Genomic DNA, 57,671 nt, shown 5'->3' with positions numbered 1-57,671 from the left:
TTGTCACCGCCTACAACACGCTGCAGACCACGGCCGGCAATCTGTCCAGCTACGACGCGACCACCAAGACCGCGGGCGTACTGCTGGGCGACAGCACCCTGCGCACAATCGAGAACCAGCTGCGCTCCGTGATCAACACGCCGCAGACAGGCGCCAGCGGCAGCCTGAACAACCTGACGCAGATCGGCATCGGCTTCAACGCGAACGGCACCATGTCGCTGGACACCGCCAAGCTGAACAGCGTGCTAGCCAGCAACAAGGCCGGCGTGGCCCAGCTGTTCAGCGGCACCGACGGCAAGTCGGGCTATGGCAACCAGCTGGCGACCGTGGCAGCCGGCTTCTCCAGCGCCACCGGGGCACTGACCACCGCCACCAACGGCGTCAACGCGCAACTCAAGTCGCTGGCTACGGACTACACCAACATGTCCGCCCAGATCGATGCCACCGTCGCGCAGTATCGTACCCAGTTCCAGCAATTGGACTCAATCATGGCGCAGATGACCTCCACCAAGAACTACCTGACGCAGCAGTTCTCTGCAACGACTAGCAAGTAACGCTGAGCGCAGCCAGCCATTCGCTCAAGCCAAATCAAATCCAGGGATCGTCGCCATGTACGCACGCACTGCCGCCAACGCCTATGCCAATGTGGGCGTCCAGACCGGAGCCATGAGTGCCTCTCCGCACCGGCTCATCGTGATGCTGTTCGACGGTGCGCGGGCAGCCATCGCCCGCGCGCGCTTCCATATGGAAGCGGGCAAAATCGCCGACAAGGGCATGGCCATTTCGAAGGCGATCGAGATCATCGACAGCGGCCTGCGTGCCTCGCTGGACCACGGCGCCAGCGCCGAACTCGCGGGCAACCTCGATGCGCTCTACGAGTACATGACCCGCCAGCTCATGCTGGGCAACCTGCATAACGATGACGACCGGCTGTTCGAAGTGGACAAGCTGCTGGCTGACCTGGCCTCGGCGTGGAGCCAGATCGACCCCGCCGCGGAGCCAGAGCAACAGCCGCTGCGGCCCCCGGAAGCCGTCTCGGTAGGGGTATGACATGCTCAGACAAAAGAACCGACTCATCGCCTGCTATGAAGAACTGCTCGGCCTGTCCGGGCAGATGTGCGAAGCCGCGCGCGCCAGCGACTGGGACAGCCTGAGCGCGTTGCAGACCCGTTACGTGGCCCAGGTCAATGTGCTGCGCAATAACGACGACGTAGCCTTGCTCTCGCCTCAGGAACGCCGCTACCGCTACCAGATGCTGGAGAGCATCCTGTCGCAGGATGCCGCCATCCGCAACCTGGTGATGCCCCAGCTCGAACGCCTCGGCAACCTGCTCAATCACTCGCGCCGCCGCCTGGAACTGCACCACACCTACGGCGCTGACGCAGCCCTCTGACACGCTGAATGGTCGGCATCAATCTTCCGCCGGATCCTTCGCTCACGCTGCGTGCGGATACGCAAGGTCTCACATCCGCACTGAGCGTGGCCAAGCTGGCCGCGCTGTTGCCCACGGGCACCGTCACCGATACGGTGGGCCCCGCGACTGGCGGCCCCACGGTGCAGCAAGGCCGTCCCGGGCAGGTAACCGGCGGCGGGCTCAACCCCGCGGCCGGCACAGCGCCAGCCTCGGCACGTGAGACCTTGAGCTCGGCGGCACGCGTCATCCTGGATATCCTGGAAGGCACCGAATCCACACCGCTGCGCGGCTCCGCCCCGCTCCTGCCCACACCGCCCGGCAGCGGCCAGGCTGCCGCGCTGGCCAGTGCACTGGCGCGGCAGGTCGGGCAAAGCGGCTTGTTCTACGAATCCCATCTGGGACAGCTGCTCAACGGCACGCGCGGGCTGGACAGCCTGCTGCGCGAGCCGCAAGCCTTGCTGGGCCGCCCGCCGGGCACTCCTGGCGGCGGCAGCCCTGACGCGAGCGCCAATGCGGGCGGCGCGGCGCGGCCCGTGCTGGCGCTGACGTATGAACCCTCGGCAAGCCCCGCTGCGCCGCCAGCACCGGCGGCTCAGCCCCAGCCGCCGGCCGCCAGCGGTACGGCGATCAACCTTGCAGCCGCGGCCCTGGGGGCGCTCGTCGATGCCGAGGCGGGCCCCGCAGCCCCTGTGCCGGCGCCGCGGGGCTCAGGCAACAACAGCAGCAACACGGCGCAGCCCGCCGGTGCTGCCTCATCGCTGACAGTCCCGCAAGGCCCCTCGGCCCATCTTGCCCATCAGGCCACGCAGGCTTACCAGGCGGCGTCAGCGGCACAGGCAGACCCGCAGGCGCAAGCCAGGCACCTGCACATCGATAGCTCCTGGCGCGATGGCGGCACCGCGGCCGAGGCCCGGCAACTGGCGGCGCCGGTTGGCCCGCCGGTCCATCCCGACGCCGCCACGCTGGTGCGCCAGCAGCTCGACGCCCTCGCCACCCAGCAGTTCCGCTGGATGGGCGAAGCGTGGCCGGGCACGCCAATGGACTGGCAGATCCGGCGCGAGCCCGATGACAGCCAGGCACGCAGCCAGGGCGAAGGCCCCGACCCTGCCGCCGGCGTGTGGTCGACGCGGCTGGTGCTGGAGTTCCCCAACCTCGGCACCGTGGAAGCACGCCTGAGCCTGGCTGGCAACGGCATCGAAGCTCGCCTGGCCGCGCCGGACTCGGTCAACCGCCTGAATGCGGCACGCGCGCAATTGCAGGATCGGCTGGCGGCCACCGGACTGAACCTCACCACGCTGGCGGTGGACGGCATCCTTTCGCCCGGCCGGAGCATCGGATCATGAGCTACCCGGACGATGTGCTCGACGGCAGCCCGCGCGGCAGCGCGGTCGCGCTGAGCTACGACGAAAGCCGCGACAGCGGCCCGCGCGTGGTCGCCAAGGGCTACGGCGAGGTCGCCGATGCCATCATCGCCCGCGCCCGCGAGAGCGGCGTCTACGTTCACAACTCGCCCGCGCTGGTAACCCTGCTGATGCAGGTCAACCTGGACTCGCACATCCCCCCGCAGCTCTACATGGCGGTGGCGGAACTGCTCGCGTGGCTGTATCAGCTCGAGCAGGACCAGGTTAGCGCCGGCCACCCATCCGGCACGCAGCACGGCAGCCAGGGCTGACGCCACCACCCGCCGCGCCAGGCTCCTGGCATCCACGCGGCGTATTCATCTCACGACTTCCAAGCCCCTCGAATTGGCCTTGTTTTTGGCCTGTATTCCCGCCTCCCCCTGCGTGACGCCCTGTTAAGTTTTAGGGGGCCGAAACAGCCTGGCAATTGCCCTTGCGAATACCGCCGTTCACGGTGCGTGGCGGCGGCGCCAGCATCGCCATCAAGCGTACTACCTGTTCCAGCCCGCCAAGACGGGCTTAAACGATGAAACCACTCCAGACTGCTTCCAGGGCACCGCGTCAAATCGACAAGGCGCGCGAACTCTACAATGCCGGCCAATACCGCGCCGCGTTCAAGGAGGCCGAACGGGCGGAGCAAATCCATGGCAAGCGGGCCGACGCCAGCTATTGGCAAATGGCCGCGGCGCTGGGGATGCAGGATACGCAGCAAGCCGGCGAGATCCTGCGCGACGGTTTGCAGCGGTTCCCGGCGGACATCGACCTGATGTCGCTAGGCGGCTTCGTCCTGCTGCGCAATGGCAAGCACGAGGACGCCAGGCAGCTACTGCAGCAATGCGTCGCCAACGCGCCGGGTTCCATCAGCGGATGGGTGCACTACGCCGCCCTGCTGCTGGAGCTGCGCGAGCCCGCGGCGGCGAAGGAAGCGGCGCTCAAGGCGCTGGCCATCGATCCGAACGAACCCATCGCCGCCTGCAACTACGCCCTCGCCCTGAAGGAAATCGGGGAGATGGGCGAGGCCATGGAGGCACTATGGAAAGCGGTAAGACTGGCCCCGAAGAATCTCGCCATCCGCGCCAACCTGCTGTTCGCCATGTTGTTCGCACAGGAAACCACGGCAGCCGACCTGCTGCGCGAGGCCAGGGCCTACGAGCAGCTGCTGCTGGCCGGGCAGCGCTTCCCGCTGCGCAAGCACGCCCTGCGCCAGGACGGCGGCCCGATCCGCCTGGGCCTGCTGTCCAATGACCTGCTGCGGCACGCCTGTGCCTACTTCATCCTGCCGCTGCTTGCCAACCTGGACCGCACCCGCGTAGAAGTGGTGGCGTTCTCGCTCAACCCGCAGAGCGATCACGTCACCGACAAGATCCGGCTGCACGCCAACCAGTTCATCGAGTTGGCCGGCAAGTCCACCGCCGACATCGTCGACATCGTGCGCGGTCAGCAGATCGACGTGCTGATCGACCTCGGCGGGCATACCGGAACTTCCCCGCTGCCCTACATGGTCCATGGCCTGGCGCCGGTACAGATGACATGGCTGGGCTACCCGGGAAGCACAGGGCTGAGCGCCATTGACTACCGCATCACCGACTGGACCTGCGATCCGGAAGGATTCGAGCCGCACTACAGCGAAGCCCTGCTCAGGGCGCCCGCCTTTTGCACCTATGCCCCGCTGATCCATAGCCCGCTCGAGACCTACGGCGCCAAGTACCGGGTCCAGGACACACCCGCGCTGCGCAACGGGACAGGCGCGATCACCTTTGGCTCCTGCAACAACCTGGGCAAGGTGACCGACCAGACCCTTGCCCTGTGGGGCGCCGTGATGGCGCGCTGCCCCGGCAGCCGGCTGCTGATCGAAGCGCGCGACATCGACAACGACGCCGTGAGCGGACCGCTGCTGGCACGCCTGGCCCGGGTCGGCATCGACGCGGACAGCGTCATCCGCGTTCCGCGGCTGGTGCAAAACCAGTACCTGACCTACAACAACATCGACATCGTCCTCGACACGTGGCCGCTGACCGGCGGCACCACCACGTGCGACGCCGTGTGGATGGGTGTGCCGGTGGTATCGCGGGCCGGCGCCGCCTACCATTCGCGGATCTCCGCGGGTGTCTTGCATGCCATCGGGCTCGATGGCCTGGTGTGCGCGGACGAACGCGAGTATGTCGAGGTCGCGGTGCACCTGGCGACCCACCTCGAAGAGCTCAATGCCTTGCGGCTATCGACCAGGCAGCGCTTCGAGCAGAGCCCCCTGGCCGACAGCGCAGGATTCGCGCGCTGGCTGGAAGATCAGTTGACCCGCCTGGTCCAGCCCCACAGGCCGATCGATAGCCAGACCGCCGGCTCGTTCGATGGCGTCTACTTCGCCGATGCCTGGCACACCATGGCGGAGATCGTGGTGGCGATCGCGGGCCTGCTGGATGCCCAGCGCTACGTGGAGCTGCGCAGCCTGATGGAGAACTTCTCCGCGAAATGGCCCAGGCACTGGATCACGGCCTATGTACTGGCCGAGATCGCGCATCACAGCGGGCAGCCCGAAGCCTGCGTCGAATACCTGATGGAGAGCATCGGCCTGCGCGCCTATCACCTGCCGCTCTATCGTGTGCTCAGCGCCCGCATGGATGCATACCAGTATGACAAGGGCATGCTGGCTGAATTCCTGCAACAGCAATTCGGCATGAGCCTGGCGTTCCTGGAGCAGCAAGGAACGCCCACGGTCCTCGAAGTGCTTGGCATCGACATCGCGCGAGCGCAAATCCTCGAACCAGCCCACGCCTGATGGCTGCCGCGCAAGCCCTGGCCGCGCGCCGCCTCGCCTGACAAACTAGCCCATCCAGAATGAAGAACAACGCAGCCAGCTCCAAAGCGGATCGGTACATCAAGAAGGCCGAGGCCAGCTACTTCGCCGGCCGGTACCATGAGGCCATCGAACATGCGGAGAAGGCCGGGAAGCTGGCCCCCGGCCTCTACCTGGCCTACTACTTGCGCGCCGTAGCCACGCTCGGCCTTCAGCAGATCGAGCAGGCTTACCGCATCGCGCAGGACGGGTTGAAGGCGCACCCGAACCAGCCTGACATGATCGCCACGGTCGCCCGCATCATGTGCACGATGGGCAAGCTCGAGCCAGCCCGCATCATGCTGCGGGACTGCGTCGCCGCGCACCCGGGCAGCCTGGCGGCCTGGGCCAACTATGCCATCGTCCTGCAGAAGCTGGCCCTGCACGCGGACGCCAAGCACGCGTCGCTCAAAGCGCTCGAGATCGCCCCCAACAATCCCGCGATCCTGGCAAATTACGCCAACGACCTGAAAGACACGGGATTCGCGGAAGACGCGATCTCGGTACTCAGGAAGGCCGCGGCCCTTGACCCGGGCAACAAGAGCATCCGCTCCAATCTGCTGTTCCTCTTGCTGTTCGGCGAGAAGACGAGCGCCGGCGACCTGCTGAAGGAGGCCGGCAGCTTCGCGCAGTCGCTTGCTAGCAAGCGACTGCCTCTGCTGCATGTGCAACAGAGGCCGGCGTCCGAGCGCATTCGCGTTGGTATTCTTTCGAATGACCTGTTCCGCCACGCGTGCGCCTACATCCTGATTCCCTTCATCGCCAATCTGGACCGGGCGCGATTCGAAGTGGTAGCGCTCGGCCTGCACGCCTATCGGGACACCGTCACGCAGAAGATCGCCATGTATTGCGATCGCTTCGTCGACGTGGCCAACATGGCGGAGAACGAAGTCGTGCGGACAGTGCGCGAGGAAAACCTCGACCTGTTGATCGATCTCGGCGGCTACACGGGCACCTCGCCCTTGCACTACATGGTCTACGGCTTGGCCCCTGTCCAGCTCACCTGGCTGGGTTATCCCGGCAGCACCGGGATGCCAGCCATCCACCATCGCATCACGGACTGGATCGGCGACCCGGCGGGAGCCGAATCGCACTACACGGAGAATCTGTTGCGCGCGCCGGGCATCTTCGCGGTCTACTACCCGATGATCAATAGTCCGCTAAAGGCCTACCAGCCCGAATACCAGGTACGCGAAACGCCTGCTGCCCGCAACGGCTTCATCACCTTTGGTTCCTGCAACAACCTCGGCAAGATCACGGACCGCACGCTGCGGCTCTGGAGCACCACCCTGGCAAGCTGCGCGGATAGCCGGCTGCTGGTGGAAGCCGCGGAACTCGACCGGGACGAGGTAAGGATTCCGCTGCTGGAGCGCATGCAGCAGGCCGGAATCGATACGCAGCGGGTGACCTGCATCCCGAGGGAAGGCAAGAACCAATACCTGACCTACCACGATATCGACATCGTGCTGGATACCTCCCCCGTTACCGGCGGCAATACCACCTGCGACGCGCTCTGGATGGGCGTGCCCGTGGTCACGCTGGCCTGCGCCCCGTTCCACACCCGCGTTTCGGCGCCGTTCCTGCACGCCATGGGGCTGGACGAGCTGATCTGCGAAACCGAAGAAGCCTACGTCACGGTGGCGGCCAGCCTGGCCAGCAACCTCGACCAGCTCAATGCCCTGCGGCTGAGCATGCGGCACCGCTTTGAGAAGAGCGCCATCTTCGACGCCGCCGGCTTCGCGCGCTGGTTCGAAAGCCAGGCGGTAGCGCTGGTTGGCCAGCACCGCGACGTAAGCCATCTCGAGGCACGCACGCAGGATGGCGTGTTCTGCGCCGGCGCATGGCATTCCATGGAAGAACTCGTGCTGACCATCGGCCTGCTGCTGGAAGAAGGGCGGCATATCGAGCTGAGCAGCCTGCTGGAGAACATGTCGGCAAAGTGGAGCAAGCACTGGCTGGTCGCGTTCGCGCTGGGCGAGATGCAGCAACACCTGGGCAACCACGACCGCGCCCTCGAACTGCTGATGGAGAGCATCAACCTGCGCCCGTACCACGTGCCGCTCTATCGACTGCTGAGCGTACGCATGGACGAAGGCGGCCACGATAAAAGCCCCCTGGCTGACATCCTGCAGCAGCAGTTCGGCCTGGATCTCGCCTTGATCGAGCGCCAGGGCAAACCCACGACCCATGAAATCCTGGGCATCCAGGTATTGGAGGAAGCCGCATGAAAGCCGTCATCCTGGCGGGCGGGCTTGGTACCCGCATTTCCGAAGAATCGCACCTGCGCCCCAAGCCGATGATCGAGATCGGCGGCAAGCCGATCCTGTGGCACATCATGAAGATGTACGCGGCGCACGGCATCAATGATTTCATCATCTGCCTGGGCTACAAGGGCTACGTCATCAAGGAGTACTTCGCCAACTACTTCCTGCACATGTCGGATGTCACCTTCGATATGTCGGAGAACCGCATGGACGTGCATTGCCGCAAGGCAGAGCCGTGGCGGGTCACGCTGGTCGACACCGGCGAAGATGCGCAAACCGGCGGCCGGCTGCGCAGGGTGCGCGACTATCTCACGCCTGGCGAGTCGTTCTGCTTCACCTACGGCGACGGTGTCTCCAGCATCGACCTGAGCGCGGAGATCGCTTTCCACCGCAACCATGGACGCTGGGCAACCGTCGCCGCAGTGCAACCTCCCGGGCGCTATGGCGCACTCGAGCGGACCAATGAGGGCATGGTCACCGGTTTTTCCGAGAAGCCGCGCGGCGATGGCGGCTGGATCAACGGGGGCTTCTTCGTGCTCGAGCGCGAGGTGCTGGACCTGATCGCCGACGACCAGACCCCCTGGGAACAAGCGCCGATGAAGGAACTGGCGCGCCTGGGGCATCTCCTGGCCTACGAGCACGACGGATTCTGGCAGCCCATGGACACGCTGCGCGAAAAGACCCAGCTGGAAGAAATGTGGCAGTCCGGCTCAGCTCCCTGGAAATGCTGGTAATGCATGCACTGTCCTGCTACGCCGGGCGCTCTGTCTTCCTGACGGGCCATACCGGCTTCAAAGGCGCCTGGATGGCGATGTGGCTGACCCGGCTGGGCGCGCGCGTGAGCGGCTATGCACTGCCCTGCGCCACCAGCCCGGCGCTGTTCACCTTGGCCGATGTCGAGGCTGGCATGCACGCGCACCACCATGGCGACGTCCGCGACCAGGCTGCCCTGACCGCCGCGCTGCATGCGGCACAGCCCGAAATCGTCTTCCACCTCGCCGCGCAGCCGCTGGTACGCGCCAGCTACGATCAGCCGGTGCAAACGTGGGCGACCAATGTGATGGGCACCGTGCACCTGCTGGAGGCCGTGAGGGCCTGCCCATCGGTGCGCGCCGTGGTGGTGGTCACCACCGACAAGAGCTATGAGAACCGCGAATGGCTGTGGGGCTACCGCGAGACCGACCCGCTCGGCGGCCACGATCCCTACAGTGCCAGCAAGGCCGGCGCGGAGCTCGTGGCGGCGAGCTACCGGCAGGCCTTCCTGGCCGGGAGCGGCGTACTGGTGGCGACCGCGCGTGCCGGCAACGTGATCGGCGGCGGCGACTGGTCCATGGATCGCCTGATCGCGGATGCCGCGCGCGCCGCCGCGACGGCGCAGCCGCTGCGCATCCGCAGCCCGGAAGCCACCCGTCCCTGGCAGCACGTGCTGGAGTCGCTGCGTGGATACCTGCTGCTGGGCGAACGCCTGTGGGCAGGCGAACAGGCACTGGCCGACGCCTTCAACTTTGGTCCCGCCGCTACCGATAACCTCCCTGTGGCCGAGGTCCTCACGCGTTTGCAGGCTCACTGGCCAGCCTTGCAATGGGAGGTCGACGAGGCCGCCCGGGAGCAAGCGCCGCATGAGGCCCGCTACCTGTATCTCGATTCGGCCAAGGCCCGGCAAGTGCTGTCGTGGCGTCCGCGCTGGACGCTTGACGAGGCACTGGCCGCTACCGCCGAGTGGTATGGCACGGTCCAGCGCGACCCACACCAGGCGCGCAGGCTCTCCGAACAACAACTGGATCGATTCTGCTCATGACAGACGCCGCACCCAACCACGGTAACTGCCGCGCCTGCGGCGCGCCGCTGGTGCACACCTTCGTCGATCTGGGACTGTCCCCGGTCTCCAACGCCTTCATCAAGCGCGAAGACGCTGGCAAGGGCGAGATGTTCTATCCCCTGCATGCGCTAGTCTGCGACCACTGCTGGCTGGTGCAGCTCGGCGACGTGACGGGGGCGGAGGCCCACTTTCACGACGACTACGCCTACTTCTCTTCGTTCTCCGCCTCCTGGCTGGAGCACGCCCGCCGCTACGTCGAGGACATGACGAAGCGCTTCGCGCTGGGCGGGGACAGCCGCGTGATGGAGATCGCCAGCAACGATGGCTACCTGCTGCAGTACTTTGTGCAGGCCGGCATCGATTGCCTGGGCATCGAGCCCACGGGCAATACCGCCGCGGCCGCGCGCGAACGCGGTGTCGCCAGCCGCGAAGTGTTCTTTGGCCGCGAAACCGCACAGTCGCTGCGCGACGAGGGCTGGCAGGTCGATCTCCTGCTTGGCAACAACGTGCTGGCGCATGTGCCTGACCTCAATGACTTTGTTGGCGGCATGCCTCGCGTCCTCAAGGCTGAAGGGGTGATCACCCTTGAGTTCCCGCACCTGTTGCGCCTGATGGCCGAAACGCAGTTCGATACGCTGTACCACGAGCATTTCTCCTACCTGTCGCTAAGCGCGCTGCTGCCGGTGTTTGCTCGCGCGGGCTTGCGCGTGTTCGACGTGCAGACCCTGCCCACTCATGGCGGCAGCCTGCGCCTCTTTGTCTGTCACCAGGCTGCCGCGCACGCGGTCACAGCGCAGGTCGCGCAATGCCTGGCGGCGGAGCAAGCCGCCGGCCTGACCACGCTCGCGCCTTACACGGCCTTTGCGGAAGCGGTGCGCGCCACCAAGCGCAGCCTGCTTGACTTTCTCGTGACCGCGCGGCGCGCCGGCAAGCGCGTAGTTGGCTATGGCGCACCGGCCAAAGGCAACACCTTGCTCAACTATTGCGGCATCGGCACCGATTTCATCGACTACACCGTGGACCGGAATCCCCACAAGCAAGGCACGCTGTTGCCAGGCTCGCGCATTCCGGTGCTGGCGCCGGAAGCCATCGACGCGGATCGTCCTGACTACGTGCTGATCCTGCCCTGGAATCTGCGCGAGGAGATCATGGGCCAGATGGCGCATATCCGCGAATGGGGCGGCAAGTTCCTGGTGCCGATCCCGGAGGTGCGCAGTCTATGAAGTTCGTTGCCGCCCGCATGCCTGGCGTGTTCCTGGTCGAGCCCGAGCAGCTCCGCGATGACCGCGGCCATTTTGCTCGCACCTGGTGCGAGCAGGCGTTTCGCGAGCAGGGCCTGGATGCGCGCCTGGTTCAGTGCAACGTGTCCTATAGCCGCCAGCGCGGGACGCTGCGTGGCATGCACTACCAGACGGCACCGTACGCGGAAGCCAAGCTGATCCGGGTGACCCGGGGCAAGGTGCATGACGTGCTGCTGGACCTTCGCGAAGGCACGCCGGGCTTCGGCCAGTGGCAGGCGTTTGAGCTCAGCAGCGACAACGCCGCGATGCTGTACGTGCCGCAAGGCGTGGCGCACGGCTTCCAGACCCTTTGCGACGACACCGAGATGTTCTACCAGATGTCCACGCCCTACTCTGCCGCCCACGCGGCGGGCGTACGGTGGAACGATCCCGCTTTCGATATTCCCTGGCCGCTGGAGAATCCCATCCTCTCTCCACGCGACCAACAACATCCACTGTGGCAACACCAACCCAACGCAGGAGACCCGACATGATTCCGATGTTCAAACCGCTGATCGAAGAAGAAGAAATCCAGGCGAGCCGCGAAGCCCTTGAGCTCGGCTGGCTCGGCATGGGCAGCTACGTGTCCGCGTTCGAGGAAGAAGTCAAGAAGCTGATCGGCGCCGAAGACAAATACGTAGCCGCCGTCAGCACCGGCACGGCCGGCCTGCACGTGGCACTGCTCGTGGCCGGCGTGGGCCCGGGCGACGAGGTCATCGTTTCGTCGTTCAACTGTTCGGCGGACTTCCAGGTCATTACGCAGGTGGGCGCCGAGATCGTGTTCTGCGACTGCGAAGACGACACGCTGTGCATCGACCTCAAGCGCGCCGAAGAGCTGGTCACCGAGCGCACCAAGGCCATCATCGTGATGGACTACGACTGCCTGCTGTGCGACCACGACGAAGTGGCCGCGTTCGCCAAGCGCCACAAGCTGCGCGTCATTCACGATGCGGCGCACTCCTTTGGCTCCAAGTACAAGGGCAAGCCGGTCGGCAGCTTCTCCGATATCTGCGTGTTCAGCCATGATCCGGTGAAGACCGTGACCTGCCTGGACGGCGGCACCATCGTGGTCAGCACGCCCGAGGACCTGAAACTGGTGCACGAGCTGCGCCTGCTCGGCATGCAACAGCCGGCAGCCGTGATGTACAAGAACCAGCGTGCCTGGACCTTCGACGTGGAACGCGTTGGCTACCGCTATCACATGATCAATATGCATGCTGCCGTCGGCCTGGCGCAGTTGCGCAAGATCGGCACCATCGCGAAGACGCGCCGCGATGCCTGCGTGGAGTACAGCCGCTTGCTGGCCGATGTGCCCATGGTGCGCACGCCGAAGTCGAAGTTCGAAGATGTGAACCCGTTCCTGTACTACATCCGCGTCCCCGAAGGCCATCGCGACGATCTGCGCGCGTACCTCAAGGAGAACGGCGTTGACACCGGCATCCACTGGCAGCCGGGCCACTGGTTCACGCTGTGGAAGGACTGCAAGGCGGGCGACCTGTCGGTCACCAACAGTGTTGGCAAGGAAATCCTGTCGCTGCCGCTGTACTCCAAGATGGATCTGGCGATCGTGCGCGAAGTGGCAGCCAAGGTGCGTAGCTATTTTGACAAAGTGGTGGGCTGACATGGACACGCGCATCTCCGGCAAAGAGCTGATTGCCAGCATCAAAGCCAGCGCCGCGACGAGCCAGGTGGGCGTGGTCATCCCGGTCGGCCGGCCGGTCGTGGCCGTCTTGCGGCCCATTCCGACCCGGCCCGGCTGCATCGCGCAGACCGACCTGGAATTGCTCAGCGAATGGCGCAATCGCCATGTGAAGTCCTTCCTGACCGAGTTCGCCGCGCATGCCAAACGCACCGAGCAGTGGCTGGTGGACTACGTGCACGCCAACCCCGCGAAGCTGTTGTTCATGGTGGAGAGCCTTGACGGGACGCCCCTTGGCCATGTCGGCATCGATTTCATCGACTGGGATACCAGCTACGGTGAAGCGGATGCCATCGTCAGCGGTGGCGCCTCCCCGCGCGGGCTGATGAAGGAAGCCCTGCGCACCATGCTGGACTGGGCCGAGCACCAGCTCGGCCTGCGCCACCTCGCGGTCAGGGTGCGATCCGACAATAGCGCGCTGGAGTTCTATCGCAAGGTCGGCTTCGTCGAGGAAAAGCGAGTCCCCCTGAATGTGGAGAGATCGCAAGACATGGTGCGCTGGTACGAGGACCCTGCCGTGCAGGATCCGCAAGCCGCCCTGGTCTACATGAACTACCGCAAGCAGGCATGAAGCTCATCGGCACCGACCGGGCCGGACTGGCCAGCTATGTGCAAGCACAGCTGGCCAGCTTTTTTCCGGATGGCGCGGATCACCGGACCGCGCTCGAACGCTATCTGGACGAGGCACTCGCCAGGACCGGCCGTTGCGTCGACGCGGTCCGGATGTGGCGGCCAGGTGAATTCGACTACCTGCACTCCAGCCAGTACGCCACCTTTCTCTACTACCTGTCCAACTCGATCTGGCGCGATGGCGGCGACCCGCGCGCGTGCACCAAGCTGTTCTGCCTGAACAAGGCGCTCAACGCGATGGACCTCTTCTACGAGGTGATCATGCCCGAAGTCTTCCTGATCGGGCACTCGGTCGGCATCGTGCTGGCAAAAGCCACCTACGGCAATTACCTGGTGCTGTACCAGAACTCCACGGTCGGCAAGAACCACGGCGCAGCCCCGGTAATCGGAGACGGCGTGGTGATGTATCCCAATACCGCCATCATCGGCCGCAGCCATGTGGGCAATGGATCGGTGATTGCGCAGGGGGTCAGCGTGATCAATCGCGATACGCCGGGGGATTGCCTGGTGTACGCCGGACATGCCGGCGACCTGGTCTGCAAGCCAGTGCGCGAACCGGCGGCGGAAGAGTACTTCCGGCTGTAAGTTTCGGGGGCCTGCTAGCGCGGGCCACAAGGAGCGCAAGCGGTAACGAAGGCATCGCGGCATGGCAAGCGCCCGCCCTCTCCCCCGGCCCCTCTCCCACAAGTGGGAGAGGGGAGCCAACCAGCGGCAAGATCAACCGATCGGTGTAGCCGTGTCTCCCGCCAGTCAGGCGGGAGACACCCGCACGCGATGCGAAGCGAGCCGTGAAGGTTTACCTAGGCCGTATGGGGCGCCTCGGGATTCGGCGAAAAGAGCGGAAAAGAGGGACCCATGTCTGAGTATCGCCTTAAGGCGATGCGAGTTTGGGTCCCGGCCGCTCTTTTCGCCGAAGCCCGAGGGGGTAGTCGCCCCATCCGGCGCGCCTTTTTTGCCTACTTTTTTGGCAAGACAAAAAAGTAGGTCGCCGCCCCGCAGGGGTGGTGAAACTGCAGTTGCCTTTGACTTTAAGCAGCCACAGGCAAAAACACTCCCTCAAACCGTCATATTCATCATTTCCTGATAAGCCGCCGTCAACCGGTTCCGAACCTGTACCCCGGTCTGAAACGAAACATTGGCCTTCTGCATATCGATCATCACATCGTTGAGCGACACACCCGGCTTGCCAAGCTCAAACGCCTCAGCCTGCCCATAAGCCTTCTCCTGCACGTTGCTGATGCGCGCCAGCGAACGCTGGAGCTCGCCGGCAAAACCGCCGGAGGAAACGGCGGAAGCCTGGCTTTCCTGCCCGGTGGCGCTCTGGGCCAGCCCGCGCAGTTGCTGCAACATGCCGTCGATAGAAGAGATGGTAGTCATGGCGATCCGCTAGGAACCCGCCCCGCCCTGGCCAGCCGAAGCCCGCCCCGGGGGAAACCGGTTCGAAAATGAGTCATTAAGGGTTGCGCCGGGCACCCGCCCGGGCCGCTGCCGGCAAACCTGGCGCAATGCGCCGCCTATGCCACAAATACCGCATCCGCGCGCGCCACCTGTGCCAGCCCCCGAAGCGTACTCGCGGCGTCACTCGGGCCATTGCGGGAATTCGGGTGGAAAACGAGGCCTATTCGCCGGATTGTCGGCACCCGCCTTGGATGATCATCGATACCGTGCCGAATCTGGGTGCCGCTCTCCTTTGCGCGCCCGGTCCGGACCCGAATCTCATCAACTATCGCGGGGAGTACGCGTGTTTTGTCAGCAGCGTGATCTTAGCCATGCCGAAGCCAGGGTTAGCCAGGCCAGCCGGGGTGGACAGGGCAGCCAGAGCGGCGCCCGCCATCCGGCCCAGCCGATCCTGACCCATGCCGGCCCGGCCGTGACGGGGGCGCGCGCATGAACGCCGTGGCAGCCCTGTCGAACAAGTCCGAGCTGTTCGAGCGACTCAAGACCAATCCGCGCCTGCCCCTGATGCTGGGCGGCGCGGCCCTCGCCGCGGCCATCGCGGTGGGTGTGCTTTGGTCGCGTGCGCCGGACTACAAGGTGCTCTACAGCAATCTGTCCGAGCGCGACGGCGGTGCCGTCATCGCCTCCCTGCAGCAGATGAACGTGCCGTACAAGTTCGCCGAAGGCGGCGGTGCGGTGATGGTGCCCTCCGAGAAAGTCCACGAAACGCGGCTGCGCCTGGCTTCGCAGGGCTTGCCCAAGAGCGGCACCACGGGCATGGAACTGATGGACACGCAGAAGTTCGGCATCAGCCAGTTTGCCGAACAGGTCAACTACCAGCGCGGCCTGGAAGGCGAGCTGGCCCGCTCGATCGAATCGATTGCGGCGGTGCAGTCGGCGCGCGTGCACCTGGCCATTCCCAAGCCGACGCTGTTCGTGCGCGAACGCCAGAAGCCGACCGCCTCGATCGTGCTGCAACTCTACCCGGGCCGTGCCATCGACGACGGCCAGGTCGCCGCGATCGGCCACCTGGTTTCGTCCAGCGTGCCGGAACTCACGCCCAAGGCCATTTCCATCGTCGACCAGCACGGCAACCTGCTGTCCGGCAGCGGCACCAACGAGCGCATGCTCGACGCCGGCCAGATCAAGTACGTGCAAGCGCTGGAGCGCAACTACGCGCAGCGCGTGGAGGCCATCCTGGCGCCGATCCTCGGCCAGGACAACGTCAAAGCGCAGGTTACCGCCGACGTGGACTTCTCCATCGTCGAGCACACGGACGAGTCCTACAAGCCGAATCAGGACCCAACCCGCGCCGCCATTCGCAGCCAGCAATCGAGCGAGTCGAGCCAGCAAGGCGCAGCGCCGGTTGGCGGCGTGCCTGGCGCGCTGTCCAACCAGCCGCCGGCACCGGCCACGGCCCCGATCACCACGGCCCAGCCGCCGCGCCCGGGCCAGCCGAACCAGCCGGGGCAGCAGCCCGGCCAGCAAGGCCAGGCCGCTGGCCAGGCCCAGGGCGGCGCCACCGCCACGGCCCAGACCGGCCCGAGCAGCAACCGCCACGACTCCACCACCAACTACGAGCTCGACCGTACCGTGCGCCATGTGCAGCAGGCACCGGGTGGCGTGAAGCGCCTGTCGGTAGCCGTGGTGGTCAACTACCGTCAAAAGGCGGGCGCCAACGGCAAGATGGTGTCTGAAGCCCTGCCCGCCGCGCAGCTCGCCCAGATCGAGAACCTGACCAAGGAAGCCATGGGCTTCTCGGCCGACCGGGGCGACTCGCTCAATGTGGTCAACAGCCCGTTCACCGTGGACAACGACATCAAGCCGGAACTGCCGCTGTGGAAGCAGCCGGACATGATCGCCCTGGCCAAGACCGCCGCCGGCTACCTGCTGCTGGCACTGCTGGCGCTGTTCGTGTGGTTCAAGGTGGCGCGTCCGGTGCTGCGCAAGTACACCGCGCCACCCCTGCCGCCGCCACAGGAAAAGTCGGCCGACAACGAAACCATTCTGTTGCCGCCTGAAGAGCTGGCAAATCCGGAAGTCCTGCGGCTTGCCGCTAAATATGAAAGCGATCTCGCCCTGGTGCGTGACGCCGCGCAGCGCGACCCGCGCCTGGTTGCTAGTGTGATCAAAAACTGGATGGCTAGCGATGACCGATGAAGGATTGCAGAAGAGCGCCATCCTGATGATGTCGCTCGGTGAAGACGCCGCAGCAGAAGTATTCAAACACCTTGGCCCCCGCGAAGTGCAGAGCCTGGGCTCGGCCATGGCCACGCTCAACTCGGTGACGCGCGAGCAGATGTCCGCCGTGCTGGCCGAGTTCCGCTCGGAGACCGAGCAGTACCTCGCGCTGAATGTGGATTCGAGCGCCTTTATCCGCAGCGTGCTGAACAAGGCGCTGGGCGAGGAGCGCGCGGTATCGGTGATCGAGGACATCCTCGAGTCCCGCGACCCTGGCGCCGGCATCGACTCGCTGAACTGGATGGATTCCACTTCGGTGGCAGAGCTGATCCGCGACGAACACCCGCAGATCATCGCCACCATCCTGATCCACCTGGACCGGCAGAAGTCGTCCGAGATCATCGCCATGTTCACCGAGCGCCTGCGCCAGGACGTGATCCTGCGGATCGCCACCTTCGGCGGCGTGCAGCCTGGCGCCCTGCAGGAACTGACCGACGTGCTGACCAAGCTGCTGGCGGGCCAGAGCCTCAAGCGCAGCCGCATGGGCGGTGTGCGTACGGCGGCCGAGATCATCAACCTGATGAGCACGGCCCACGAAGAAGCGGTGATCGAAGGCGTGCGCCTGCACGACGGCGACCTCGCACAGAAGATCATCGACGAGATGTTCCTGTTCGAGAACCTGATGGAAGTCGACGATCGCGGCATCCAGCGCGTGCTCAAGGAAGTGGCCACCGAATCGCTCATCGTCGCGCTCAAGGGTGCGCCGGTGGAGTTGCGCGACAAGTTCATCCGCAACATGTCGACCCGCGCGGGCGAAATGCTGCGCGAAGACCTCGAAGCGCTGGGCCCGGTACGGGTCTCGCAAGTCGAGGCCGAGCAGAAGAACATCCTCCAGGTGGTACGACGCCTGGCCGAAGCCGGCGAAGTTGTAATCGGTGGTGGCGACGATGCCTACGTCTGAACGTGCCCTGCGCCAGTTCCGGGGCCTTGCCTCGGACAGCGATTTTGTCGATGGCCGCAGCGAGCTTCGCGGCGATCATGCCAGCGATGCCGGCGATGGCCGCGCAGCGGGCAACCGCGGCGCGCCGCGGCAGGCCGGCTTCGAGAGCTTTACCGCGCCGGCGGGCCGCGCCCCGCAGAAAAACGGCTGGCAACGCTGGCAGATGGTCTCGCTGGATCCGCGCAAGGCCGCGCCCGCTCCGGCGGAGTTCATGCCGCTGGAGCCTGCACCGCCCCCCATCGACTTTGCCGCGCTTGATGCCATGCGTGAAGGCGCGCGCAAGGAAGGCTACGCCCAGGGCTATACCCAGGGCCAGACCCAGGGCTACGGCGACGGCCACCGCGAAGGCTACGCGCGCGGCCTGGAAGGCGCACGCACCGAAGCCGCCCACCTGCAGCAACTGGCCGCCACCTTCAGCCACGCGCTTGGCCGCGTTGACGAAGAAGTGGCCCAGACCCTGATTTCACTGGCGCTGGATGTGGCGCGCCAGCTCGTGCAGCAGGCCGTGCAGGCCGATCCCGCCGTGCTGCTTCCTGCGGTGCGCGAACTGCTCGCGGCCGAGCCGGCGCTGTCCGGCTCGCCCTGCCTGCTGCTCAATCCCGAAGATGTCACGCTGGTGGAAACCCACCTGACGGGCGAACTCCAGGCCGCCGGCTGGAGCGTGCGCGCCGACCCGGCCATCGCGCGCGGCGGCTGCGTGGCAAGCGCCGCCAGCGGCGAGCTCGATGCCACGCTGTCCACGCGCTGGAGCCGCGTGGTCAAGGCGCTCGGCCGTGACGACCCGTGGGAGCCGCCGCATGCCTGATACCTCGGCCAATACCTCGGCCAACGCCTCGGTGAATCCGGATTTCACCGCCGGCCTGCATGGCCAGCGCTGGCGCGATGCGCTCACCGCGGCCTCGGCCGGCATTGCCGAGATCGACAGCAAGCGCAGCTGCGGCCGCCTGACCCGCGCCGCCGGCCTTGTACTGGAAGCCGTGGGCCTGCGCCTGCCGGTCGGCAGCGATTGCCTGATCGAGCTGCCGGGCGGCCAGCTGCACGGCAAGAGCACCGGTCCGCGCCTGGCCGAGGCGGAAGTCGTCGGCTTCGGCGCCGACCGGCTCTACCTGATGCCGCAATCCGACGTGGTGGGCCTGGTGCCCGGCGCGCGCGTCTACCCGCTCGAACCCACGCCGCTGCCCAGCGGCGACACCACCCCGCGTGAGCCGGGCTCGAAGCGCCTGCCGGTGGGCGAAGGCCTGCTCGGGCGCGTGCTCGATGCCGCCGGACGTCCGCTGGACGGCCTGGGCCCCATCACCGCTGCCACCGAAGTCACGCTCGGCGGCACGCAGATCAACCCGCTGTCGCGCGCGCCTATCGAGACCGTGCTCGACGTGGGCGTGCGTGCCATCAACGGCATGCTCACCGTGGGCCGCGGCCAGCGCATGGGCCTGTTCGCCGGCTCCGGCGTGGGCAAGAGCGTGTTGCTGGGCATGATGGCGCGCTACACCAGCGCGGAAGTGATCGTGGTCGGCCTGATCGGCGAGCGCGGCCGCGAAGTGAAAGACTTCATCGAGAACATCCTGGGCCCGGAAGGGCGCGCGCGCTCCGTGGTGGTAGCGGCGCCTGCCGACACCTCGCCGCTGCTGCGCATGCAGGGCGCCTCCTATGCCACGCGCCTGGCCGAGTACTTCCGCGACCAGGGCCGCCACGTGCTGCTGATCATGGACTCGCTCACGCGTTACGCCATGGCCCAGCGCGAGATCGCCCTGGCCATCGGCGAGCCGCCCGCGACCAAGGGCTATCCGCCCTCGGTGTTCGCCAAGCTCCCCACGCTGGTGGAACGCACCGGCAACGGCGCCGAAGGCGGCGGCTCGATCACGGCCTTCTACACCGTGCTGACCGAAGGCGACGACCAGCAGGACCCGATCGCGGATTCCGCGCGCGCCATCCTCGACGGCCACATCGTGCTCTCGCGCAGCCTGGCGGAATCCGGCCACTACCCCGCCATCGACGTGGAAGCCTCGATCAGCCGGGCCATGACGGCGCTGATCGAGCCGCCGCAGTTCGCCTCGGTGCGGCGCTTCAAGCAATTGATGTCGCGCTACCAGCGCAACCGCGACCTGATCAGCGTGGGCGCGTACGTGCCGGGCAACGATCCGGAGCTGGACCTGGCCATCCACCTGCATCCGCAGATGGAGGCCTTCCTGCAGCAAGACATCCATGAGCGCGCCGGCTATGACGCCTCGATCGGCCAGTTGCATAGTCTCTTCCAACGGAGTGAACATGGCTAAGCCATCTGCATTGAATACCTTGGCCGACCTGGCCCAGAACGATACGGATGCCGCCGCGCGCGAGCTGGGCCGGCTGCAAGGCCTGCGCAACCAGGCGGAGCAGCAACTGGCCGCGCTCACGCAGTACCGGCAGGAATACCGCGAGCGCATGCAAGCCATCGCGCAGGACGGCATGACTTCCACCCGCTGGCAGGACTTTGCGCAGTTCCTGGCCTCGCTCGATACCGCCATCCGCCAGCAGACCGAAGCGCTGGCGCGGGCCGAAGCCCAGTTGCTCGCCGGGCGCGCCAACTGGCAGCAGCAAAAGCGCCGCCAGAGTTCCTTCGACACGCTCATTACCCGCGCGGATACGCGCGAGCAGATTGCCAGCACGCGCCGCGAGCAACGCGACACCGACGAATACGCAGCCCGCGCCGCCCGCCTGCAAGTTGCAGGCCGCCACCGCTAAGCCGCCCAGACAGACCGAGCCCGAACATGATCGATATCAGCCAGATTGTCAGCAATGCCGCCACGGCCGCCACAGCCGCCTCTTCGCGCAGCACCAGCAACACCAGCAATGCCGATGCGCAGCAGCAAGGGTTCGGCGATGCGCTGGCGCGCGCCCGCAACGACGACCGCACCAGCAGCAATAGCAGTAATAGCAGCAACGCCGGCAATGGCAGCGCAAGCAACGCCAGCAGCAACGCCGATAACGCGGCCACACGCAACGACGCCGGCGGCCAGAACGCCAACGCCGCCAAGCCAGGCACGCAGTCCAGCACGGTAGCCACCAAGCCATCACGCCGCCAGGACAAGGACGACGAGACGTCCGAGGACCAGGCCGCGAATCCCGCCGCACAGTCCGCCGCCGCCGCGCTGGCCGCCCTGCTCACGCCGCAGCCGGCACAGCCTGCCGCGCTGGCAGCCAACGGCGCGCTGCCAGGCTCGGCCGGACTGCCCGGCACAGCCGCCCTGGGCGCGCAAGCCGGCTTGAAAGACATGAAAGACCCGGCGCTCGCCACCGGCGCGGCCGCGACGCCCGACGCGGGCGCACCGACAGCGTCAGCCGCCGCCGATACGCTGGCCACCATCGCGTCCCAGCGCGCCGCGCTGCAGGCCGTGCCGCAAACCGCGGCCGGCACCCAGGCAGCAACCACGGACAAGCCCGCCACAACGCCCGGCATCGACGCCACCAAGGCGAGCGCGGACCTGGCCGCCAGCCTCAAGGCCGCCATGGCCGGCCAGCAAGGCGGCAACGGCCAGGCCTCCTCGGGGCAGCAGGACGCCTCGCTCGGCCAGCCGTACAAGGCCCCGCTGCAGCTTGGCGATGCCGGCAAGAACAGCCCGCCCGCGGCAACCACCACCGCCGCGCCGGCCAACCCGATGCAACTGGCGGCAGCCATGCGCGCCGCCGAGCCGGCCAGCACCGAGACCACGCCCGCCGCCGTCACGCCGCTGATGGCAGCCGGCAGCCTGGCCGCGAGCCAGGCGCCAACCTCCGGCGGCCTGTCGCCGGCCACCTCGCTGCCGATCGCCCCGCCCGTGGGCGATGGCCAGTGGCCGCAAGCGCTTGGCCAGCAGATGGTGCGCCTGTCGACCCAGGGCAACCACACCGCCGAGCTGCAGCTCAATCCGCCCGACCTCGGCCCGCTCAAGGTCGTGCTCAACGTCGTCAACGACCAGGCCCAGGCCCAGTTCGTCTCGCCGCACGCCGCCGTGCGCGCCGCGGTCGAAGCCGCACTGCCGCAACTGCGCACCGCGCTGGCCGACAGCGGCATCCAGCTGGGCCAGACCTCGGTCGGCGCCGACAGCTTTGCCGGCCAGCCCGGCAACGGCCAACAGCAGCAACGCCAGCCGGGCAATGCGCAGAACGGCTTCGGCACGCTGGCAGGCATGCCGGCAGCCCCGGTCAATGCCGGCCCCGTGGCCCCGGTGGCACGCACCCTCGCACGCGGCGAGGTCGACACCTTCGCCTGACCGCGCGGGCGGGATGGACGCTCGGGCGCACACGCCCGGGCTTGCCACGCAGACCGGCGCATTCGCGCTTACCATGTCGTTTTAGAGCAGGACCGCAGCCACCAGGGCTGGCGCGCCCCGCCCGCCAAGACGCCATGACCTTCGACCTGTTCGACTCCCTCCCCCAGGACGCCCCCCGCGCCGAGCCCATCGTGCCCGGCGCAGTGGTGCTGCGCGGCTTCGCACGGGAGCATGAACAAACACTGCTGGATAACGTGCGCGCCATTGCCACGCAAGCGCCGTGGCGGCACCTTGTCACGCCGGGCGGCCTGCGCATGTCGGTGGCCATGACCAACTGCGGCCAATTTGGCTGGGTTTCGGATATCACCGGCTATCGCTACGAAGCGGCCGATCCCCTCAGCGGCCAGCCCTGGCCTGGCATGCCGGATGCCTTCCTGGCGCTGGCGCGCGATGCGGCCGCCACGGCCGGCTTTGCCGATTTCCGGCCGGACGCGTGCCTGCTCAACCGTTATGCGCCGGGCACCCGGCTCTCCCTGCACCAGGACCGCGATGAGCTCGACCTGCGCGCGCCCATCGTCTCGGTGTCGCTTGGCCTGCCGGCCGTGTTCCTGTTCGGCGGCCTTGCCCGCGCCGAGCGCCCGCTGCGCGTGCGCCTGGCGCATGGCGATGTGGTGGTATGGGGTGGCCCGGCCAGGCTGGCGTTCCACGGCATTGCGCCGCTGGCCGACGGCGATCACGCGCTGGTGGGCCGCGAGCGGATCAACCTGACTTTCCGCAAGACGCGCTAACGGCGCGCCGGGCGCGTTGGCAGGCGAGCGTCAGCCGATCTCATCGAGCAGCGCCAGCCGGCGATCGTCGGGAAACGCCCTGACGCGATACCTGGCAGGGTACTGCGCCTCCGGCTCCATCAGATCGCCCAGCAAGGCCAGCGCCTGCTGCCAGCCCACCACCCGCGTCCGCCCCACGCCATCGGCCGCGTCGGGCCGTACCAGGGCGATGCGATCCGCGCGCGGCAGCGAAGTATCCACGCCGCACGTCCAGGTGGTGATCGAAAACGCGGTAAGCGGATCGTCCTGCCGCCCATAGAGCACGTAATTGGCCAGGAAGACATCGGCACCGTCGCGCTCGTTCAGGCGGTCAAGGGCAGCCTTTTGCGTGTCGTATTCCTCCTTGCGGTACAGCCGCACCAGATGGGCAAGGTGCCGTGCAGCCTCCTCGCCGGCCGGGACGAAATGCAACACCTCGGTCCCCGTGGGCACGGCGTGCGCCACGCCACCGGGCTGGTAGCGGAACATGGCCGGCGAGATCGTGCGGCCCTGGCGGGACGCTTGCAGGCTGAGCTCCACCATGCGCAGCTGCCCGGCATCATCCTGGTCGCCCGTCACCAGCAGCACCTCGCGGGTTGGCATCATGAATACCGGGCGGCCGCGTACCGGTACCCGCTCCAGCACATCCGGCAGCAGCGCGCGGCTGGCCTCGTAGCCGTCGCTCCAGGCGCCCTGGTAGACGCCCTGCGCGACCGGGACGAAGGCTTCGCCGGTGTGGTCGCGCAGGTTGTCGCCCGCGATCTGCAGCGCCTGGCCAAGTGTCACCTGCCAGGAGGCGGAGGGGCCATTGAGCAGCGTCGATGTGGTTTCCGGATAGTCCACCGCCAGCAGGATCACGCAATCCTCGCCGAAGGGCAGGTAGGCGACATCAAAGGTCGAAGGATCGCCTTCCGTGCGCAAGTGGTGCAGCCGGATCTCGTCGATCAGCGAGCGGCTGCGGATCAGCGGGCGCAGCATGGGCCCGGCCTCGGACAGCAAGGCCGGCGTGGCCTGCCCGCTGGAACACAAGGTGGCCACGAAGCCATGCAGCGCCTTGTCGCGCTGCGCGCCAGGCGCCTCGCAGTACGCCCGGTAGGCGTTGTGGAGGTTGAAGAAAGCGTTGCGCCCGTGCTCCAGCCGGAACTCGTCCGCGTTGAAATCGAGGCGCCCCTCAAAGCCCTGGCGCCGGGCAGCGGCAATGAACAGCGCCGCGAAACGATCCGGCGGCGGCTTGCGCAGGAAAAGCGAATCGAAGAAACCCATGACGATGGCGTGGCCCGGATGCTGGCGGGGAGGTTGGCCCGGATGTTGGCCCGGATGTTGGCCCGGATGACAGTGCTTACACCTTACCCCATGTCCCGGCGTTTCGGCATCCTCGCCGTTGTCCACCATGCGCCATGCGCCCTGCCGCGCGGTGTTGCGCTGCCATGTTTTCCGCTATTCTTGGGCTCGCCGCGGCGCCGGGCCGACATCCGCCCGTGGCCCAGCCGCACCCCAACCCAGGATCACAGGAAACCTGAATTGACGCGCATCTGCCTGAACATGATCGTGAAGAACGAGGCCCCGGTGATCGCCCGCTGCCTCGCGTCCGTCAAGCCATGGATCGACCGCTGGGCGATCGTCGACACCGGGTCCACCGACGGCACCCAGGCGCTGGTGCGCAAGATCATGGGGGACCTGCCCGGGGCGCTCCATGAGCGGCCCTGGATCGATTTCGCGCACAACCGCAACGAGGCCCTGGCGCTGGCGCGCGCCGGCGCCGAGGGCGCGGCCGGTGCCGAAGACTACGTGCTGTTCATCGATGCCGATGAAACCCTGCGCATGCCAGAAGGATTCCGCTGGCCCCGGCTGGCCGACGATGGCTATCGCTTCCAGTGCGAGCTTGGCGGCTGGCAATACCAGCGCAACGCCCTGGTCAAGGCGGGCCAGCCCTGGCGCTGGGAAGGCGTGCTGCACGAATACCTGACGCAGGACCCGGCGCACGCCTGGCAGCACCTGCCCGGCCCCGCCATCGTGGTCTCGCGCGATGGCGCCCGCGCCCGGGATCCGCAGACCTACCTGCGCGACATCGAAGTGCTGGAGCGCGCGCTGCAGAAGGATCCGGCCAATGCGCGCTACTGCTTCTACCTGGCGCAGAGCTACCGCGACGCCGGCAAGCTGGAAGCCAGCCTGAAGCGATACCAGGCGCGCGTGGCCATGGGTGGATGGGAGGAGGAGCGCTGGTTCGCGCTGTTCCAGATCGCCGTGCTGACCGAGCGCCTTGCCGCCGACGCCGCGCATGCGGCAGACCCGGCCTACGCCCCCGGCGCCGTGCGAGACGCCTACCTCGCCGCTTACCAGGCGCGCCCCGCGCGTGCCGAGCCGCTGTGCGAACTGGCCCGCTACCACCGGCTGCGCGGCGAGTTCGCGCAGGCGCATCTCTACGCCCAGCAGGCCGCAGCCATGCCCTGCCCGGCCGATACCCTGTTTGTCGATGCCGCCGTCTATGCCTGGCGCGCGCTCGACGAACTCACGGTCAGCGCGTACTACGTCGGCGCGCTGGCGCAAGGCAAGGCCGCCTTGCAAAAGCTGCTGATCGAGGAGCATTTCCCGCCCACCGAAAGCACGCGCATCCAGTCGAACCGGCCTTACTACGGGCTGTAGCTATTCAGCCATGGCCTGCTTTAGCTTGCCTTAGCTTGCCTTGACCGCCCCACGGTCCACCCAGTTGACCTTGGGGAACTTGCGCGCGAACGCCTCCGGCATCGGCACCACCTGCTTGCGCTCGTAGCTGAAAAAGACAAAGCCGGACTTGGCCATGGCCACCAGCGCCAGGTCCGCCGGGCGCGTGATGCGGAACGTGATATCGCCGCCATAGCGGTTGAAGTCCATCACCCCCACCTCGAACAGCAACTGGTCGCGGGCATGGGCCTCGGTACGGTAGGTGGTGGCCAGGTCGGTCACGATGATGCCCACCTGGTCGGTCTGCGCATCCGGCTCGTCCTCCGTGCGCAGGTCGAACAGAAAGCGCGCCCGCGCCTCGGAAATCATCGAGATCATCGAGTCGTTGCCGAGGTGGTTGGCCGAGTTGATATCGGTCACGCGCACCGTGAGGTGGGTGGAGTAGCAGAACTGGTCTTCGGGGAATTCGAGATTTAGGCGGGCCATGATGGGGATGGGGGGAACTGAGTGAGTGATTGTCGCTGTTTCTTTGAGCGGTGTTGGCTTTTGCACCTGACAGGCGTAAGACACCCCTCCGCGGGGTTGGTCGCTGTTTCTTTGGGCGGCGATGGCGTTTGCACCCAAGAGCCATACGACATCCCCCTGCGGGGGCTGCCGGTCACTCTTCTTTGCGTCGGCAAAGAAGACTAACGAGAAGAAAGCCGACCCTGCCGGGCGCAGAGCAATAAGGCTCTCGGATATCGGTAGTTGCGTCGTACGGCCCGGAGTTTCGGCGGGCTTCTGCCGGTACCGGATTGACCGGCCACGAACCTGCCAGCTTCCGGGATGCGTGGTGAGCCCCCCGGTAGCGGATATCACGTGCTTCAAGCCGTCTGTCGCTCGCGGCGTGACGGGCCACGAAGTTGCAGGCGCACCGGTTCCGTCGTGGGCGCGGTGGCACCGGGTTGACTTGCCCGAGACCTTGACCACCGCGCCCGCCCCACCACGAAACCACTGACGGGCGATGTTTCGTGGTGCCTCGTGCCGGTAACGGCAGATTGGCGAACGGGCAAGGATTCCGCTACCGGGGGCCGCACCACGCATCCCGGAAATCGGCAACGTCGTGGCCCTTCAACCCGGTACCGGCAGATGCCAGCAGAACTGTGGCCGTACGACGAAACCAGCACTCCTAGCACCCGCGATTGCTCTGCACCCGGCAGGGTCGGCTTTCTTCTCGTTAGTCTTCTTTGCCGACGCAAAGAAGAGTGACCGGCAGCCCCCGCAGGGGGATGTCGTATGGCCCTTGGGTGCAAAAACCAACACCGCCAATACCACCAACACCGCCGATAAACCACAAAAGAAAAGCCCCACAAGGGGGCCTTTCAAACGTACGGCTGGGAAAAACGATACCGCTTACACAGTCACCGTATCCGCCACACCCTTGAAGTCTTCGATCTTGTCAAAGTTCAAGTACTTATAGATCTGATCACCGTTGGTGGCCAGCACGCCCATGTCCGACATGTACTCTTCCTTGGTCGGGATGCGGCCAAGGCGCGAGCAGATCGCGGCCAGCTCGGCCGAACCCAGGTACACGTTGGTGTTCTTGCCCAGACGGTTCGGGAAGTTACGGGTGCTGGTCGACATCACCGTGGCGCCTTCGCGCACTTGTGCCTGGTTACCCATGCACAGCGAGCAGCCCGGCATTTCGGTGCGGGCGCCAGCCGTGCCGAACACGCCGTAGTGGCCTTCCTCGGTCAGTTGCTTGGCGTCCATCTTGGTCGGCGGGGCAACCCACAGCTTGACGGGGATGTCGCGCTTGCCTTCGAGCAGCTTGGAGGCTGCGCGGAAGTGGCCGATGTTGGTCATGCACGAACCGATGAAGACTTCGTCGATCTTGGCGCCAGCCACTTCCGACAGGGTCTTGACGTCGTCCGGGTCGTTCGGGCAGGCCACGATGGGCTCATGCACGTCGGCCAGGTCGATCTCGATCACGGCGGCGTACTCGGCGTCCGCATCCGGCTCCAGCAGCTTGGGGTCGGCCAGCCAGGCTTCCATGGCCTGGATGCGGCGCGACAGGCTGCGCGGGTCTTGGTAGCCTTCGGCGATCATCCACTTCAGCAGCGTGATGTTGCTGTTGATGTACTCGATGATCGGTTCCTTGTTCAGGCGCACCGAGCAACCGGCGGCCGAACGCTCGGCGGAAGCGTCGGACAGCTCGAACGCTTGCTCGACCTTCAGGTCGGGCAGGCCTTCGATTTCCAGGACGCGGCCCGAGAAGATGTTCTTCTTGCCTTGCTTGGCCACGGTCAGCAGGCCCGATTTGATGGCGTACAGCGGAATGGCGTTGACCAGGTCACGCAGGGTGACGCCGGGCTGCATCTTGCCCTTGAAGCGCACCAGCACGGATTCCGGCATGTCCAGCGGCATCACGCCGGTGGCAGCGGCGAACGCCACCAGGCCCGAGCCTGCCGGGAAGCTGATGCCGATCGGGAAGCGGGTGTGCGAGTCGCCGCCGGTGCCGACGGTGTCGGGCAGCAGCATGCGGTTCAGCCACGAGTGGATCACGCCATCGCCCGGGCGCAGCGAGATGCCGCCACGGGTGCTGATGAACTGCGGCAGCGTGTGATGGGTCTTGACGTCGACCGGCTTCGGATAAGCCGCGGTGTGGCAAAACGACTGCATCACCAGGTCGGCCGAGAAGCCCAGGCAAGCCAGGTCCTTCAGCTCGTCGCGCGTCATCGGGCCGGTGGTGTCTTGCGAGCCCACCGAGGTCATCTTCGGTTCGCAGTACGTGCCCGGGCGGATGCCCTTGCCTTCCGCCAGGCCGCAGGCGCGGCCAACCATCTTCTGGGCCAGCGTGAAACCGCGGCCAGTGTCGGCCGGGTTGTGCGGCAGGCGGAACAGCGTGGACGGGGCCAGGCCGAGCGCCTCGCGGGCCTTGGCGGTCAGGCCACGGCCAACGATCAGGGGAATGCGGCCGCCGGCGCGCACTTCGTCGAACAGCACGTCGGACTTGACGGTGAACTCGGCGATGACCTGGCCGTTCTTCAGGGCCTTGCCATCATAGGGACGCAGTTCGACCACGTCGCCCATCTCCATCTGCGACACGTCCAGCTCGATCGGCAGTGCGCCGGCGTCTTCCATGGTGTTGTAGAAGATCGGGGCAATCTTGCTGCCCAGGCACACGCCGCCGAAACGCTTGTTCGGCACGAAGGGGATGTCTTCGCCGGTGAACCACAGCACCGAGTTGGTGGCGGACTTGCGCGAGGAACCGGTACCGACCACGTCGCCCACGTAGGCAACCAGGTTGCCCTTTTCCTTCAGCGATTCGATGAACTTGACCGGGCCGCGCTTGCCGTCTTCTTCCGGGGTGATGCCCGGGCGCGCATTCTTCAGCATGGCCAGCGCGTGCAGCGGGATGTCGGGGCGGGTGGTGGCGTCCGGCGCCGGCGAGAGGTCGTCGGTGTTGGTTTCGCCGGTGACCTTGAACACCGTCACGGTCAGGCTTTGCGGCACTTCCGGACGGCTGGTGAACCACTCGGCGTCGGCCCAGCTTTGCAGCACGGACTTGGCGATGGCGTTGCCCTTGTCGGCCTTTTCCTTGACGTCGTGGAAGGCGTCGAACATCAGCAGCGTCTTCTTGAGCGCTTCAGCGGCAACGGGACCAATCTCGGCGTCGTCCAGCAGCTCGATCAGCGGGGAGATGTTGTAGCCGCCCAGCATGGTGCCCAGCAGCTCGGCTGCCTTGGCACGCGAGATCAGCTGGCAGGCTTCCTTGCCCAGCGCCACGGCGGCCAGGTACGAGGCCTTGACCTTGGCGGCGTCGTCCACGCCAGCCGGCACGCGATGCGTGATCAGGTCGACCAGGACTTGTTCCTCGCCAGCCGGCGGGGACTTCAGCAATTCGATCAACTCCGCAGTCTGCTTGGCGGTCAGCGGCAGAGGGGGGATGCCAAGCGCGGCGCGTTCGGCTACATGGGCGCGATAGTTTTCAAGCATGGGAACCTGCGGGGTGATAGGGTTATAAAAACCAGTTGTGCCGCGATTGTAAAATAAAGTGCCCCCTTGGGTCAAACGTCTTATATCTTATATAAGAGTTGAAAACAGAAAACCCAATCAAATCAAGGCCAGGCCGCATACAAGAGTTCCCCCGGCGCCATCAGGCCACCAGCGATCACTCCTGGCTCGGCGGCAGGAAAACCAGCTTCTCCTCCTCATACAGCCGGTAGATCATGTCCAGCATGGCGCGGATCTCCTCGGTCTCGTCGAGCCTGCGCATGCTCATGATGATGGGCGAAACCAGGTTGGGATCGTCCAGCTCCCGGTAGCTGATGTCGTCCCGCTTGAGGCCGTGCACGCTGCTCGGGACGATCGAGATACCCTCCCCGGCCGCCACCAGCCCCAGCGCGATCTGCAGCTCGCGCGCTTCATGGATGCGCCCGGGCTGCAAGGCCCGGTCGTGAAACGCTGCCAGCACCTGGTCGGCATAGCTTGGGCGGGGCGCCTTGGGAAAGATGATCAGGGTTTCGCCCAGCAGGTCGTGCAGGGCCAGCACGGGCTTGGCCAGCGAGAGCGGGTGCCCGACCGGCAGCGCCACGATCATCCGCTCCTCGCGCAGCACGACCCGGCGCACGTTCGGGTCCTCGTGCCGGATGCGGCCAAACCCCACGTCGATGGTGCCCTGCTTGAGCGCGGCGATCTGGTCCATGGTGGTCATCTCAACCAGGCTCAGCTCGATCTGCGGGTGCTCGGTGCGGAAGCGCCGGATGATCTTGGGCAGCATGCCGTACAGGGTCGATCCGACAAAGCCGAGCGACATCTTCCGCTCGATCTGCCCCACCCGCCGCGTCATCGACTCCAGTTCCGCGGCTTGCGCCAGCAACTGCTGGGCGTGCGCATAGAAAAAGCGCCCGGCCTCGGTCAGCTTGAGCGGGCGCGCGTTGCGCTCGAAGAGCTGCACCCCCAGGCCCTCCTCCAGTTGCTGGATCTGCCGGCTCAGCGGCGGCTGGGCGATATGCAGCCGTTCGGCCGCGCGGGTGAAGTTGAGCTCCTCCGCGACGGCAACAAAGTAACGTAAGTGACGCAAGTCCACGACTATACCTTTTGAGTATTCAGCCAATACTAAAACAGTGTTGGACCGCCGATTTTGGCACTCCTATCCTTCGCATCAGGCTGTGACAACGACTTTTTATACCTTTATGGCATTTTAATTCGAATCACGCTGCCCTGGCGGAATGCCACTGCAAAGACGGACCCCATATAGAAAACCAGAGACAAGGAGCAGACAAATGACGCACCCGGAAATCGAAGCGCTGGTGAAAGCGTTCATCCTCGACACCGCCAACGGCAAGGCCGATGCGCGTGTGCAAAGCGTGGTGGTCCGCCTGACCACCGATCTCTTCAAGGCGATCGAAGACCTGGACCTGAGCGCCAGCGAAGTCTGGAAGGGCATCGAGTACTTCGCCGAGGCCGGCCCGGAACTTGGCCTGCTGGCCGCCGGCCTGGGCCTGGAGCGCTTCCTGGACATCCGCGCGGATGAAGCCGAGGCAAAGGCCGGTCTCGCCGGTGGCACGCCGCGCACCATCGAAGGCCCGCTGTATGTCGCCGGCGCGCCCGCGAGCGAAGGCTTCGCGCGGCTGGACGATGGCAGCGAAGATGGCCAGGGCGAAGTCCTGTTCATGCAGGGCACGGTGCTCGGCACCGACGGCAAGCCGCTGCCCGGCGCCGCGGTGGAGGTCTGGCATGCCAACCTGCTCGGCAACTACTCGTTCTTCGACAAGACGCAGTCCGACTTCAACCTGCGCCGCACCATCACCACCGATAGCCAGGGCCGCTACCAGTTCCGCAGCATCGTGCCGATGGGCTATGGCTGCCCGCCGCAAGGCACCACGCAGCGCCTGCTGGACCTGCTGGGCCGCCATGGCCGGCGCCCCGCGCACATCCACTTCTTCGTGTCCGCGGCCGGCCATCGCAAGCTGACCACCCAGATCAACATCGACGGCGACGCATACCTGTGGGACGACTTTGCCTTTGCCAGCCGCGAGGGCCTGGTGCCGGCGATCAGGCACATCGAGTCCCCGCGGGCACTGGCCGAGCACGGCCTGGACAAGCCGTTTGCCTCCATCGATTTCGATTTCCGCCTGTACGCCGATTGCGCGGCAGCGCCGGCACCGGAAGTGGAGCGCACGCGCGCCGCCGCGTAAGCCCCGGCGCCTGAGGCATCTCAGGCGCCTCCGACAGCATCAGCAACGACGCAGCAACATCAGGGCCGCCCTGAGGATCCCTCACGGCCCGGCGCATCCGCCACGGATGCAGGAGACACCTCATGATCCCCATTTACCCGGACCACAGCCCGGCCCTGAAGCGCCTGGACGACTACCTGGTGGAAGACCGCGAGACCGGCGACCACCGCCTGCATCGCAGCGCCTTCACCGACGAGGCCCTGTTCGAACTCGAGATGAAGCACATCTTCGAGGGCAACTGGATCTACCTGGCGCACGAAAGCCAGATCCCCGGCAACAACGATTACTACACCACCTACATCGGCCGCCAGCCGATCGTGATCGCACGCAACCGCCAGGGCGAACTCAACGCGCTGATCAACGCCTGCACCCATCGCGGCGCCATGCTGTGCCGCCACAAGCGCGGCAACAAGGCGACCTACACCTGCCCCTTCCATGGCTGGACCTTCAACAACAGCGGCAAGCTGCTCAAGGTCAAGGATCCGGAAGGTGCCGGCTACCCCGATTGCTTCAACAAGGAAGCCTCGCACGACCTGAAGAAGGTGGCGCGCTTCGAGAACTATCGCGGCTTCCTGTTCGGCAGCCTGAACCCGGACGTGGCGCCGCTCAAGGATTTCCTGGGCGAGGCGGCCAAGATCATCGACATGATCGTGGACCAGTCCGCCGACGGCCTGGAAGTGCTGCGTGGCGCGTCCACCTATACCTTCGAGGGCAACTGGAAGCTGCAAACCGAGAACGGCGCCGACGGCTACCACGTCTCCGCCGTGCACTGGAACTACGCCGCCACCACCAATCACCGCAAGCAGGAAAACGCCCGCGAGGACAAGATCCGGGCCATGGATGCGGGCAACTGGGGCCGGCAAGGCGGAGGTTTCTACGCGTTTGACCACGGCCACATGCTGTTGTGGTCGCGCTGGGCCAACCCGGAAGACCGGCCGAACTTCAACCGGCGCGATGAATTCGCCGAGCGCTGCGGTGCCGAGACGGCGGACTGGATGATCCAGAACTCGCGCAACCTGTGCCTGTACCCCAACGTCTACCTGATGGACCAGTTCGGCTCGCAGATCCGCGTGCTGCGCCCGCTGTCGGTTGGCAAGACCGAAGTCACCATCTACTGCATCGCGCCCAAGGGCGAAGCCGACGACGCGCGCGCGCGCCGCATCCGCCAGTACGAGGACTTCTTCAACGTCAGCGGCATGGCCACGCCCGACGACCTGGAAGAATTCCGCGCCTGCCAGCAAGGCTATGCCGGCAGCGCGGTGGCATGGAACGACATGTGCCGCGGCGCCACGCACTGGGTGGAAGGCGCCGACGAGGCCGCCCGCAAGATTGGCCTCAAGCCGTTGATGAGCGGCGTCAAGACCGAGGACGAAGGCCTGTACACGGTGCAGCACCGCTACTGGCTGGACGTGATGAAGCAGGCCACGGGAGCCGAAGCCAGCAAGATCAGCAGCGCCGGGAGCGAAGCATGAGCACGACCGCAGCTACCGCAACGACCGCACCTACCGCACCTACCGCACCCATCGGCCTTGCCGAGATCCAGGCCTTCCTCTACCGCGAAAGCCGCCTGCTTGACGACGAACAGTGGGATGCATGGCTGGCCTGCTATCACCCGGATGCCGCGTTCTGGATGCCGTCTTGGGACGATGACGACACCCTGGTGACCGATCCGCAGCGCGAGATCTCGCTGATCTACTACCCGAACCGCCAAGGCCTGGAAGACCGCGTGTTCCGCATCAAGACCGAGCGCTCCAGCGCCACCATGCCGGACACGCGCACCAGCCACAACCTCAGCAACGTTGAACTGGAGCGCCAGGAAGGCAGCGTCTGCACGGTGCGTTTCAACTGGCACACGCTGAGCCACCGCTACAAGACCAACTACAGCTACTTCGGCATGTCGCGCTATGTCATCGACTTTGCCGGCGGGCGAGCGCAGATCCTGGACAAGTACGTCGTGCTGAAGAACGACTACATCAACCAGGTCATCGACATCTATCACATCTGAGCGGACGCACCGGAGGAACCACGCCATGGAATACAACATCGCTCTGCAGTTTGAAGACGGCGTTACCCGCTTCATCACCTGCGCCGCCAACGAAACCCTGTCCGACGCCGCCTACCGCCAGCAGATCAATATCCCGCTGGACTGCCGCGACGGCGCCTGCGGCACCTGCCGCGGCTTGTGCGAATCCGGCGAGTACGACCTGCCGGCGTCGAGCTATATCGAGGACGCGCTGACGCCCGAGGAAGCGGCCAAGGGCTACGTGCTGGCCTGCCAGACCCGCCCGCGCTCCGATTGCGTGATCAAGGTGCCGGCCTCGTCGGCCGCCTGCAAGACCGGCGTGACCAGCTACCAGGGCAAGCTGGCGGCGGTGGACAAGCTGTCGGACTCCACCATCGGGTTCTCGATCGACCTCGGCGATACCGCCGCCCCGACCTTCCTGGCGGGACAGTATGTGAACGTGGAGATTCCGGGTACCGGCCTGACCCGTTCGTACTCGTTCAGTTCCGCCCCCGGCGCCGCGCGCACTTCGTTCGTGGTGCGCAACGTGCCCAACGGCCGCATGAGCGAGTTCCTGAGCAAGCAGGCGCTGCCCGGCCAGCCCATTTCCTTCGCCGGCCCCTATGGCAGCTTCTACCTGCGCGAAGTGGCCCGCCCGGTGCTGTTCCTGGCGGGCGGCACCGGCATCGCACCCTTCCTGTCCATGCTGGACGTGCTGGCCGCGAACGGCAGCCCGCATCCGATCCGCCTGGTGTACGGCGTGACGCATGAGATCGACCTGGTGGCCCTGGAACAGCTCGACGAAGCCAAGCGCAAGCTCGCCGGCTTCGCGTACCGCACCTGCGTGCTCGATCCGGTCAGCAGCGAAACCCGCAAGGGCTATGTCACGCAGCACGTGGAGCAGGACTGGCTCAATGGCGGCGATGTCGACATCTACCTGTGCGGCCCCGTTGCCATGGTGGACGCGGTGCGCGCCTGGCTGCAGGACGCCGGGGTGACGCCGGCCAGCTTCCACTACGAAAAATTCTCGGCCAGCAACGCTACCTGACCCACCTTCCACGGATCACAGACATCACAGACAAGCCATGAACAACAACGCGCGCTTTAGCGGAAAAATCGCCGTGGTAACCGGCGCGGCGCAGGGAATTGGACGCGGCGTGGCGCTCGCCGCCGCGGCCGAGGGCGCCGGCCTGGTGCTGGTCGACCGCTCGGCACTGGTGCATGAGGTCGCCGCGCAAATCCTCGCGAACGGCGGCCAGGTGCTGGCCGTGGAGGCCGACCTGGAGACCTATGCCGGCGCCTGCCTGATGACCAGCGCGGCGCTGGAGGCACATGGCCGCATCGACGTCCTCGTCAATAACGTCGGTGGCACCATCTGGGCCAAACCCTACCAGGAATACGAGGAAGCGCAGGTCGAGGCCGAGATCCGCCGCTCGCTGTTTCCCACCCTGTGGTGCTGCCGCGCCGTGCTGCCCGGCATGATCGCGCGCAAGCAGGGCGTGATCGTCAATGTCTCGTCCATCGCCACACGCAGCATCTACCGCGTGCCCTACGCGGCCGCCAAGGGCGGCGTCAACGCCCTGACCGCCAGCCTCGCCTTCGAGCACGCGCAGGACGGCATCCGCGTCAATGCGATCGCCACCGGGGGCACCGAAGCGCCGCCGCGCAAGGTGCCCCGCAACACGGCGGAGCAGACCCCGCAGGAAGCCGCGTGGTACCAAGGCATCGTCGACCAGACCATGGCATCCAGCCTGATGCACCGCTACGGCACCATCGATGAACAGGTGCGCGCGATTCTGTTTTTGGCGTCCGACGAGGCCTCATACATCACCGGCACCGTCCTGCCCGTCGGCGGCGGCGACCTGGGCTGAGCGCGGCGCATTGCCTGCCCCTTCACCCAGCAAGCCGAGCAGTTCCGGCCCGAGCCTTGCCGACAGTGCCTGGTTCGCCGGCAGCCAGAGCGCCAAGGCCCGCTCCAGGCACAGCGCCCCGGCCTCGGTCAGCCAGACCGCGCGCCGCCGCCGGTCACTCTCGGCGGTCACGACTTCGACCAGGCCTGCGCCGGCAAGCTGATCCACGTTGCGCGACATGGTGGACTGGTTCAGGCCTGCACGCAGCGCCAGCGCGCCCAGCGTGTCGTCCGGCGCCGACGCGATCAGGCACATCAGCCCAAACTGGGTATTGGACAGGCCGGCAGGCGCCAATGCGAGGTCCAGTTCGGCGGTAAAACGCCGAGCCAGCATGCGCGAGAGCCAGCCAAGATCCGACCCGAGCACTTGCGCGGCGTCCGCGCGCAATGTTCTTGGCGCTTGTCTTTGTTTATCCATGCTCCTATTATATGCAGATACATTCAATGTATCTGCATATAATTTCTCACAAAAAAAGGAGACACATGGCGGACTATCGTTTTGGCTTGGCCGACCCGGCAGACATCGCTGGCATGAGTGGCAAGGTGCAGCTCCAGGCAATCATCGACGGCCAATTGCCGCAGGCGCCGATTTCACAGGTGCTGGACTTCTGGCTGGTCGAAGTCGGTGACGGCTTTGCCGCTTTCGAAGGGGAACCTGCTCAGCACCTGCTCAACCCCATGGGCACCGTCCATGGCGGCTGGGCACTGACGCTGATTGACAGCGTGACCGCTTGCGCCGCCCACTCCCTGCTGCCGCCGGGTGCTGCCTACACGACGGTCGAAACCAAGGGAAACTTCTCCCGGCCAATCAAAACCGACACCGGCCGCGTGCGGGCGGAGGCGAAAGTCGTCAGCCAGGGGCGCCAGATTATTGCCTCGGAAGCGCGGGTTATGGCCAGCGACGGACGCGTGCTGGCGCACGGCACCTCGACCCTCCTTGTTCTGTCCCCAGGACGATAACGTAAGCCTGTACGCGCCTGGCGCCACGCGCCCACCCAACCCGAAGGCGCACATTTATCTGACAAATCAATCGCTTAGCCATCCGGCGTCACAACCGATGCCGGTACTTCCACGCTCGCTCTCACGCTGAACCACCCGCGCATCGACATGCCGCCGCCATCCCCGCGGCACCGGATTCCCCTGCGGATTGTGCAGTGGTCTCCCGCCATCCGGCCTGCCATGCGGGTTTTCCTCAAACATCCCTCTCAAGTTCCGTGCCCGTCATTCGTTAACCCCTGTAAGACCATCCGCGCGATTCGGATGACAAGACCTGTTCGGCTCAAAGGGCCAAGCTGAGCGGGTTTCACCCTTTTTTTCGGCCCTTTGCTTGCCGGTCATTCCCTCAAGAATGGCAAGGCATTCCGATACAGGCATCTCATGGCGAATACGCTCACTTCTTCCCAGGCTGACGGCAACACGAGCAAGCGCGGGCGACTGCTGCTGGTGCTCGGCGTCGTGCTCGTCGCGGCGCTGGGTGCCGGGGGCTTTTTTCTGGGCAACATCCTGAGTAACCGCCAACCGGCCGCGCCTGCCGCTCCGGTTGTACCGCCGCCGATTTTTGTGCCGCTGGAAGCATTTACCGTCAATCTGAAGAGCGATGACGGCGACCGCTTCCTGCATACCGGTTTGTCGCTCAAGGTGGCGGACGCGAAGGACCAGGCGCGCATCACCGAGTACCTGCCGGAAGTCCGCAGCCGTATCTTGCTGCTGCTGTCGGCCAAGCAACCGCCCGATCTGGCGACGGTGGACGGCAAGCGCAAGCTGGCCCAGGAAATCAAGAGTGTCATCAGCCAGCCGTTCGCGCCCAACCTGCCCAAGCAGCAGATCCTGGACGTCCTATTTACTTCCTTCGTGGTGCAGTAAGCGCTTTGCCCTGCCCCACCAGCAACTCCGATATGAATGCGTCCTTGTTTTCCTTGCCTGTCTCACAGCGCGCGCGCCAACGCCAGCGCGCGGGCTGATCGGTACATGGTCGCTTTCATTCATCACGGCACTCAAGGGGCAGGACACTAGATGGCCTACGACAAGTTTCTCTCGCAGGACGAGGTAGACGAATTACTGAAAGGCGTGTCAGGCGAGACCGATACGCCCGAGGTTGCCGCGCCGGTCTCCGAGGATGGCGTGCGCCCGTACAACCTGGCCACGCAAGAGCGCATCGTGCGCGGCCGGCTGCACACGCTCGAAATCATCAACGAGCGCTTTGCCCGCCAGCTTCGGACCCAGCTGTTCAACTTCATCCGCCGCGGCGCCGACATCTCGGTTGGCTCGGTGCGGATCGAGAAGTACGGCGACTTCGTGCGCAACCTGCCGGTGCCGACCAACCTGAACCTGGTGCACATGAAGCCGCTGCGCGGCACGTCGCTGTTCGTGTTCGACCCCAACCTGGTGTTCCTGGTGGTCGACAACCTGTTCGGTGGCGACGGGCGCTTCCACACCCGTGTGGAAGGCCGCGACTTTACCCAGACCGAGCAGCGTATCATCCGGCGCCTGCTGGACCTTGCGCTCAACAGCTACGGCCAGGCCTGGAATGCCGTGCATCCCATCGAGCTGGAATATGTCCGCTCGGAAATGCACACGAAGTTTGCCAACATCGCCATGCTCAGCGAGGTGGTGGTGACCACCGCCTTCCATATCGAGCTTGGCGCGGTGGGTGGCCAGCTGCACGTCTGCTTCCCGTACTCGATGATCGAGCCGGTGCGCGACCTGCTGATGAACCCGCTGCAGGACGAGGTTGAAGTAGACAAGCGCTGGATCTCCCAGCTGTCGCAGCAGATTCGCTCGGCGGAGGTGGATCTGGTGGCCGAATTTGCCCACGTGGAAAGCACCGTAGCCGAAGTGCTGGCGCTGCGCGTCGGCGACGTACTCCCCATCGAGCTGCCCGAGCAGGTCTTCGGCAAGGTCGATGGCGTACCCGTGCTGCAGGCCGGCTTTGGCACCATGAACGGCCAGTATGCGTTGCGGGTAGAACGGATGATCAATCACCAAGAAATCGATTCCAACAAGGAAACCGACCATGACTGACGGCAAAGACGACAAGCCGGCCGACCCGATGGACGACTGGGCCAGCGCCCTGGCGGAGCAGACCAGCGCCGAGGATCTCGCCGCTGCCGCCGCGCCTGCCCAGGCTGTCGCCGCCACGCCAGCCACAGCCACACCAGCCGCCTCCAAGGTCTTCCAGCCGCTGGAGAAGGAAACGCCGAGCGGCTTCCACAACGATATCGAGATGATTCTCGATATCCCGGTCCAGCTCACGGTAGAGCTTGGTCGCACCAAGGTGCCGATCAAGACGCTGCTGCAGCTGGCCCAGGGCTCGGTGGTGGAGCTTGACGGCCTGGCCGGCGAGCCGATGGATGTGCTGGTCAACGGCTACCTGATCGCCCAGGGCGAGGTCGTCGTGGTGAACGATAAGTTTGGCATCCGCCTGACCGACATCATCACGCCGTCCGAACGCATCCGGAAGCTCAACCGATGAAAGCCGGCCTGCGCCGGACCGCCAACGCTGCGCTTGCCGCCGGCGTGGGCCTGGCGCATGCGGCGAGCGCGTACGCGCAAGCCAGTGCCGCGGCGGCCAGACCCGCCGGTACCGGCACGATCGCCAGCAACGCCGGGGCCGGCAGCCATGTCCCGGTCAGCAGCGCAACGGGGCTGGCGCAAGCTGGCCTCGGCCTGTTCGCCGTCATCGCCCTGATCCTGCTGCTGGCCTGGCTGGCGCGCCGCGCCGGCCTGGTCCGGCACGGCCAGGGCGGCCAGATGAAGGTGGTAGGCAGCACCATGCTCGGCGCCCGCCAACGCCTGGTGATGGTGGAAGTGGGCGACACCTGCCTGGTGCTGGGCGTGAGCGCCGGCGAGATTCGCACGCTCCACACGTTGCCCGCGCAAGCCGCGCACAAGCCGGACCACCCCTCCGGCAGCACGGCAACCCCGGGCTCGGCCGGCAGCTTTGGACAAAAGCTGCTGCGCGCCATGCAAGACAACCTGAAGTCATGAATTTCCTGCCTGACGCCTCCCGGCGCACTTTGCAACACCACCTGCAACGCCATCTCCGGTCCGTGCGCGAATGCGCCAGCCAACCCTCCCGGCTTGCGCTCGCGGCATTGCTGGTGAGCGCCTGCCTTGCGCTGGTGCTGTTGCCCGCCATGGCCCAGGCGCAGGCATTGCCCGGCCTGACCAGCAAAGCCGGCCCGGGCGGCAGCCAGACCTGGTCGCTGTCGGTGCAGACGCTGGTCCTGCTCACCTCGCTGTCGTTCCTGCCCGCGGCCATGCTGATGATGACGGGCTTCACCCGCATCATCATCGTGCTGGGGCTGCTGCGCAATGCGCTGGGCACGGCCAGCTCCCCGCCCAACCAGGTGCTGGTGGGGTTGTCGCTGTTCCTGACCTTCTTTGTCATGTCGCCGGTGTTCGACCGCATCTACACCGACGCCTACAAGCCGCTGTCCGAGAACAAGCTCAGCCTGGAAGACGCCGCCGCCAAGGCCGCCGCGCCGCTCAAGACCTTCATGCTCAAGCAGACCCGCGAGAAGGACCTGGCGCTGTTTGCCCAGATGGCCAAGGTGCCCGAGATGCAGGGCCCCGAAGACGTGCAGATGCACATCCTGGTGCCCGCCTTTGTCACCAGCGAGCTCAAGACCGCGTTCCAGATCGGCTTTACCGTCTTCATCCCCTTCCTGATCATCGACCTGGTGGTAGCCAGCGTGCTGATGGCGATGGGCATGATGATGGTGCCGCCGGCCACCATCGCGCTGCCGTTCAAGCTGATGCTGTTCGTGCTGGTGGACGGTTGGCAATTGCTGCTGGGCTCGCTGGCGCAGAGCTTCCTGAACTGATCACGGGGCGCTAGCCCCACCCAAGGCCTTCGCCATGACGCCGGAAACCGTAATGAGCATCGCCACCCAGGCGATGAAAATGACCCTGATGCTGTCCGCGCCGCTGCTGCTGGTGGCGCTGGTGGCCGGGCTGGTGGTCAGCCTGTTCCAGGCCGCCACGCAGATCAATGAAATGACGCTGTCCTTCATCCCCAAGCTGCTGGCCCTGTTCGCCACCATGGTGCTGGCCGGCCCGTGGATGATCAACACCTTTGTCGACTACATGCGCGAAGTGTTCCAGGGCATTCCCGCCCTGGTGCACTGAGTCCGATGCATCCATCCGATGCGTCCGATGCATCCGCGTCTGACAAGCCTGGCGTCGCACCTGGCTGCGCTGGGCAACATCTAACGCCGCAATAGCCGCATTAGCCGCAACAGCCGTATCCGCCGCAACAGCCGCCGTGCTCACCGTCACCTCCGCCCAGCTCTACGCCTGGATCGCCGCCTTCCTCTGGCCCTTGTTCCGCCTGCTGGCCCTGATCGGCACCGCCCCGCTGTTTGGCGAGTCGACCATCCCGAGACGCGCCAAGGTTGGCCTGGCGGCCATGATGGCGGTGATCATCTCGCCCACCATCGACCACCTGCCGCTGGTGCCGGTGTACTCGCTGGAAGGCTTCCTGATCATCCTCAACGAGGTCGGCATCGGGCTGGCAATGGGCTTCAGCATGCGGCTGGTGTTCTCCGCCGTGCAATTCGCCGGCGAAACCATCGGCCTGCAGATGGGCCTGTCGTTCGCCTCCTTCTACGACCGCTCCTCCGGGGGCCAGACCATGGTGCTGGCGCGCTTTCTCAACGTGGTCGCCATGCTGATGTTCCTGGCCGTGGACGGCCACCTGATGCTGCTGGCCACCATCGCCGATAGCTTCTCCAGCCTGCCCATCGCCGCCCAGCCCCTCACCGGCGCCGGCTGGGCAGCGGTGGCCGCCTCCGGCGCCACCGTGTTCTCCTCGGGGCTGCTGCTGGCCCTGCCGCTGATCGCCGCGCTGCTCACGCTCAACCTCGCCATGGGCATCCTGAACCGCGCATCTCCCCAACTGTCGATCTTCGCGGTCGGCTTCCCGGTCACGCTGGGCGGCGGCATCCTGATGATGATGCTGATCATGCCGCAGATGAGCACCTTCATGGCGCGGCTGATCGAGGGCGGGTTGAGTACGGTAGCGACGGTGTTGGGGCAGTTTGGGCGGTGAGGGTCAGGTCTCGGCAGACCCGCCCCCTCACGCCACCACCACCCGCGTACACCCGTCCACCGCTTCAAACCCGATATCCACCGGCAGGAACTTGGCAATCACCTCGGCATTGCTGCGCACGTGATTGGTCACTTCGTCCACGGTGAAGCTGCCGCTGCCCGCCAGGGCCATTGGCAGCAGGAGCTGGTCGGCCAGGTGCGGGCCGACCGCACCCTTGCCGGCCAGGTAGGTGCTGGCCTGGCGGCAGGCGGCGGCGGCCACGCTTTGCGCGGAGCGGCCCTTCTCGCCGAACTCGCAGAAGACCTCGGTCACGTGCTCGTGCGGCAGCGTCAGCAGCACGGCGTTGCCGGGGCCTTCCTCGTGGAGCAGGCCACCCACGTGCAACTGGCTGGCGTCCCATCCCATCTGCTCGCCAACGAGGTCGAGCTCGCGGCGAGCTACGTGGAACGGGACGCCCGCGATCAGCACACGCGCATCGGGCTTGCCGGATGCGCCGCGCGCGTCCAGCGCCAGCGGGCGCCAGGCCGCGCCCGAGCGTCCGCTCACTGTCAGTTCACCGCCGCCGGCGGGATAGAAGCCGTGGCGGCGCAGCGCGAGCTCGGCAGGCGCGCCCATGCGGGCCATCAGCGGCAGCCAGGCGTCGCGCAGGAAAGTGGCTGAGGGCGCCATGGGGTTGTGGGTGCCACCGGACAGGGTGAGCGTGAAGCCGTCGTCGCCTGTGGCGGACCACAGCGCCGGCAGCAGGGTCTGCAGCACCAGCGCGCAACTGCCGGCGGAGCCGATGGCAAAGTCGTAGTTGCCGGCGCGCACGGGCCCCGGCTCGAATGTCAGCGCCGTCGAGCCGATCGCCGCGCCTTCGGTGCGCGCGCCGCTGATGGCCTGCGCCGCCACCACGGCGGTCAGGTGCTGGCGCATCAGCCCGGGCTTGCTGCGCCGGGCGCGCACGTTGGCGATATGCACCGGGGTGCCGGTCACCATGGCAAGCGACAGCGCGGTGCGCAGGATCTGGCCCCCGCCCTCGCCGTAGGAACCGTCGATTTCAATCATCACGGAAAACTCTTCTGTTCTTGTTGTTATGCCAGCGCCGCCAGGGAAAGGTTCGTCCCCGGCGGTGGCAGTTGCTATCTTCAGCCCTTCACGCACACCACCTGCTTGAGCGTGTGGACGATCTCGACCAGGTCGGACTGCGCCGCCATCACCGCGTCGATGTCCTTGTAGGCCATCGGGATCTCGTCGATGACTTCGGCATCCTTGCGGCACTCGACGCCTTGCGTGGCCAGTCGCTGGTCTTCCACCGAAAACTGGCGCTTGGCTTCGGCGCGGCTCATGGTGCGGCCCGCGCCGTGGCTGCAGGAGCAGAACGATTCCGCATTGCCCTTGCCACGCACGATGTAGGAGCGCGCTCCCATCGAGCCCGGGATGATGCCAAGCTCGCCGGCCTGGGCGCTGACCGCACCCTTGCGGGTGACCAGCACGTCTTCGCCGAAGTGGCGCTCCTTCTGCACGTAGTTGTGGTGGCAGTTCACCGCCTCCATCTCCGTGGCAAAGGGCTTGCCGATCACGGCGCGCGCGGCGTCCAGCACGTTGGCCATCATCGTCTCGCGGTTGCGGCGCGCGTACTGCTGCGCCCACTCCACCGCGAACACGTAGTCTTCATAGTGACTGCTGCCTTCCACCAGGTAGGCCAGGTCGCGGTCGGGCAGGTTGATGAAGTGCCGGCGCATATCCGCTTGCGCCAGCTCGATAAAGGTGTTGCCGATGGCATTGCCCACCCCGCGCGAGCCCGAGTGCAGCATGAACCAGACTGACAGGCTCTCATCCAGGCAGACCTCGATAAAGTGGTTGCCTCCACTTTCCCGCAATGCAAGAAAGTTATCAACACAGTATCTTTTTGCTCTAAGGTCGTGGAAAACAAGAGGTTCTCAGAATGCGAAAGCTACGGATAGGCCAGTTAGGAGACCTGACAATTGTCAACAGCAATATGCTGAGGATGACGATGGAGGACTGGAAGTCCCCGGAAGACTGCTTCGAGCGATTAGGTGGCGAGGCTTTGAGGCAACTGGTTGCCGCAACTGGTCGCGGCAAGGGAGGCATCGCTGCCAAGCGTCGGGCCCTAGTTCTGTTCGATTGCCTCCTCCGGATCATCGATGAGCCGGTACTGACGTCCGCCATTAGCTTCGTTACCGAACGATTTCGAACCCTGCAAGCCTTGTTCTACGGCGCCCTAGGCTCATTTCGATTCGTTGAGGCAACGGAGGCTACACGCATTGGCTACGCATACGCCTTCTATTGCCTAATGAAGGAGCTAAATGAAGGGCTGCCAGTCGCATTCGCCCCTTATCGCCAAGGGGCTGCCAAAGAGATCCCTATCGAACTCATCGAACAGTTTGAGGATGAAGATTTCGACGAGAACGAGGTCAAGAAGCTGAGACCATTCCTCCTTCACGCCAAGAATGGCATTGAATACAACGTGCTGTTAAGCGACCTCGTCCCTGTACTTGGCACCAGTTATGCCGATGCCTTCCACGAGGGGCTTCGACAAATTGCTAAAAACAAGGCCAAGGATTCAAACTTGCGTGACTTCGGTACGACTTTTTCGAGGTTCGTCGCGCATCTAGCATCAGAAGGCAAACCGATCTCGGAGGAACTCCTCAAAGAGCCATCATATGTGGACGTCTTTCTCATCGATTTCATGGAGTACCACTTCCTGAAATTTACCCGCAGGAAGACGCCTCCAAACGAAGGGACTCTCCCTTCCCTTCAAAAGCAATGGTCACGGTATCAACTCCACTGGCAAGCGTTAGCCGACCGAGGCATCGTCGTTTCACCTCGGCACGCCTTCCCGGAAGGCAAGCCCGGCCTGCTTTCCAATACAGAAGTTGGACATCGTCGCGTCGCCACTAACAACGACGGCACAACGTCGATGGTCACTGCCAAACTCATCATCCCCGTTCCGTTGCACCTAACAGACGAGGAGGCCACACTCTTCCTCTTTGAGAAACTGCGGGAAGAGTTCCGCACCATTCAGTCGTGGCTTCATCAGCACCTGCTCGATTTCTTTGCCGACGCGGCTACCGGAGAGCGACTTGCCGCAAGCATTGACCATCTACCTCCAGATAAAGAGCTGACCCGAATCATTTCGAAAGACTCGAAGTCCGAGCGTGCAATAGCTCTCGCGGTGAAGTGCTTTCAGGTGCGAAATGGGGGATATATAGATACTTCTTGTTTCACTAATGCGGTATACCCCAATAGTGCGGCACGAGATGGCGCTCCCAAGGCTCTTCTCTCTCGCTACCTCGGAATTCCCAGGCGTCAGGAAGCAATGGCGCTCATGGGGTACTTGGCGTCGGTTGATGGACGACTCTCGGAATCGGCTTTATCGGCTTGCGTGATCTTCGACAGCAATGGGCTTCGAATCAATGCTGTCGAAGTTGACACTGGTTTGGGCTTGTCGGTATTGAAAGAGCGACACGCCGGGGACGGATGGCACCACGTGGTGCTGCGCGACGACGCCGCCGAAATGGTTAGGCACTGGGTCAAACATACGGAGCCGCTCCGCAACCACATGAAGAAGCACGGCATATTCGGTTGGCAGAATCTCATTGTCTACACCGGCTTCCCGCTCGGCACACCGAATCATTTCGACCGAAGCAGCAACGTAAATTCCTTCTTCAGGCATTTTGCAATGGCCAACACCGACCGAATTGGTGAACTAGCCAGGCAAGTCAGCATTGCAAAGATTCGGTCTACACGCGGCGTACTGCGATTCCTGGAGACAATGGACATCCAGAAGATGGCCCTCGAACTGGGCAATGAAGCCGATACATCGCTGAGGCACTATCTTCCCGAATCGCTCTGGGAGTATTTCGCAACGCGATGGCTGCGCATCTTTCAGAACCTTCTTATCGTTGAGGCGACGAGGGACACGAAGTACATGCAGCGAGCATTGCACTTCAGGTCCGCTGATGAGATGGATCAGTTTCTGCGCACCCACGCGATTCGACCACTTCTCCCCAAATCGACTCAAAGTCCAAGTTCCAGACGATCCGGCCCAGAAAACCCCGCTAGTGAGATTATGATCGCGGCCAGTCCCGGCATCTTCGCCACGCTTCTCTCAATTGCTGAGGCCGGGCGAATAGCGCTAGAGTGCGGTCGCACGCTATCTGGTCACGGACGCTACTGGAAGGAGTTCACTGAGAGAATTCAGGCCCATATCGAAAGTGACGCGTTCCACGACACATCCATCAAAAGGATGCTAAGGCAAGCTGCCGCGAATATTGCCCCTGATAATTTCATGGAGGCAGTTTGTGCCTAGAGAACTCCCACAGGAGCTTTCTTTCATCACGCAGTATCGCAGAGCCTACGGTCGCTTTGAGGACGCTAACTGGCGTGACAATGACTTCGAGGAAGACGTCTGGTATTGCACGTTCGGCACATCAAGGATGGTCATCGACTTCCGCGTTGTGCTAGATAACGGAGGCCTGCTGACCTCTCCGCCAAACCGAGCGGTCCTAGGCCACATTAAGCGCTTTCTTTGCTTGCAAAGCCACGCGGTGCTCACGGGCGGTAGGACCGCAACTCCGAAAACTGTGAGACGGCGCATTGCACTGACGCTGCAAGTCCTAGACTACTTCTTGCTGCGAGCTGAAAGGTTTGAACTTTCTCGACGTGGCCTGGAGTTCGTTTCAGCTGATGACGTTACGATGCTAGTAGAGACGTTGACCTCTAAGCAACGCATCAAAGAGTCCATCTACGAGCCTGATGTCCAGATTTATCGGTTCCTCGCGACGGTTACTGCATCGCCCGAGCAAATTAGAAAGACCGTCAAGGACCACCCGGAGCTCTTTGCTATTTCCTTGAAACCAGAAGGCACCACGTTGCCCAAACGGCAGCTCTTTATAGCCCGTACATGGTTACTTCGGAACGGATTCTATCATGGGCAACGCCGAATGTCAGACTTCAGCTATCGAGTGATCAGATCACGGCTTCTCGACAGAGTTATCGGGCATAAAGTCCTCTCAAGCATGAAGTTCGACAGACTGACACTTGAGGATATCGACGCTTCCCCAGTTCAGCGTTTCCATCGCGAGTTGAAAGCCGTGCCCGTCGCAAATGCTGATGAAGACCAGCGCGCCAGTGCTGAGTTCGTGGCTGAGTATGTGGCCGTGGTGAAGAGCATGCGAGTCGCTCGCCAGAACGGCATTCAACTTCTCTCATATGAAGCCCTTGCGGCCCTCGACGAGTCAGAGTTGCTGCATCAACAGCGCACAAAGACAAAGGCCCGCTTTACCACATTGCCCTTCGAGGTAGCCAACACACTTCTCGGTAACGCTATCAAGTTCTACCTCGAGTACGGCAATGAGTTGGTGAAATACTACATCGCTCAAGCGGAGACTCATGACGACGTTCGGACGTTGCCGCTCGATGTTCCACCGAAGCTGCAAGCGCTAGGCATCACAGCTTGGAGAACCTCCGTAAGCACTCCGCGTGAGTTCTTCACTGAACTCAGACGAGGGGAGAACCTTCTCAACATGTTGGAGGTTCTCTACGGGTCAATTCTCGTCATCGTCAACACCTTGATGGCACGCCGATCATCCGAGCTTGAGGGGTTGACTAAGGAAAGCATTGTTCGGTCACCGGCTGGCTATTTCCTTGCATTTGACCTGGGAAAAGCAAACATCCTGGAGCACCGGCGTCGCGTACTGCGTCCCTTGCCAGATATCGCAGCTGAAGCGCTGGAGCTGCTGGGGATGTTGACATCGAAGGTCGGAGAATTGGGGTATCAAAATTCTCCATACCTATTCGCAGCGCCATACAGTGCCTGGCACCAAAACGCACCGTTTTATGGAACGGTTGAGCCCGACTTCGACCGATTTCTGAACAGATTCTGCGACTACTTTCAAGTCGCGACCGACGATAAGGGACGGCGCCACTATGTTCGCGTACATCAACTGCGGCGCAACTTCGGGATGCTCTTCATTTGGCACGGTAGCTTCGGCGGCATTGAAGTCCTTCGGTATTTCTTTGGTCACACAAAGCCGTCCCATACGTGGCGCTATTTGACTGAGTTACTTAAGGGTAAGGCGCTACGAGGTATGAAGGCGACGGTGGCGAAGGACGGCATTCGTGCTGACCATACCGCTACGCAAGCGCTTGCGGACCTCATATGCGTGCGATACGGAGTCACTTTGAACGACCTGCACATTCTTCCCGAAAGAGACGTCGTAGCCTATGTGGAGGAGCTGCTGGAAAGTGGCGAAGCTGAAGTGGAGCCAGAATTCATTGAGGGCCCCGATGGCGAAGAGTACAGAATCATCTACAGAGTCTTTGAGAATCGTCGTCAACCGGCTGAGGAGGCGCAATGAATCAGATGCAGTTAAGAGACGCTTCAACGAAGAGGAAGTCAGTACAAAACGAGTTCGAACTCATGCGAAAGCTCGCGCATGCTCCTCACTCTATCAAGGTGGACCTGCGCAAGGCTGTTGAGCCCGCGCTGGCCACTCAGGCGGCCTTGGCGCGCTTTGAGTATCCCAATGAAGGGATCGTCAGCATGTCGCTCAATACGCACAAGGCTGTTGCCGACGGTGTCCTTGACAACGGATACGCATCCCTCGACGCGTATCGAAGAGCAGCGCGTCAGAAGCTGAAAGAGCTTCCAGAGAACGAGGATACTGCGAAGCGCGGCACTCTGCGCTGGTACAAGGACAAGCTGGAGGAGCAGATCGATGACGTGCGTCGAATCGCTAACTCGATTTCGCAGATGACCCAGTGCCTGGACGATGTCCTACGTCTCGCACATCAGATGGCCGAGAAAGCGGGCGAACAAGACTATTTTCGGAAGCGCGCCGCCGAAGTGGTCGCGAAGTTTCCACGGCTATGAACACTCCAAAACTGTACGTGCTGACTACGGAAGACTGCCATCTTCCTTTTCACGCTTCGAGCGGGATAGCTTCAGCGTATCCCGCGGGAAACTTGCCGCAACTGCTCTGGCCAGACGGGTCTGTTTGCTGGTTTGCAAATCTCTATTTGCTTCATGGATATCGAAGGGGACGTTCTCGGCGGAACAAGGGTGGAACGCTTGCCACATGGGCCAAGCATTTGAGTCATCTGATTCGATGGTGCTTCAAAAACAAGGTGGACTTCCACGACATGTCGGAGAGTCACTTCGTGCTGTTCGTCAAATCACTGAAGTCTGAGAAGAGCGTGAAGCGGCCTGGCTCCAACATGCGCTCGCCCGCGCAGGTGAATGCCATATGCTCGACAGTGTTGAACTTCTTAGCATATATTGATTCACGAATGCCTGGGCTCAATCTGCTCGGTCGGACAGGGCGTATTCATGCCGAGAAGATATCGTTTGAAGTTAACCTGAAGCACAGTGGGACTAGCATCACACGCACATGCTGGGTTCACGATGAAGTTCCGAGGGATCGCCATTCGCGCAGGCGATTCCCGGTGTCTACCTCAGCTGTGGAAAGATTGTATCTTTCCAACGATGAGCTACAGACAGAGCCGTTCGTGAAGCGCCGACGGTACATTATGCTGCGGCTTCTCGAAATGACAGGGGGCAGGCGCATCGAAGTCTCCATGATTACAGAGCAGGACATCAAAGATGCGCTACTAACAGGAGAACTCAAGCTTTTCACGGCAAAGAAGCGGAGGGAGGAAAGCCGTGTCATTCCGGTGAGTCAGGCCGACCTCAAGGACATTCTTTCCTATTGCAAGCACTACCGAAAAAGAATCATCCGGGCGACAGTCGGGTTGTCCGCTGACGAAGGTTTCTTGCTTATTTCCTCAAGCTCCGGCAGACAACTCGCTGTTGATACGTTGGACTCCGAAATGCGCGCGCTCCGCATCGCTGCAGACATAGACGACGAGGAAGTCTGCCTCCATGCGTTCAGGCATCGCTTCGCTACCAAAGTTCTTATCGAGCTGATTCTGAGTCAGGAATATAAAGATGAAGACAGCCTGAGGAAAGCAATTCTCTCTACCGAAACGCTCAAAATGAAATTGATGGAATGGCTTGGCGTGTCGAGTATGGCCATGGTGGACCACTACATCCACCTGGCGTTTGAGGAGATGGCTGACTACCAAGGGACTCTCGACAAGCTCAAGGTGTCCAAGGTTGCGAACGCAATGGAAGCAAAGCTAAAGGACCTCGACCGACGCTTTTCTAGCATCCCCACCGCCGAGGTGCGACGAGAGTTCCTGGAAGTGATGGACGTGTTCTCGGCGGCGACACTGGAACTGAAAGCGGCGTTGAAACGTGCGAAACCGAAACCAGCTTCCTAACGTGCTCATTTTGGCGTGCTGAGTCGCACACCAATCATGATGTCGCCACTTTGGGTATCGGGCGCATCACGACTCGGCTTGAAGCGCCAGGCAACACCTTTTACCCGAAAAATGCGCTAGAGCGGCCTATGCGACGAGAATTGCCCGCTTACGGCTCGATTCTGTATGGCCGCCCGCATTCGCCCCATCGCCATGCAGATTCTTGGCAGAGGATGTCAGTGATGGGATATCGCTCGCGTACGAACTACTTAGCGGACAAGGTGATGGCTTCGTTCGAGAAGGCCATCAACGCCCCAAAAGCACCTCTTTGGATGATCTACGAAATCTTTTCGAAGTTTGGCATACGCGTTACAACGCGCAACTTGGGCGCGACGACTGATCACGTGCGACTGCGGAATTCCACCGCGTACATCGGGGCAAGGATAATCGGCAGATTTCTGCCGGTTATGTTGGAAACTGCGGGGTAAGCGGCAAATATCTACCGCTTGCGGCTAATGCGAAATCAACAACGAGCGCCACCGTTACGGTGCTCCGCGCTAGTCATCTTGACCGCAACGATTACCACCTCCGGACTCGGGCCTGCCCTCAGCTTTGTTCAGCCCGATGAAGCAGTTCCTTCCCTTGGACTGGTTTACGGCACCGCGGCTACATGCGGAGCCTCGTCACAGCGCTCTAGTTCGGAAGGAGCAAATCCGCGGCGGCCACCCCTAAAGCCGTGGCGACTTTCTCAAGAGTGTCGAGCCGCTCCTGCGGGCCGCGCTCTCCACGTCTTCGCATTCAACAACTGATGTTCGCGCGGGATGAATGGATGCCCATCCTCTCGGAGATTTGTAATGCTCAAAGTTACCGTTGAAATTCTTCCGGCAGGGCGAGGCGATCGCGGCCGAGTAATAGCGACCGCTAGGCTTGGTCGGCTCAATCGGGGTGCAGCTCCCGACTATGTCGTGGAACTACGAGACGATATGTACACGCATCCCGAGCGAGTGGCGCTAAACAAATACCCCAGATTCGCGGCGTCGGTTTGCCATCTGAGGATCCCCAGTTCGACGAAATGACGCAAGATGGTTGCGCCCTGACCGCAAGGATACCGGATGCGGAGGCGTCGCTGATTCCGCGCTATGCCCTACGCCAGCGCCCAGCTTTCGTGCGCGTCATGACCACTCAACTCGGCTATACCGAGGATGCAAAAACATCCTCGACTTCAAGCCGCTCACGAAGGCTCCCCTGCTCCTGTCAATATTTCGGCCTCGGCTGGTCCGATTTTGAAATGGCCCGGCGGGAAGACACGGTTATTACCTATGCTGAGGAAGCTGCTGCCAGCAGGCAAGCGGCTCGTGGAACCATTCCTCGGTGGCGCAAGCGTATTTCTTGGCACTGATTTTCCGAGCTACTTGCTGCTCGACGCCCACGTGGACCTCATCGGCATGTACAAGCAGATGGTCCAGCGTCCCGAGCGAATCATCGAACTGGCACGCCCGCTGTTCTCCGATTATGCAGCCAACGAAGACGTCTACCTGGCTGTCCGGGATGCGTTCAACCGAGCGGCGCCTGCTGATGTCCGGGCTGCATACTTCCTGTATCTCAACAAATTTGGGTTCAACGGGCTGTCGCGGTACTCGGCAAAGGGCAACTTCAATGTACCGTGGGGCCGATCCGCACAGGCTCCAACGCTGCCCGAAGACAGCATTCGCGCATTCAGCGAACGCGCGCGGAGCAAGGCAGTCATCGTGCAGGGTGATTTCACTGATGCGTTCAAGCTCGCTGTGCCGGGCGATGTCATTTACTGCGACCCTCCCTACGTCGACTTGGCTGATGCGCCATCGTTCACGAAGTACACAGCGGAAGGATTTCCGCAAGAACGCCAGCAAGAACTGGCAGATTTGGCCCGCGCCACCGCGGCAAGGGGCATCCCGGTCGTCATCTCGAACCATCTGACTGGAGAAACGTGTGAGCTGTATCGCGGTGCCGAATGCCACGAGGTGGAGGTGCGAAGAAGCGTCGCAGCGCAAGCGGGCAACAGAAGAACAGTCGCCGAGGGCATATTCGTCTTCGAGCGTTCAGCTGGGAAAGTATCTCGGTGACTTAGCCATGACCAGCGCGGCAACGCTGCAGATCGCCTCGCGACAGCTGCGGCGCGCAGTATCCAACAGTTTTCGGATAGGCCGGGGCGAGATTTCTACACAAATCGGACAAACCGCCTCACTTCATGCCAAGTCGTCCTGCCGTGGTGAACTAGCGTGTGGTCTTGGCCCAGTCCGTGATTGTTAAGCAAGCACCGCCGTCCATATCAAGCACCCGGCACGACAACCGGATTGATTGCATGAGCGACTGACTCCGCTCTGCTACGAAGGAGCCGCGCGCTGCAAAAGCAAAAAGGGAAGCTTCGCGCTTCCCTTTTTGCTTTTTGCCTAACCCCAAACTCACAGGGCTGCGTCCTTCAGCTTCTTCAGCGGGCGAACCTTCACCTTCACGGATGCCGGCTTAGCGGCGAACCACTGGTCTTGGCGTCAGTCGACCATTTCAGGACTGCGCGACCGCGCCGTGGCAAGATAGGACCGGTTGCACCTATCAACGCTGGACTGAACGCCGGCGGGCCTGGGCCACGACGGTTGGTTGAGTTCCGGTTGCCTCCCTTGGCCAGAAGGCACCTCTCGGCGGCGCACCCAGTCCCGAACTCCCGGCTCTTCCATTCCGCTGACGGTTCGCTATACTACCACTGTATATCCATACAGTATTCCGTTTGAGGCCATGCTCCCAGAACCAGAGAATTGCCCGTTGTGCGGCGCGACCGCGGAGCGGATTAGGTCGTCCCAGCTACGCGGATTCAGGTACACCTGCCCGTCGTGTGGCTCGTTTGGCGTCGAATCCGCGGCGCCGGCCGGCTTGGGTACCTCCGCTTCGATGCGGCAAGACCTGGCTCGGTTACGTGCGCATGGACATCTGCCGCTGATCCAGCGCGACAAGCCTGGAGTGCGGGTATCCCCCCTGGGGATCGGAACTTTGATCTCCGGCAATCGTCAAGGCGGCTCACTGCGCGAGCGGTCCATATAAAGAAAAGCCCTCTAGTCGTCGTTAGTAAGAGCACACCGAAAGCCTCTTCCGGCCTCTCTCACGCGAGCCGCATCCAGTCAGACCGCTTTCCCGCCCTAAAGGCGGCACCTCCTCTCCGTAGGAACTATGACACACAAAGAAGCCATTCGAAGCAAGTACTTCTCTCAAAGCGGCGAGGGATTCGTGGATATCGACGACTGCACCGAACAAAAAGTGGTTGAGCTATACGCTGAAGGCAGCCTCCTATGCGAAAAGTATCTACCGGAAGGATCGGAACTCTATTTCATTGACAGCAGGCGAGTCCAATCCGGCGCGGAACCTGAGTATTCCGTCGTGTTGGTCTACAGAGGCATGCTGAACACAATCTTCAAGATTGCCTCGATGGCCGCAACCACAGCGAAAGTACCGACACCCTCGTCGCATGAGCGGAACGTGCCTTGGCGTGACGATGAAGCCAAATGGCTATGGAGCGACGGCTTCAACTGGGATGACCAAAGCTACTGGTGGTTGCAGGATGCTCAATACCGCATGTGCTTTGATTTCCATGTAGACAATCTCTTTCGCTTTGTCGTCCTACATGAGATCGGACATCTGCACAATGTTCACGGGATTCGAAAGTTAGCATCGAAGGAAAAGGAGGGTCTGTTACCCCCGAATTCGGCCGCTCGCAATCCCTCGACAGACGACAGCGAAAATGACACTCAGGGCACGGCAAATACGAAGGTCGCTCCGCCCTCGAACGAGGCAGTTTCAGCACACGCTCGTGAAATAGTTGCGGACACATATGCGTTCCAATTCCTAGTGCAAGAACTATCCTCACGATTGGACGACACACATATTCCAGGAGACCAACCATTCCTGGCACTTTCGGAGCACGTGCGTGTTGCAGGGGCCACGATGGCCCTTGCCACAATCAACCTGTATTTCTGGGCAATGGCCATCGCAATCCCGTCGAAGCCAATGTCAGAGGAAGACTCCTACCCCTCCCACGCATTCCGGCTTCAGAGCATTGAATCCACTTGGCTGGAGCATGGGTACCGCATGGTTCCGCAATCGAGAGTTGCACCTGTTCTTAGTTCTTCCATTCAACATAGCAACGACGCCATCACGACATTCTCCAGCACACAAGGGTATTTCCCCTGGCGACTCCAGGTGTCAGACTCGGTGTATGCTGAACACTACAGAAAGGTCTGCGAAGAGGTTCCCGAATGGTCAAACGAAGAATACGGGAAAATAGGCTAAGGTTGAGCTTGGGGCATGAATCACAGATGGCAAAGCACGGCATCACATACGACGATCTCGTGGCTGTGGGCTGTTTTGGGGGCAACGAATCGAGTCATACCGGCAAGCTACAGACCCATGCGCTACAGAGACGCCACTGGCCATGCCTAGGACGGCAATGGCGACTTGCCCGACTGGCTTCAGCGCGCGGTAAACGCCGGACAGTCCATCGAGCATTTTGAGATCACTATGGACAGGTAGTCGTTCCCGATGACGGTGGCTAGCAGCCGCCGTAGTTCTTTCGCCCGCTCGCGGTGATGGTGTAGGTCCCACCTCGAGGCCCTGTGTAGCAGGTCTGTCCGGCCGGCGCGCTACGGGTTGAGACAAAAGAGTTTGCCGACCTGGCACCTGCAGCGCTCAGGCTGGGCGCCGTGGCCATGCTGGTACGACTACCACCTCGATGGCAGTGGTACTCGCTGGTTTGTCCGTTCGTGTGGCATCCGGCGGCATCCAGCCCGCCACCATGGGCGTGCGCTGTACCGGTGAGCAGCAAACCAGCGAAAGTCACAGCAAAAAGGCACTTGCTTGCCGTCAAAAGCCAGCAGCCATGCAGAGCTGATCGCTTGGTCATGGGACCCCTCCCGTCTAGTTCATTTTTTGTGAGCGGCGGAGACTCCATCGCCTGCATCAGATTTTCCAGTCATCGCCGGACCTTTGACTATCCCGCGATGGAGGGACACAAACAGCGCCATGGCTGACCCACGGCAGCCAGGCCGCACTCCTCCCTGGCTGCCCTCTCCTCGCATCAGCCCCGCCCAGCTAGCCGCCCAAGCTCCTCCAGCACCAAACCTTTGAACTGCTCGAACACGACCCAGTTGTTGTACTCAGCGCTCCAAAATCCCCGCCCGCGGCAAATCGGCTCAATCAACTCCCGAACCGGCTCACAGATAGGGTGATAGATCGCAATGTTGTTTCTCGGCAATTCCCGAGCCCGCACGGTCACGCCCAGCACTGAAAACGTCCATACTCCGTCTCGTTGAAACATCTGACCCTCCTTGTTGAAAGAGAGGTCAGGCTATTGGCCGGGGCGCTTTAGAAACAGTCATCAACGGTGGAAAGAACTGTGGCGCACAGTACTTTTTCTATAAAAATCAATAAGATGGACGATACGCCGCACATGGAGGGCACGCCGACGCCCGTCGAACAAGAGGCCGCACTTGAAGCCTTCCTGGAGTTCTTCTGCCGGCCAGACGAACGTGAAATGTGGGCATCGAAGGTGGCGCGGGCCTTGGCAGAAGACGCGCTCGAACGCCTACGAAACGGCAAACCACCGGCCGAATTCAACTCAGCGAACGTTGCGGAAATGGTGGGCCACAGCGTGGCGCCGGAAGAAGCGACCAGATGGCTTGCGGGTATTTGGACCAAGCTCAGGCGTCGATTGGACGAGCGCGAGGCAGGCATGCAAGACACCGCTCGACAAGCCCGTCTCCCCTTCTACGCCTGGCCAAGGAAGACGGCTAGTAGTGGGGGCGCCAGCCACAGCTCTACTTATGGCATCGCGTTCCCATTGCTACCACAGACGGAGGGGCTAACTGAGGATCTGCCTTCCAACGGCATTGCCTATGTCCGAGACGTCACGTTGAGACCGGCGTTCTGGGTTAGGCCGCTGGTCGAAGCGGGCTTCGCCCTAAGGGGCTGGCGTCGGAATCTGTTTCTTGCCTACGGGTTGGGCGGAATGGCTATCGTCGGCTGCGTGCTCCTTGTGCTCTGGCTCATCGTCACAACCCAGGCAACACGGCTGCCCAGAGGGCAGCTTTTCACCCTTCTACTGCTCGCTGGCATGGTGTTGTGGCTTGGGTACACCCTCTTCCGTCCGTTCTGGACGCTTATTGACCGGCGGATCATCATGGCTCCAGACGCGCTGGTCTCTCTCCGAGAGCGAGGAGTCCAACTCGAGGCTGCCAAGGAAACCCAGGAAGATGGACAGTCAGTTCGGATTATCCGACTGGTGCGATATTCCGGACGCTGTCCAATCTGTAGTCAAGACGTTCACCTGCAGGATGGGCGAAAGGAGTTTCCAGGCCGACTCGTCGGAAGATGCGACGAGCATCCGGCTGAGCATGTCTTTTCGTTCGATCGGCACACGAAGGTCGGAAAGCCGTTGCGATAGGGCCGCGCCAATCGAACCAGACGAGAACAACGAATGGACTACGGTCAACAACCACCACCACAATCACTCAAGGACGAGGTTCTGCTCAAGATGGGCCGGAACCTGCTGCTCAATCAGCAGGTGGAACAACTTTTGAAGGCCATTCTCGGCCTAGCAAGGATCGAAGGAACGCCTGCGGATGCCCCGGCTCGTCTTGAGGCGCGAAATGCCGCGCTAACGACGACACCGATGGGTGGGCTGCAAAGACGATTTCGCAGTGAACTTCTCGCGGCCCCGGATGAACCCCCAAACAATCCGGAGCCGGCTGACCCTTCGCTGCCTTGGTTCAGCACGACGTTTCGGTTCGACCTCGAACCGCCGGACAGGGAAGCTCTGGAGGCCGACCTGGATGCACTAACCGCTGACCGGAATGAACTCGCGCACAACTTCCTGCCGCGCTGGCAACCTGCTTCTGCTTCGTCGCTGGCCGAGGCTAGCGCTCATCTGGACCGACAGCGCGAGAGGATTCTTGCCATGCACCAACGCCTCAAATCGATGCATGGTTCGATGGCTGAGACACTACAGTTGGCTGCAAACTTCTGGTCTTCCGATGAGGGCCTGGCCGCTATCAAGCTCATGCACCTTCAGAGCAGTCGGATGATTGAACTGCTGGAAGAAGTCGCAGCTGCTCCGAAGCGGGCAGACGGATGGACCGACCTATCGTATGCATCTTCAATCGTACAGCGCGAGGAACCGGAGGCGCTGGAGAACCGCAAGGCGCGGTATGGCGAGGAGAGCCTGAAGGCGCTGATCCTCAAATCCGGATTGTTCGAGGTCGCAGAAGAGGTACTTCCGCGCGGCACGAGGACGTTGATTCGCCCACGCACGGATGTGTAGGAACAGGCAAGACAACGAAGGGAACCCTTCGTTTCATAGTCCAGCCATGATTGAGCGTCTGTATCACGCATTAGACGAGCCAATCTCTTAGCTCGCATTAGGACTGCATCTATGTTACTCATGGACGATTCCAAATCGTCTAGCAGCGCAGCAGCCACACTACGTGCCTCGGCCATCCCTGAAGAACGTTTGTTCTGCAGCCAGCGGCACTGGCATTAGCTGCACCA

Annotated in this window: 51 protein-coding genes and 2 pseudogenes (1 of these 53 only partly in view); 43 read left to right on the top strand and 10 right to left on the bottom strand. The window is 63.5% G+C overall.

The features are described from left to right. The 14 genes from fliD to ACX12D_RS33595 form a co-directional block, all read left to right on the top strand. Nucleotides 1-554, top strand: the end of a protein-coding gene (gene fliD / locus ACX12D_RS33660; protein WP_459375254.1) for a flagellar filament capping protein FliD. It extends 868 nt beyond the left edge of the window; the window shows 554 of its 1,422 coding nt (coding positions 869-1,422); the start codon falls outside the window, past its left edge; it ends in the stop codon at nt 552-554. Nucleotides 555-609: 55 nt separating this feature from the next. Beyond that, nucleotides 610-1,050, top strand: a complete 441-nt coding sequence (fliS, locus tag ACX12D_RS33655; protein WP_441640305.1) for a flagellar export chaperone FliS — start codon at nt 610-612, stop codon at nt 1,048-1,050. 1 nt (nt 1,051) lies between these two features. Continuing rightward, a complete protein-coding gene (locus tag ACX12D_RS33650; RefSeq protein ID WP_416051757.1) occupies nt 1,052-1,393 on the top strand; it encodes a flagellar protein FliT in 342 nt (113 codons plus the stop codon). A gap of 8 nt (nt 1,394-1,401) precedes the next feature. Then, nucleotides 1,402-2,757, top strand: a complete 1,356-nt coding sequence (gene fliK, locus ACX12D_RS33645; RefSeq protein ID WP_459375253.1) for a flagellar hook-length control protein FliK — start codon at nt 1,402-1,404, stop codon at nt 2,755-2,757. Further along, entirely contained in the window at nt 2,754-3,086 is a 333-nt protein-coding gene (locus ACX12D_RS33640) for an EscU/YscU/HrcU family type III secretion system export apparatus switch protein (RefSeq protein ID WP_441640307.1), read from the top strand. The genes fliK and ACX12D_RS33640 overlap by 4 nt, the downstream gene beginning before the upstream one ends. 254 nt (nt 3,087-3,340) lie before the next feature. Next, nucleotides 3,341-5,590: an O-linked N-acetylglucosamine transferase, SPINDLY family protein gene (locus tag ACX12D_RS33635; protein WP_459375252.1), complete on the top strand. Its 2,250-nt coding sequence runs from the start codon at nt 3,341-3,343 to the stop codon at nt 5,588-5,590. A gap of 59 nt (nt 5,591-5,649) precedes the next feature. Beyond that, nucleotides 5,650-7,875, top strand: a complete 2,226-nt coding sequence (locus tag ACX12D_RS33630) for an O-linked N-acetylglucosamine transferase, SPINDLY family protein (protein WP_459375251.1) — start codon at nt 5,650-5,652, stop codon at nt 7,873-7,875. Beyond that, the gene (rfbF, locus tag ACX12D_RS33625; RefSeq protein WP_416051752.1) at nt 7,872-8,645 is read left to right on the top strand and encodes a glucose-1-phosphate cytidylyltransferase; all 774 of its coding nucleotides are present in this window, start codon (nt 7,872-7,874) and stop codon (nt 8,643-8,645) included. Before ACX12D_RS33630 ends, rfbF begins: the two co-directional genes overlap by 4 nt. Continuing rightward, nucleotides 8,645-9,709 carry a CDP-glucose 4,6-dehydratase gene (rfbG, locus tag ACX12D_RS33620; protein WP_459375250.1) on the top strand — a complete coding sequence of 355 codons (1,065 nt, stop codon included), beginning with the start codon at nt 8,645-8,647 and terminating at the stop codon, nt 9,707-9,709. The genes rfbF and rfbG overlap by 1 nt, the downstream gene beginning before the upstream one ends. Continuing rightward, nucleotides 9,706-10,953, top strand: coding sequence for a methyltransferase domain-containing protein (locus tag ACX12D_RS33615; RefSeq protein WP_459375249.1), 1,248 nt, complete (start codon nt 9,706-9,708; stop codon nt 10,951-10,953). The genes rfbG and ACX12D_RS33615 overlap by 4 nt, the downstream gene beginning before the upstream one ends. Further along, nucleotides 10,950-11,504 (top strand): dTDP-4-dehydrorhamnose 3,5-epimerase, encoded by a 555-nt coding sequence (rfbC, locus tag ACX12D_RS33610; protein ID WP_459375248.1) that lies wholly within the window; start codon nt 10,950-10,952, stop codon nt 11,502-11,504. Before ACX12D_RS33615 ends, rfbC begins: the two co-directional genes overlap by 4 nt. After that, nucleotides 11,501-12,631 carry a DegT/DnrJ/EryC1/StrS family aminotransferase gene (locus tag ACX12D_RS33605; RefSeq protein WP_183033372.1) on the top strand — a complete coding sequence of 377 codons (1,131 nt, stop codon included), beginning with the start codon at nt 11,501-11,503 and terminating at the stop codon, nt 12,629-12,631. Before rfbC ends, ACX12D_RS33605 begins: the two co-directional genes overlap by 4 nt. Nucleotide 12,632: 1 nt before the next feature. After that, a complete protein-coding gene (locus ACX12D_RS33600; RefSeq protein ID WP_459375247.1) occupies nt 12,633-13,280 on the top strand; it encodes a GNAT family N-acetyltransferase in 648 nt (215 codons plus the stop codon). Next, the gene (locus ACX12D_RS33595; RefSeq protein ID WP_459375246.1) at nt 13,277-13,924 is read left to right on the top strand and encodes an LbetaH domain-containing protein; all 648 of its coding nucleotides are present in this window, start codon (nt 13,277-13,279) and stop codon (nt 13,922-13,924) included. Before ACX12D_RS33600 ends, ACX12D_RS33595 begins: the two co-directional genes overlap by 4 nt. A 471-nt stretch (nt 13,925-14,395) precedes the next feature. On the opposite strand, the gene fliE is transcribed toward ACX12D_RS33595, so the two are convergent. Further along, a complete protein-coding gene (gene fliE / locus ACX12D_RS33590; RefSeq protein WP_043353483.1) occupies nt 14,396-14,716 on the bottom strand; it encodes a flagellar hook-basal body complex protein FliE in 321 nt (106 codons plus the stop codon). 510 nt (nt 14,717-15,226) lie between these two features. Here fliE and fliF point away from each other — a divergent pair. The 7 genes from fliF (at nt 15,227) to alkB (ending at nt 22,974) form a co-directional block, all read left to right on the top strand. Then, nucleotides 15,227-16,936, top strand: coding sequence for a flagellar basal-body MS-ring/collar protein FliF (fliF, locus tag ACX12D_RS33585; protein ID WP_459375245.1), 1,710 nt, complete (start codon nt 15,227-15,229; stop codon nt 16,934-16,936). Continuing rightward, nucleotides 16,926-17,918 carry a flagellar motor switch protein FliG gene (fliG, locus tag ACX12D_RS33580; protein WP_441640319.1) on the top strand — a complete coding sequence of 331 codons (993 nt, stop codon included), beginning with the start codon at nt 16,926-16,928 and terminating at the stop codon, nt 17,916-17,918. The genes fliF and fliG overlap by 11 nt, the downstream gene beginning before the upstream one ends. Then, nucleotides 17,905-18,762, top strand: a complete 858-nt coding sequence (gene fliH / locus ACX12D_RS33575) for a flagellar assembly protein FliH (protein ID WP_441640320.1) — start codon at nt 17,905-17,907, stop codon at nt 18,760-18,762. Before fliG ends, fliH begins: the two co-directional genes overlap by 14 nt. Then, nucleotides 18,683-20,230 carry a flagellar protein export ATPase FliI gene (gene fliI / locus ACX12D_RS33570; protein WP_441640321.1) on the top strand — a complete coding sequence of 516 codons (1,548 nt, stop codon included), beginning with the start codon at nt 18,683-18,685 and terminating at the stop codon, nt 20,228-20,230. The genes fliH and fliI overlap by 80 nt, the downstream gene beginning before the upstream one ends. Then, entirely contained in the window at nt 20,223-20,678 is a 456-nt protein-coding gene (gene fliJ, locus ACX12D_RS33565) for a flagellar export protein FliJ (RefSeq protein ID WP_174425237.1), read from the top strand. Before fliI ends, fliJ begins: the two co-directional genes overlap by 8 nt. Nucleotides 20,679-20,704: 26 nt before the next feature. Then, nucleotides 20,705-22,186, top strand: coding sequence for a flagellar hook-length control protein FliK (locus ACX12D_RS33560; RefSeq protein WP_459375244.1), 1,482 nt, complete (start codon nt 20,705-20,707; stop codon nt 22,184-22,186). Nucleotides 22,187-22,320: 134 nt separating this feature from the next. Continuing rightward, entirely contained in the window at nt 22,321-22,974 is a 654-nt protein-coding gene (gene alkB / locus ACX12D_RS33555; RefSeq protein ID WP_459375243.1) for a DNA oxidative demethylase AlkB, read from the top strand. 30 nt (nt 22,975-23,004) lie between these two features. On the opposite strand, the gene ACX12D_RS33550 is transcribed toward alkB, so the two are convergent. Continuing rightward, on the bottom strand, nt 23,005-24,255 hold the full coding sequence (locus tag ACX12D_RS33550) for a DUF1444 domain-containing protein (RefSeq protein ID WP_459375242.1): 1,251 nt from the start codon (nt 24,253-24,255) through the stop codon (nt 23,005-23,007). A gap of 258 nt (nt 24,256-24,513) precedes the next feature. On the opposite strand from ACX12D_RS33550, the gene ACX12D_RS33545 reads away from it, so the two are divergent. After that, nucleotides 24,514-25,635 (top strand): tetratricopeptide repeat-containing glycosyltransferase, encoded by a 1,122-nt coding sequence (locus ACX12D_RS33545; protein ID WP_459375241.1) that lies wholly within the window; start codon nt 24,514-24,516, stop codon nt 25,633-25,635. Nucleotides 25,636-25,665: 30 nt separating this feature from the next. Here ACX12D_RS33545 and ACX12D_RS33540 read toward each other — a convergent pair whose 3' ends face one another. From ACX12D_RS33540 to ACX12D_RS33530, 3 genes are all read right to left on the bottom strand, one after another. Next, nucleotides 25,666-26,139, bottom strand: coding sequence for a thioesterase family protein (locus ACX12D_RS33540; protein ID WP_441640326.1), 474 nt, complete (start codon nt 26,137-26,139; stop codon nt 25,666-25,668). Nucleotides 26,140-27,045: 906 nt separating this feature from the next. After that, on the bottom strand, nt 27,046-29,631 hold the full coding sequence (gene acnB, locus ACX12D_RS33535) for a bifunctional aconitate hydratase 2/2-methylisocitrate dehydratase (RefSeq protein ID WP_459375240.1): 2,586 nt from the start codon (nt 29,629-29,631) through the stop codon (nt 27,046-27,048). A gap of 175 nt (nt 29,632-29,806) precedes the next feature. Beyond that, a complete protein-coding gene (locus ACX12D_RS33530) occupies nt 29,807-30,724 on the bottom strand; it encodes a LysR family transcriptional regulator (RefSeq protein WP_459375239.1) in 918 nt (305 codons plus the stop codon). A gap of 196 nt (nt 30,725-30,920) precedes the next feature. Here ACX12D_RS33530 and catA point away from each other — a divergent pair, with 196 nt between their 5' ends. The 5 genes from catA to ACX12D_RS33505 all read left to right on the top strand — a co-directional run bounded on the left by catA (nt 30,921) and on the right by ACX12D_RS33505 (nt 35,747). Continuing rightward, entirely contained in the window at nt 30,921-31,835 is a 915-nt protein-coding gene (catA, locus tag ACX12D_RS33525) for a catechol 1,2-dioxygenase (RefSeq protein WP_459375238.1), read from the top strand. Nucleotides 31,836-31,957: 122 nt separating this feature from the next. Further along, nucleotides 31,958-33,346: a benzoate 1,2-dioxygenase large subunit gene (gene benA, locus ACX12D_RS33520; RefSeq protein WP_459375237.1), complete on the top strand. Its 1,389-nt coding sequence runs from the start codon at nt 31,958-31,960 to the stop codon at nt 33,344-33,346. Next, entirely contained in the window at nt 33,343-33,879 is a 537-nt protein-coding gene (gene benB, locus ACX12D_RS33515; protein ID WP_459375236.1) for a benzoate 1,2-dioxygenase small subunit, read from the top strand. The genes benA and benB overlap by 4 nt, the downstream gene beginning before the upstream one ends. Before the next feature lie 25 nt (nt 33,880-33,904). Beyond that, complete coding sequence (gene benC, locus ACX12D_RS33510; RefSeq protein ID WP_459375235.1) at nt 33,905-34,924, top strand: benzoate 1,2-dioxygenase electron transfer component BenC; 1,020 nt, start codon at nt 33,905-33,907, stop codon at nt 34,922-34,924. Nucleotides 34,925-34,961: 37 nt separating this feature from the next. Then, nucleotides 34,962-35,747: a 1,6-dihydroxycyclohexa-2,4-diene-1-carboxylate dehydrogenase gene (locus ACX12D_RS33505; protein ID WP_459375234.1), complete on the top strand. Its 786-nt coding sequence runs from the start codon at nt 34,962-34,964 to the stop codon at nt 35,745-35,747. Here ACX12D_RS33505 and ACX12D_RS33500 read toward each other — a convergent pair. Then, nucleotides 35,697-36,203 carry a MarR family winged helix-turn-helix transcriptional regulator gene (locus ACX12D_RS33500; RefSeq protein WP_459375233.1) on the bottom strand — a complete coding sequence of 169 codons (507 nt, stop codon included), beginning with the start codon at nt 36,201-36,203 and terminating at the stop codon, nt 35,697-35,699. The genes ACX12D_RS33505 and ACX12D_RS33500 overlap by 51 nt on opposite strands. Before the next feature lie 65 nt (nt 36,204-36,268). Between ACX12D_RS33500 and ACX12D_RS33495 the strand changes: the two genes are divergently transcribed. From ACX12D_RS33495 to fliR, 8 genes are all read left to right on the top strand, one after another. Then, on the top strand, nt 36,269-36,745 hold the full coding sequence (locus ACX12D_RS33495; RefSeq protein ID WP_459375232.1) for a PaaI family thioesterase: 477 nt from the start codon (nt 36,269-36,271) through the stop codon (nt 36,743-36,745). A 417-nt stretch (nt 36,746-37,162) separates the two neighbouring features. Further along, on the top strand, nt 37,163-37,648 hold the full coding sequence (fliL, locus tag ACX12D_RS33490; RefSeq protein WP_441639460.1) for a flagellar basal body-associated protein FliL: 486 nt from the start codon (nt 37,163-37,165) through the stop codon (nt 37,646-37,648). Nucleotides 37,649-37,798: 150 nt separating this feature from the next. After that, nucleotides 37,799-38,806, top strand: a complete 1,008-nt coding sequence (gene fliM, locus ACX12D_RS33485; RefSeq protein WP_150990478.1) for a flagellar motor switch protein FliM — start codon at nt 37,799-37,801, stop codon at nt 38,804-38,806. Then, a complete protein-coding gene (gene fliN, locus ACX12D_RS33480; protein ID WP_043353414.1) occupies nt 38,799-39,257 on the top strand; it encodes a flagellar motor switch protein FliN in 459 nt (152 codons plus the stop codon). Before fliM ends, fliN begins: the two co-directional genes overlap by 8 nt. Further along, nucleotides 39,254-39,772: a flagellar biosynthetic protein FliO gene (gene fliO / locus ACX12D_RS33475; protein WP_459375231.1), complete on the top strand. Its 519-nt coding sequence runs from the start codon at nt 39,254-39,256 to the stop codon at nt 39,770-39,772. Before fliN ends, fliO begins: the two co-directional genes overlap by 4 nt. A gap of 149 nt (nt 39,773-39,921) precedes the next feature. After that, entirely contained in the window at nt 39,922-40,611 is a 690-nt protein-coding gene (gene fliP / locus ACX12D_RS33470) for a flagellar type III secretion system pore protein FliP (protein WP_174425299.1), read from the top strand. Nucleotides 40,612-40,645: 34 nt separating this feature from the next. Then, nucleotides 40,646-40,915 (top strand): flagellar biosynthesis protein FliQ, encoded by a 270-nt coding sequence (gene fliQ / locus ACX12D_RS33465; protein ID WP_043353410.1) that lies wholly within the window; start codon nt 40,646-40,648, stop codon nt 40,913-40,915. Between the two features lie 136 nt (nt 40,916-41,051). Then, nucleotides 41,052-41,837, top strand: coding sequence for a flagellar biosynthetic protein FliR (gene fliR, locus ACX12D_RS33460; RefSeq protein WP_459375230.1), 786 nt, complete (start codon nt 41,052-41,054; stop codon nt 41,835-41,837). Nucleotides 41,838-41,864: 27 nt separating this feature from the next. Here fliR and rtcA read toward each other — a convergent pair whose 3' ends face one another. Then, nucleotides 41,865-42,884 (bottom strand): RNA 3'-terminal phosphate cyclase, encoded by a 1,020-nt coding sequence (gene rtcA, locus ACX12D_RS33455; protein ID WP_459375229.1) that lies wholly within the window; start codon nt 42,882-42,884, stop codon nt 41,865-41,867. An 80-nt stretch (nt 42,885-42,964) separates the two neighbouring features. Further along, nucleotides 42,965-43,684: pseudogene (locus ACX12D_RS33450) on the bottom strand (RtcB family protein); the annotation flags it as partial. A 149-nt stretch (nt 43,685-43,833) separates the two neighbouring features. Here ACX12D_RS33450 and ACX12D_RS33445 point away from each other — a divergent pair. The 5 genes from ACX12D_RS33445 (at nt 43,834) to ACX12D_RS33425 (ending at nt 52,207) form a co-directional block, all read left to right on the top strand. Then, nucleotides 43,834-46,152: a hypothetical protein gene (locus ACX12D_RS33445; RefSeq protein WP_459375228.1), complete on the top strand. Its 2,319-nt coding sequence runs from the start codon at nt 43,834-43,836 to the stop codon at nt 46,150-46,152. Beyond that, nucleotides 46,145-48,202 carry a hypothetical protein gene (locus tag ACX12D_RS33440; protein ID WP_459375227.1) on the top strand — a complete coding sequence of 686 codons (2,058 nt, stop codon included), beginning with the start codon at nt 46,145-46,147 and terminating at the stop codon, nt 48,200-48,202. The genes ACX12D_RS33445 and ACX12D_RS33440 overlap by 8 nt, the downstream gene beginning before the upstream one ends. Beyond that, on the top strand, nt 48,199-48,717 hold the full coding sequence (locus ACX12D_RS33435) for a hypothetical protein (RefSeq protein WP_459375226.1): 519 nt from the start codon (nt 48,199-48,201) through the stop codon (nt 48,715-48,717). Before ACX12D_RS33440 ends, ACX12D_RS33435 begins: the two co-directional genes overlap by 4 nt. Nucleotides 48,718-49,004: 287 nt before the next feature. Continuing rightward, on the top strand, nt 49,005-50,126 hold the full coding sequence (locus ACX12D_RS33430) for a tyrosine-type recombinase/integrase (protein ID WP_459375225.1): 1,122 nt from the start codon (nt 49,005-49,007) through the stop codon (nt 50,124-50,126). A 1,298-nt stretch (nt 50,127-51,424) separates the two neighbouring features. Further along, entirely contained in the window at nt 51,425-52,207 is a 783-nt protein-coding gene (locus tag ACX12D_RS33425; RefSeq protein ID WP_459375224.1) for a Dam family site-specific DNA-(adenine-N6)-methyltransferase, read from the top strand. 339 nt (nt 52,208-52,546) lie between these two features. Here the strand turns inward: ACX12D_RS33425 and ACX12D_RS33420 are convergent. Continuing rightward, nucleotides 52,547-52,630 (bottom strand): annotated as a pseudogene (locus ACX12D_RS33420) (HU family DNA-binding protein); the annotation flags it as partial. 673 nt (nt 52,631-53,303) lie between these two features. Between ACX12D_RS33420 and ACX12D_RS33415 the strand changes: the two are divergent. Further along, on the top strand, nt 53,304-54,419 hold the full coding sequence (locus ACX12D_RS33415; RefSeq protein WP_459375223.1) for a hypothetical protein: 1,116 nt from the start codon (nt 53,304-53,306) through the stop codon (nt 54,417-54,419). Between the two features lie 784 nt (nt 54,420-55,203). On the opposite strand, the gene ACX12D_RS33410 is transcribed toward ACX12D_RS33415, so the two are convergent. Continuing rightward, on the bottom strand, nt 55,204-55,443 hold the full coding sequence (locus tag ACX12D_RS33410) for a hypothetical protein (protein WP_459375222.1): 240 nt from the start codon (nt 55,441-55,443) through the stop codon (nt 55,204-55,206). Between the two features lie 78 nt (nt 55,444-55,521). Between ACX12D_RS33410 and ACX12D_RS33405 the strand changes: the two genes are divergently transcribed. Together ACX12D_RS33405 and ACX12D_RS33400 are read left to right on the top strand one after the other, a co-directional pair. After that, nucleotides 55,522-56,568: a hypothetical protein gene (locus ACX12D_RS33405; protein ID WP_459375221.1), complete on the top strand. Its 1,047-nt coding sequence runs from the start codon at nt 55,522-55,524 to the stop codon at nt 56,566-56,568. Nucleotides 56,569-56,601: 33 nt separating this feature from the next. After that, nucleotides 56,602-57,444: a hypothetical protein gene (locus ACX12D_RS33400; protein WP_459375220.1), complete on the top strand. Its 843-nt coding sequence runs from the start codon at nt 56,602-56,604 to the stop codon at nt 57,442-57,444. Nucleotides 57,445-57,671: the final 227 nt, after the last annotated feature.

Source organism: Cupriavidus sp. PET2-C1 (assembly GCF_054515855.1).
The sequence above is the reverse complement of the archived record's forward strand: the minus strand, read 5'-3'. Positions and strand labels throughout refer to the sequence as shown.

Coding starts and splice junctions, on each gene's coding strand:
- fliS (WP_441640305.1), top strand. CDS start 610: ATGTACGCACGCACTGCCGCCAACGCCTATGCCAATGTGGGCGTCCAG.
- ACX12D_RS33650 (WP_416051757.1), top strand. CDS start 1,052: ATGCTCAGACAAAAGAACCGACTCATCGCCTGCTATGAAGAACTGCTC.
- fliK (WP_459375253.1), top strand. CDS start 1,402: ATGGTCGGCATCAATCTTCCGCCGGATCCTTCGCTCACGCTGCGTGCG.
- ACX12D_RS33640 (WP_441640307.1), top strand. CDS start 2,754: ATGAGCTACCCGGACGATGTGCTCGACGGCAGCCCGCGCGGCAGCGCG.
- ACX12D_RS33635 (WP_459375252.1), top strand. CDS start 3,341: ATGAAACCACTCCAGACTGCTTCCAGGGCACCGCGTCAAATCGACAAG.
- ACX12D_RS33630 (WP_459375251.1), top strand. CDS start 5,650: ATGAAGAACAACGCAGCCAGCTCCAAAGCGGATCGGTACATCAAGAAG.
- rfbF (WP_416051752.1), top strand. CDS start 7,872: ATGAAAGCCGTCATCCTGGCGGGCGGGCTTGGTACCCGCATTTCCGAA.
- rfbG (WP_459375250.1), top strand. CDS start 8,645: ATGCATGCACTGTCCTGCTACGCCGGGCGCTCTGTCTTCCTGACGGGC.
- ACX12D_RS33615 (WP_459375249.1), top strand. CDS start 9,706: ATGACAGACGCCGCACCCAACCACGGTAACTGCCGCGCCTGCGGCGCG.
- rfbC (WP_459375248.1), top strand. CDS start 10,950: ATGAAGTTCGTTGCCGCCCGCATGCCTGGCGTGTTCCTGGTCGAGCCC.
- ACX12D_RS33605 (WP_183033372.1), top strand. CDS start 11,501: ATGATTCCGATGTTCAAACCGCTGATCGAAGAAGAAGAAATCCAGGCG.
- ACX12D_RS33600 (WP_459375247.1), top strand. CDS start 12,633: ATGGACACGCGCATCTCCGGCAAAGAGCTGATTGCCAGCATCAAAGCC.
- ACX12D_RS33595 (WP_459375246.1), top strand. CDS start 13,277: ATGAAGCTCATCGGCACCGACCGGGCCGGACTGGCCAGCTATGTGCAA.
- fliE (WP_043353483.1), bottom strand. CDS start 14,716: ATGACTACCATCTCTTCTATCGACGGCATGTTGCAGCAACTGCGCGGG.
- fliF (WP_459375245.1), top strand. CDS start 15,227: ATGAACGCCGTGGCAGCCCTGTCGAACAAGTCCGAGCTGTTCGAGCGA.
- fliG (WP_441640319.1), top strand. CDS start 16,926: ATGACCGATGAAGGATTGCAGAAGAGCGCCATCCTGATGATGTCGCTC.
- fliH (WP_441640320.1), top strand. CDS start 17,905: ATGCCTACGTCTGAACGTGCCCTGCGCCAGTTCCGGGGCCTTGCCTCG.
- fliI (WP_441640321.1), top strand. CDS start 18,683: ATGCCACGCTGTCCACGCGCTGGAGCCGCGTGGTCAAGGCGCTCGGCC.
- fliJ (WP_174425237.1), top strand. CDS start 20,223: ATGGCTAAGCCATCTGCATTGAATACCTTGGCCGACCTGGCCCAGAAC.
- ACX12D_RS33560 (WP_459375244.1), top strand. CDS start 20,705: ATGATCGATATCAGCCAGATTGTCAGCAATGCCGCCACGGCCGCCACA.
- alkB (WP_459375243.1), top strand. CDS start 22,321: ATGACCTTCGACCTGTTCGACTCCCTCCCCCAGGACGCCCCCCGCGCC.
- ACX12D_RS33550 (WP_459375242.1), bottom strand. CDS start 24,255: ATGGGTTTCTTCGATTCGCTTTTCCTGCGCAAGCCGCCGCCGGATCGT.
- ACX12D_RS33540 (WP_441640326.1), bottom strand. CDS start 26,139: ATGGCCCGCCTAAATCTCGAATTCCCCGAAGACCAGTTCTGCTACTCC.
- acnB (WP_459375240.1), bottom strand. CDS start 29,631: ATGCTTGAAAACTATCGCGCCCATGTAGCCGAACGCGCCGCGCTTGGC.
- catA (WP_459375238.1), top strand. CDS start 30,921: ATGACGCACCCGGAAATCGAAGCGCTGGTGAAAGCGTTCATCCTCGAC.
- benA (WP_459375237.1), top strand. CDS start 31,958: ATGATCCCCATTTACCCGGACCACAGCCCGGCCCTGAAGCGCCTGGAC.
- benB (WP_459375236.1), top strand. CDS start 33,343: ATGAGCACGACCGCAGCTACCGCAACGACCGCACCTACCGCACCTACC.
- benC (WP_459375235.1), top strand. CDS start 33,905: ATGGAATACAACATCGCTCTGCAGTTTGAAGACGGCGTTACCCGCTTC.
- ACX12D_RS33505 (WP_459375234.1), top strand. CDS start 34,962: ATGAACAACAACGCGCGCTTTAGCGGAAAAATCGCCGTGGTAACCGGC.
- ACX12D_RS33500 (WP_459375233.1), bottom strand. CDS start 36,203: ATGGATAAACAAAGACAAGCGCCAAGAACATTGCGCGCGGACGCCGCG.
- ACX12D_RS33495 (WP_459375232.1), top strand. CDS start 36,269: ATGGCGGACTATCGTTTTGGCTTGGCCGACCCGGCAGACATCGCTGGC.
- fliL (WP_441639460.1), top strand. CDS start 37,163: ATGGCGAATACGCTCACTTCTTCCCAGGCTGACGGCAACACGAGCAAG.
- fliM (WP_150990478.1), top strand. CDS start 37,799: ATGGCCTACGACAAGTTTCTCTCGCAGGACGAGGTAGACGAATTACTG.
- fliN (WP_043353414.1), top strand. CDS start 38,799: ATGACTGACGGCAAAGACGACAAGCCGGCCGACCCGATGGACGACTGG.
- fliO (WP_459375231.1), top strand. CDS start 39,254: ATGAAAGCCGGCCTGCGCCGGACCGCCAACGCTGCGCTTGCCGCCGGC.
- fliP (WP_174425299.1), top strand. CDS start 39,922: ATGGCCCAGGCGCAGGCATTGCCCGGCCTGACCAGCAAAGCCGGCCCG.
- fliQ (WP_043353410.1), top strand. CDS start 40,646: ATGACGCCGGAAACCGTAATGAGCATCGCCACCCAGGCGATGAAAATG.
- rtcA (WP_459375229.1), bottom strand. CDS start 42,884: ATGATTGAAATCGACGGTTCCTACGGCGAGGGCGGGGGCCAGATCCTG.
- ACX12D_RS33445 (WP_459375228.1), top strand. CDS start 43,834: ATGGAGGACTGGAAGTCCCCGGAAGACTGCTTCGAGCGATTAGGTGGC.
- ACX12D_RS33435 (WP_459375226.1), top strand. CDS start 48,199: ATGAATCAGATGCAGTTAAGAGACGCTTCAACGAAGAGGAAGTCAGTA.
- ACX12D_RS33425 (WP_459375224.1), top strand. CDS start 51,425: ATGCTGAGGAAGCTGCTGCCAGCAGGCAAGCGGCTCGTGGAACCATTC.
- ACX12D_RS33415 (WP_459375223.1), top strand. CDS start 53,304: ATGACACACAAAGAAGCCATTCGAAGCAAGTACTTCTCTCAAAGCGGC.
- ACX12D_RS33410 (WP_459375222.1), bottom strand. CDS start 55,443: ATGTTTCAACGAGACGGAGTATGGACGTTTTCAGTGCTGGGCGTGACC.
- ACX12D_RS33400 (WP_459375220.1), top strand. CDS start 56,602: ATGGACTACGGTCAACAACCACCACCACAATCACTCAAGGACGAGGTT.